General features: G+C 71.4%; 51 protein-coding genes and 3 tRNA genes (1 of these 54 only partly in view). 22 read left to right on the forward strand and 32 right to left on the reverse strand.

Going from position 1 to position 56376, the window contains the following annotated elements:
• Nucleotides 1-643: 643 nt before the first annotated feature.
• From ACFYY2_RS28090 to ACFYY2_RS28105, 4 genes are all read right to left on the reverse strand, one after another.
• On the reverse strand, nucleotides 644-1882 hold the full coding sequence (locus ACFYY2_RS28090; protein ID WP_388748075.1) for a tyrosine-type recombinase/integrase: 1239 nt from the start codon (nucleotides 1880-1882) through the stop codon (nucleotides 644-646).
• Between the two features lie 100 nt (nucleotides 1883-1982).
• Nucleotides 1983-2059 (reverse strand) — tRNA-Ile (locus ACFYY2_RS28095).
• A 211-nt stretch (nucleotides 2060-2270) separates the two neighbouring features.
• Nucleotides 2271-2343 (reverse strand) — tRNA-Asn (locus ACFYY2_RS28100).
• A 5-nt stretch (nucleotides 2344-2348) separates the two neighbouring features.
• Nucleotides 2349-2421 (reverse strand) — tRNA-Asn (locus tag ACFYY2_RS28105).
• Nucleotides 2422-2601: 180 nt separating this feature from the next.
• On the opposite strand from ACFYY2_RS28105, the gene ACFYY2_RS28110 reads away from it, so the two are divergent.
• From ACFYY2_RS28110 to ACFYY2_RS28125, 4 genes are all read left to right on the forward strand, one after another.
• Nucleotides 2602-2904: a YtxH domain-containing protein gene (locus tag ACFYY2_RS28110; RefSeq protein ID WP_327122363.1), complete on the forward strand. Its 303-nt coding sequence runs from the start codon at nucleotides 2602-2604 to the stop codon at nucleotides 2902-2904.
• A gap of 105 nt (nucleotides 2905-3009) precedes the next feature.
• Nucleotides 3010-4455, forward strand: coding sequence for an FGGY family carbohydrate kinase (locus ACFYY2_RS28115; RefSeq protein ID WP_388748078.1), 1446 nt, complete (start codon nucleotides 3010-3012; stop codon nucleotides 4453-4455).
• 111 nt (nucleotides 4456-4566) lie between these two features.
• Entirely contained in the window at nucleotides 4567-6300 is a 1734-nt protein-coding gene (locus ACFYY2_RS28120) for an ABC transporter ATP-binding protein (RefSeq protein WP_388748080.1), read from the forward strand.
• Complete coding sequence (locus ACFYY2_RS28125) at nucleotides 6300-8225, forward strand: ABC transporter ATP-binding protein (protein ID WP_388748082.1); 1926 nt, start codon at nucleotides 6300-6302, stop codon at nucleotides 8223-8225. Before ACFYY2_RS28120 ends, ACFYY2_RS28125 begins: the two co-directional genes overlap by 1 nt.
• A gap of 55 nt (nucleotides 8226-8280) precedes the next feature.
• Here ACFYY2_RS28125 and ACFYY2_RS28130 read toward each other — a convergent pair whose 3' ends face one another.
• From ACFYY2_RS28130 to ACFYY2_RS28150, 5 genes are all read right to left on the reverse strand, one after another.
• Entirely contained in the window at nucleotides 8281-9357 is a 1077-nt protein-coding gene (locus tag ACFYY2_RS28130; protein ID WP_388748084.1) for an RNA polymerase sigma factor, read from the reverse strand.
• 179 nt (nucleotides 9358-9536) lie between these two features.
• Nucleotides 9537-11444: a DNA primase gene (gene dnaG, locus ACFYY2_RS28135; protein ID WP_388748086.1), complete on the reverse strand. Its 1908-nt coding sequence runs from the start codon at nucleotides 11442-11444 to the stop codon at nucleotides 9537-9539.
• A gap of 96 nt (nucleotides 11445-11540) precedes the next feature.
• Nucleotides 11541-12800 carry an NAD(P)/FAD-dependent oxidoreductase gene (locus tag ACFYY2_RS28140; protein ID WP_388748088.1) on the reverse strand — a complete coding sequence of 420 codons (1260 nt, stop codon included), beginning with the start codon at nucleotides 12798-12800 and terminating at the stop codon, nucleotides 11541-11543.
• A gap of 118 nt (nucleotides 12801-12918) precedes the next feature.
• Nucleotides 12919-14247, reverse strand: a complete 1329-nt coding sequence (locus tag ACFYY2_RS28145) for a deoxyguanosinetriphosphate triphosphohydrolase (protein WP_388748090.1) — start codon at nucleotides 14245-14247, stop codon at nucleotides 12919-12921.
• Nucleotides 14248-14282: 35 nt separating this feature from the next.
• A complete protein-coding gene (locus ACFYY2_RS28150; RefSeq protein WP_388748092.1) occupies nucleotides 14283-15185 on the reverse strand; it encodes a sirohydrochlorin chelatase in 903 nt (300 codons plus the stop codon).
• Between the two features lie 196 nt (nucleotides 15186-15381).
• On the opposite strand from ACFYY2_RS28150, the gene ACFYY2_RS28155 reads away from it, so the two are divergent.
• Together ACFYY2_RS28155 and ACFYY2_RS28160 are read left to right on the forward strand one after the other, a co-directional pair.
• Nucleotides 15382-16125, forward strand: a complete 744-nt coding sequence (locus ACFYY2_RS28155) for a vancomycin high temperature exclusion protein (RefSeq protein WP_388748093.1) — start codon at nucleotides 15382-15384, stop codon at nucleotides 16123-16125.
• Nucleotides 16126-16192: 67 nt separating this feature from the next.
• Entirely contained in the window at nucleotides 16193-18268 is a 2076-nt protein-coding gene (locus ACFYY2_RS28160) for a molybdopterin oxidoreductase family protein (protein WP_388748095.1), read from the forward strand.
• On the opposite strand, the gene ACFYY2_RS28165 is transcribed toward ACFYY2_RS28160, so the two are convergent.
• Genes ACFYY2_RS28165 through ACFYY2_RS28175 form a run of 3 tightly spaced genes read right to left on the reverse strand, consistent with a single transcriptional unit; the run spans nucleotide 18231 to nucleotide 19651 of the window.
• Nucleotides 18231-18689 carry a gamma-glutamylcyclotransferase family protein gene (locus tag ACFYY2_RS28165; RefSeq protein WP_388748097.1) on the reverse strand — a complete coding sequence of 153 codons (459 nt, stop codon included), beginning with the start codon at nucleotides 18687-18689 and terminating at the stop codon, nucleotides 18231-18233. The genes ACFYY2_RS28160 and ACFYY2_RS28165 overlap by 38 nt on opposite strands.
• The gene (gene cutA / locus ACFYY2_RS28170) at nucleotides 18686-19024 is read right to left on the reverse strand and encodes a divalent-cation tolerance protein CutA (protein WP_388748099.1); all 339 of its coding nucleotides are present in this window, start codon (nucleotides 19022-19024) and stop codon (nucleotides 18686-18688) included. The genes ACFYY2_RS28165 and cutA overlap by 4 nt, the downstream gene beginning before the upstream one ends.
• Nucleotides 19025-19078: 54 nt before the next feature.
• The gene (locus ACFYY2_RS28175; protein ID WP_388748101.1) at nucleotides 19079-19651 is read right to left on the reverse strand and encodes an NADPH-dependent FMN reductase; all 573 of its coding nucleotides are present in this window, start codon (nucleotides 19649-19651) and stop codon (nucleotides 19079-19081) included.
• A gap of 69 nt (nucleotides 19652-19720) precedes the next feature.
• Between ACFYY2_RS28175 and ACFYY2_RS28180 the strand changes: the two genes are divergently transcribed.
• The 4 genes from ACFYY2_RS28180 (at nucleotide 19721) to ACFYY2_RS28195 (ending at nucleotide 22730) form a co-directional block, all read left to right on the forward strand.
• Nucleotides 19721-20515 carry an aminotransferase class IV gene (locus ACFYY2_RS28180; protein ID WP_388748103.1) on the forward strand — a complete coding sequence of 265 codons (795 nt, stop codon included), beginning with the start codon at nucleotides 19721-19723 and terminating at the stop codon, nucleotides 20513-20515.
• A 71-nt stretch (nucleotides 20516-20586) separates the two neighbouring features.
• Nucleotides 20587-21048 carry a DUF5990 family protein gene (locus ACFYY2_RS28185; RefSeq protein ID WP_388748105.1) on the forward strand — a complete coding sequence of 154 codons (462 nt, stop codon included), beginning with the start codon at nucleotides 20587-20589 and terminating at the stop codon, nucleotides 21046-21048.
• 363 nt (nucleotides 21049-21411) lie between these two features.
• A complete protein-coding gene (locus ACFYY2_RS28190; RefSeq protein WP_388748107.1) occupies nucleotides 21412-22077 on the forward strand; it encodes a hypothetical protein in 666 nt (221 codons plus the stop codon).
• A 20-nt stretch (nucleotides 22078-22097) separates the two neighbouring features.
• The gene (locus ACFYY2_RS28195; RefSeq protein ID WP_388748109.1) at nucleotides 22098-22730 is read left to right on the forward strand and encodes a class F sortase; all 633 of its coding nucleotides are present in this window, start codon (nucleotides 22098-22100) and stop codon (nucleotides 22728-22730) included.
• On the opposite strand, the gene ACFYY2_RS28200 is transcribed toward ACFYY2_RS28195, so the two are convergent.
• The gene (locus tag ACFYY2_RS28200) at nucleotides 22731-23522 is read right to left on the reverse strand and encodes a sulfite exporter TauE/SafE family protein (RefSeq protein ID WP_388748111.1); all 792 of its coding nucleotides are present in this window, start codon (nucleotides 23520-23522) and stop codon (nucleotides 22731-22733) included. It lies immediately after the preceding gene.
• Nucleotides 23523-23671: 149 nt separating this feature from the next.
• Between ACFYY2_RS28200 and ACFYY2_RS28205 the strand changes: the two genes are divergently transcribed.
• The 4 genes from ACFYY2_RS28205 to ACFYY2_RS28220 all read left to right on the forward strand — a co-directional run bounded on the left by ACFYY2_RS28205 (nucleotide 23672) and on the right by ACFYY2_RS28220 (nucleotide 29161).
• Nucleotides 23672-24910, forward strand: a complete 1239-nt coding sequence (locus ACFYY2_RS28205) for an NAD(P)/FAD-dependent oxidoreductase (RefSeq protein WP_388748113.1) — start codon at nucleotides 23672-23674, stop codon at nucleotides 24908-24910.
• Nucleotides 24910-27495, forward strand: coding sequence for a nitrite reductase large subunit NirB (gene nirB, locus ACFYY2_RS28210; RefSeq protein WP_388748115.1), 2586 nt, complete (start codon nucleotides 24910-24912; stop codon nucleotides 27493-27495). Before ACFYY2_RS28205 ends, nirB begins: the two co-directional genes overlap by 1 nt.
• Nucleotides 27495-27854, forward strand: a complete 360-nt coding sequence (nirD, locus tag ACFYY2_RS28215; protein WP_388748117.1) for a nitrite reductase small subunit NirD — start codon at nucleotides 27495-27497, stop codon at nucleotides 27852-27854. Before nirB ends, nirD begins: the two co-directional genes overlap by 1 nt.
• 140 nt (nucleotides 27855-27994) lie before the next feature.
• Nucleotides 27995-29161, forward strand: coding sequence for an alkaline phosphatase PhoX (locus ACFYY2_RS28220; protein ID WP_388748118.1), 1167 nt, complete (start codon nucleotides 27995-27997; stop codon nucleotides 29159-29161).
• A 58-nt stretch (nucleotides 29162-29219) separates the two neighbouring features.
• Here the strand turns inward: ACFYY2_RS28220 and ACFYY2_RS28225 are convergent, their stop codons facing one another.
• Entirely contained in the window at nucleotides 29220-29636 is a 417-nt protein-coding gene (locus tag ACFYY2_RS28225) for a VOC family protein (protein ID WP_388748120.1), read from the reverse strand.
• 163 nt (nucleotides 29637-29799) lie between these two features.
• Between ACFYY2_RS28225 and ACFYY2_RS28230 the strand changes: the two genes are divergently transcribed.
• Complete coding sequence (locus tag ACFYY2_RS28230) at nucleotides 29800-30384, forward strand: DUF4287 domain-containing protein (protein ID WP_388748122.1); 585 nt, start codon at nucleotides 29800-29802, stop codon at nucleotides 30382-30384.
• A 6-nt stretch (nucleotides 30385-30390) separates the two neighbouring features.
• On the opposite strand, the gene ACFYY2_RS28235 is transcribed toward ACFYY2_RS28230, so the two are convergent.
• The 6 genes from ACFYY2_RS28235 to ACFYY2_RS28260 all read right to left on the reverse strand — a co-directional run bounded on the left by ACFYY2_RS28235 (nucleotide 30391) and on the right by ACFYY2_RS28260 (nucleotide 38538).
• On the reverse strand, nucleotides 30391-31404 hold the full coding sequence (locus ACFYY2_RS28235; protein ID WP_388748124.1) for an ArsR/SmtB family transcription factor: 1014 nt from the start codon (nucleotides 31402-31404) through the stop codon (nucleotides 30391-30393).
• Between the two features lie 479 nt (nucleotides 31405-31883).
• Entirely contained in the window at nucleotides 31884-34595 is a 2712-nt protein-coding gene (gene ppdK / locus ACFYY2_RS28240) for a pyruvate, phosphate dikinase (RefSeq protein WP_388748126.1), read from the reverse strand.
• Between the two features lie 573 nt (nucleotides 34596-35168).
• Nucleotides 35169-36317, reverse strand: a complete 1149-nt coding sequence (dusB, locus tag ACFYY2_RS28245) for a tRNA dihydrouridine synthase DusB (protein WP_388748128.1) — start codon at nucleotides 36315-36317, stop codon at nucleotides 35169-35171.
• A gap of 116 nt (nucleotides 36318-36433) precedes the next feature.
• Nucleotides 36434-36637 (reverse strand): DUF6243 family protein, encoded by a 204-nt coding sequence (locus ACFYY2_RS28250; protein WP_327118853.1) that lies wholly within the window; start codon nucleotides 36635-36637, stop codon nucleotides 36434-36436.
• A 221-nt stretch (nucleotides 36638-36858) separates the two neighbouring features.
• Entirely contained in the window at nucleotides 36859-37062 is a 204-nt protein-coding gene (locus ACFYY2_RS28255) for a hypothetical protein (protein WP_203186148.1), read from the reverse strand.
• Nucleotides 37063-37155: 93 nt separating this feature from the next.
• Entirely contained in the window at nucleotides 37156-38538 is a 1383-nt protein-coding gene (locus tag ACFYY2_RS28260; RefSeq protein ID WP_388748131.1) for a glycine--tRNA ligase, read from the reverse strand.
• 217 nt (nucleotides 38539-38755) lie between these two features.
• Here ACFYY2_RS28260 and ACFYY2_RS28265 point away from each other — a divergent pair, with 217 nt between their 5' ends.
• The 4 genes from ACFYY2_RS28265 to ACFYY2_RS28280 all read left to right on the forward strand — a co-directional run bounded on the left by ACFYY2_RS28265 (nucleotide 38756) and on the right by ACFYY2_RS28280 (nucleotide 41956).
• Nucleotides 38756-39730: a metal ABC transporter substrate-binding protein gene (locus ACFYY2_RS28265; protein WP_388748133.1), complete on the forward strand. Its 975-nt coding sequence runs from the start codon at nucleotides 38756-38758 to the stop codon at nucleotides 39728-39730.
• Between the two features lie 41 nt (nucleotides 39731-39771).
• Nucleotides 39772-40548: a metal ABC transporter ATP-binding protein gene (locus tag ACFYY2_RS28270; protein ID WP_388748135.1), complete on the forward strand. Its 777-nt coding sequence runs from the start codon at nucleotides 39772-39774 to the stop codon at nucleotides 40546-40548.
• Nucleotides 40548-41447: a metal ABC transporter permease gene (locus tag ACFYY2_RS28275; RefSeq protein WP_388748344.1), complete on the forward strand. Its 900-nt coding sequence runs from the start codon at nucleotides 40548-40550 to the stop codon at nucleotides 41445-41447. The genes ACFYY2_RS28270 and ACFYY2_RS28275 overlap by 1 nt, the downstream gene beginning before the upstream one ends.
• A gap of 65 nt (nucleotides 41448-41512) precedes the next feature.
• Nucleotides 41513-41956: a Fur family transcriptional regulator gene (locus tag ACFYY2_RS28280; RefSeq protein ID WP_388748137.1), complete on the forward strand. Its 444-nt coding sequence runs from the start codon at nucleotides 41513-41515 to the stop codon at nucleotides 41954-41956.
• A 42-nt stretch (nucleotides 41957-41998) separates the two neighbouring features.
• On the opposite strand, the gene ACFYY2_RS28285 is transcribed toward ACFYY2_RS28280, so the two are convergent.
• The 4 genes from ACFYY2_RS28285 to leuA form a co-directional block, all read right to left on the reverse strand.
• On the reverse strand, nucleotides 41999-42811 hold the full coding sequence (locus ACFYY2_RS28285; protein WP_388748139.1) for an isoprenyl transferase: 813 nt from the start codon (nucleotides 42809-42811) through the stop codon (nucleotides 41999-42001).
• A gap of 22 nt (nucleotides 42812-42833) precedes the next feature.
• On the reverse strand, nucleotides 42834-43580 hold the full coding sequence (gene recO, locus ACFYY2_RS28290; protein WP_388748141.1) for a DNA repair protein RecO: 747 nt from the start codon (nucleotides 43578-43580) through the stop codon (nucleotides 42834-42836).
• A gap of 90 nt (nucleotides 43581-43670) precedes the next feature.
• Nucleotides 43671-44372 carry a TerB family tellurite resistance protein gene (locus ACFYY2_RS28295; RefSeq protein ID WP_388748143.1) on the reverse strand — a complete coding sequence of 234 codons (702 nt, stop codon included), beginning with the start codon at nucleotides 44370-44372 and terminating at the stop codon, nucleotides 43671-43673.
• 202 nt (nucleotides 44373-44574) lie between these two features.
• Nucleotides 44575-46368, reverse strand: coding sequence for a 2-isopropylmalate synthase (gene leuA, locus ACFYY2_RS28300; protein WP_388748145.1), 1794 nt, complete (start codon nucleotides 46366-46368; stop codon nucleotides 44575-44577).
• A gap of 292 nt (nucleotides 46369-46660) precedes the next feature.
• Here leuA and ACFYY2_RS28305 point away from each other — a divergent pair, with 292 nt between their 5' ends.
• Nucleotides 46661-47737, forward strand: a complete 1077-nt coding sequence (locus ACFYY2_RS28305) for a M4 family metallopeptidase (protein ID WP_388748147.1) — start codon at nucleotides 46661-46663, stop codon at nucleotides 47735-47737.
• Between the two features lie 53 nt (nucleotides 47738-47790).
• Nucleotides 47791-48057, forward strand: a complete 267-nt coding sequence (locus tag ACFYY2_RS28310; protein WP_388748149.1) for a protealysin inhibitor emfourin — start codon at nucleotides 47791-47793, stop codon at nucleotides 48055-48057.
• A 45-nt stretch (nucleotides 48058-48102) separates the two neighbouring features.
• On the opposite strand, the gene era is transcribed toward ACFYY2_RS28310, so the two are convergent.
• The 7 genes from era to ACFYY2_RS28345 form a co-directional block, all read right to left on the reverse strand.
• Entirely contained in the window at nucleotides 48103-49077 is a 975-nt protein-coding gene (gene era / locus ACFYY2_RS28315; protein ID WP_388748151.1) for a GTPase Era, read from the reverse strand.
• A 51-nt stretch (nucleotides 49078-49128) separates the two neighbouring features.
• Nucleotides 49129-49482, reverse strand: a complete 354-nt coding sequence (locus ACFYY2_RS28320) for a cytidine deaminase (protein ID WP_388748153.1) — start codon at nucleotides 49480-49482, stop codon at nucleotides 49129-49131.
• A gap of 62 nt (nucleotides 49483-49544) precedes the next feature.
• Nucleotides 49545-49898, reverse strand: coding sequence for an MmcQ/YjbR family DNA-binding protein (locus ACFYY2_RS28325; protein WP_388748155.1), 354 nt, complete (start codon nucleotides 49896-49898; stop codon nucleotides 49545-49547).
• A complete protein-coding gene (locus ACFYY2_RS28330) occupies nucleotides 49895-51178 on the reverse strand; it encodes a hemolysin family protein (RefSeq protein WP_388748157.1) in 1284 nt (427 codons plus the stop codon). Before ACFYY2_RS28330 ends, ACFYY2_RS28325 begins: the two co-directional genes overlap by 4 nt.
• A complete protein-coding gene (ybeY, locus tag ACFYY2_RS28335; protein WP_073747030.1) occupies nucleotides 51175-51672 on the reverse strand; it encodes an rRNA maturation RNase YbeY in 498 nt (165 codons plus the stop codon). The genes ACFYY2_RS28330 and ybeY overlap by 4 nt, the downstream gene beginning before the upstream one ends.
• A 12-nt stretch (nucleotides 51673-51684) precedes the next feature.
• Nucleotides 51685-52707 (reverse strand): PhoH family protein, encoded by a 1023-nt coding sequence (locus tag ACFYY2_RS28340; protein WP_388748160.1) that lies wholly within the window; start codon nucleotides 52705-52707, stop codon nucleotides 51685-51687.
• A gap of 126 nt (nucleotides 52708-52833) precedes the next feature.
• Nucleotides 52834-53937, reverse strand: a complete 1104-nt coding sequence (locus ACFYY2_RS28345) for a carbohydrate kinase family protein (protein ID WP_388748162.1) — start codon at nucleotides 53935-53937, stop codon at nucleotides 52834-52836.
• Nucleotides 53938-54325: 388 nt separating this feature from the next.
• On the opposite strand from ACFYY2_RS28345, the gene ACFYY2_RS28350 reads away from it, so the two are divergent.
• The gene (locus ACFYY2_RS28350; RefSeq protein WP_388748164.1) at nucleotides 54326-55684 is read left to right on the forward strand and encodes an MFS transporter; all 1359 of its coding nucleotides are present in this window, start codon (nucleotides 54326-54328) and stop codon (nucleotides 55682-55684) included.
• Here ACFYY2_RS28350 and ACFYY2_RS28355 read toward each other — a convergent pair.
• Nucleotides 55648-56376: the 3' portion of an adenosine deaminase gene (locus ACFYY2_RS28355; protein WP_388748166.1), read on the reverse strand. It continues 264 nt past the right edge of the window; the window shows 729 of its 993 coding nt (coding positions 265-993); its start codon lies off the right edge, out of view — the gene reads right to left on this strand; it ends in the stop codon at nucleotides 55648-55650. The two genes, ACFYY2_RS28350 and ACFYY2_RS28355, sit on opposite strands and share 37 nt — an antisense overlap.

Consider the following 56376-nt stretch of genomic DNA (forward strand, 5'->3'; position numbering starts at 1 on the left):
CGGGCATGGACTCGAACAGGGCCACAGCATCGGCCCTGAACTCGTCCGAGTAGTCCTTCATCGCCATCGGCGGTCTTCTCGCTTCCTCCGGATCAAGCAGATCCAGTATCAGCGTGTCCACCACTCAGGGGGAGGCCCCGGAGGGCTCTCGCCCGACACCACACCCGCCGGGACAACCTGCCCGACACCATCCGAGCCATCGCCGGACTCCTGACCGACCAACAAGCAACCCACCACACGAAGGCACTCGCACTGCCCGTACCGGCCGCGTGATCAAAACGCCGACCGCAACATCAACACGTCTTCATCCCAACCATGCACGAGCTCGTAACGACCTCGTGCACGATTAGGGTCGTTGCTGCATCGGTGCAGGTCAGCGGCTCGGGCGTCGCGACGGAGCAAGCCGCTGACCTGCGGTGACGCCTATCGTGCACGAGGTCGTAAGGGCTGTCCCGTGAGTGATCTCCGAGTCGTTAGCCGCGCAGATCGTCACGGACGACGTCCCCGTCCCACTCGGAGTGGTTCAGCAGGCGCTGGACGCCGTCCGGCCGGAGCTGCCCGACCTGCTCGGCCATGGTCCAGGCTTTCTTCTTTCCAACGGGGCGAGAGGCCGGCTCGTGCTGGGCCCTGACTAAAAAGGGCGTCAGGCCGCCTCGGAAAGATCACGCTTCACAGCTGCAGCACCCATAGCCCATTCGACGGCTGCCACAACCTCCTCGTCCGATGCCTCCAGCAGATGCCCGTACCGGTCGACGGTTGTCGTGATCGATTCGTGGCCGAGGCGGGCCTGGATCACGGGCAGCGGGACCTTGCCGGCGATGAGCCAGGAAGCGTGCGTATGGCGCAGGTCGTGGACCCGGGGGCGTTTGGTGAGACCGGCTGCATTGGCCGCGTCAAGGGCAGGCTTCCAGCGGTGTGCGTAGAACACGCCGGAGTGCCAGGCCCCGCCTTCTGGCGCGGTGAAGATCAGGTCGGTCGACTGCTTGCCCAGACAGCGCCGCTGGAACAACTGCACCTGCTCCGGGGTCAGCACGAGAGTCCGGCGTGACTTCTTCGTCTTCGGAGCGCCGAGGAACGTCCCGCCCTCTCCACGCCGCTTCCAGGCGCGCTGAACGCGAAGCGTCGGCCGCTTCGACGCGAAGGTGAAGTCCCGGGGTTGCAGAGCGGTTATCTCGCCCCATCGGAGGCCGGTGCTCACCAGGGCATCGACGATGTCGACGGCGTCGGCGCGCACGTGTGTCTTGAGGAGTGCGTACTCCTCGGGTTCAAGGAAGACCTCGTCATCCTCGGTGTCGTTCCCCTTGGGCAAGCGCGTGTGGGCGCACGGGTTCGAGTCGCGCAGGGCGGGATCGGCGCTCACGGCGGACTGGAAGATGCTGTAGAGCAAGCCATGGAGGTTGGCGATGGTCTTTGGGGCGTACGCCCGGCGCTTCGTACCCGCGGGGTGCAGCGGGCCGGGCCTCCCGCTCTGAAGGTCCAGAATCCACTGGCTGACGTGGTCCCGGGTAAGCCTGCTCCCGCGGTCGGAGACTGACAGCTCCCCGAACCACGGGATCATGTGGTTATCGATGAATCTCGTGTAGTTGGTTCTGGTGTGCTCAGATATGTCTGTCAGTAGCCCCACGTAGAAGTGCGCATAGACCGGGAACTTCTCCGAGTCCGGCATCGGCGGCTCCCCCGCCTCGACGAATCCCTTCCCCTTGACCCACCCCGGCGGCCATTGCTGTCCGTGACCGTTGACCAGGTCGCGGAAACGTTTCGCCTGATCCTCGTCATCGAAGGTCTCGCGACACCAGTCCCCTGTTCGGGACCCGCCGGCCCGCCAGACGATGGTGTACGAGGGGTCTCCGGACAGCCGGGAATTGGTCTTGATCGAAGCCATGGAGAAATCGTACGGGGCTTCGGTGTGGCGTTTGTGTGGCGAACGCGACGCCTGCGCTAGCGTGAAACCTGCGTTCTCGCAGGTCACGACGTTTCTGCTGTGGTGGGGCGGGTGGGACTCGAACCCACGGCCGACGGATTATGAGTCCGCTGCTCTAACCGGCTGAGCTACCGCCCCGTATCGGCGTGGCGCGTACACGTGTGCGCGCCGTCTGCCGCAGCATAGCCGGTCATACGATCTCCTGCTGCGGATGGTCGGCTTCGCGTGACCATGAAGACCGCGCTGCGCGCCGCCCGGTTCCGGACGGCGCGAAATGACCACGAAAGAGTCACGGACAAGGGCGCGCGGGCACAAGAAAAAGGACCCCGAAGGGTCCCTTTCCGTTCCGCTCCCCCGACTGGACTCGAACCAGTAACCCTCCGGTTAACAGCCGAATGCTCTGCCAATTGAGCTACAGGGGATCGCGCTCCCCCGACTGGACTCGAACCAGTAACCTGCCGGTTAACAGCCGGCTGCTCTGCCAATTGAGCTACAGGGGATTGCTGCGTGCCTCGAATCGTACCTGCCTGGCGGCTGCCGAGCGGCGCGCGTTCGCTGCGACACATACATTAGCGCAAGCAGGGGGGTGCTCCGCCAATCGGTATGCCCCGGGGTGATCTCGGGCGTGCGCGGGTAGGCGGGCAGCACACGTCGCACGGAGCGAAGGAAGGGTGGCAGCCATGCGGTACCGGCTCACGTTCATCGCCGGAGTGGCCCTCGGTTACGTGCTCGGCACGCGAGCCGGGCGCGAGCGTTACGAGCAGCTGAAGAAGTCGGCGCAGCGGCTCGCCGAGAATCCGGCGGTGCGCAACGCGGCGGAGTCCGCCGCGCACGGTGGCCGGGAGTTCGCCGGCAAGGCGTACCACTCGGTGAGCGAGAAGGTGGGGGACAGGGTGCCCGTCTCCGTCTCCGACCGGGTGCGCTCGCTGAAGGAGCGCAGCGGCCAGAACGGCTCCGACGACTGGGGCACGACCAACACCTGAGGCCAGCACCTGAGGCCGATACCTGAGGCCGCACCGGCGGACCTTTCCCGTACCGGGCACCCGCCCGGTACGGGAAAGGTCCGCCGGTGCGGCAGAATCTTGGGTATGGGCATAGTCGCCGGCTTGGACAGTTCATCCGCCTTCACACACATCGTCGTCTGCGACACGGACACCGGTGCGGTGCTGCGGCAGGGGTACGCCGCGCATCCCATCGAGGCCAAGGCCTCCGAGGTGGATCCGCAGGCGTGGCTGCTCTCACTCGGTGAGGCGGCCTCCGGAGGGCTGCTCGAGGGCGTCCAGGCGATCGGTGTGTCCGCGCAGCAGCACGGCATGGTGCCGCTGGACGGCCAGGGCAACCTCGTGCGTCCGGCTCTGCTCGGCAACGACCGGCGGGCTCAGGCCGCCGCGGCCGACCTGATCGACGGACTCGGGGGCCGGCAGGCGTGGGCGGAGGCCGTCGGAGCCGTGCCGCAGGCCGCGCAGCCGGTGGCGAAGCTGCGCTGGCTGGCGCGGACCGAGCCGGAGAACGCGCAGCGCGTCGCCGCCGTCCTGCAGCCGCACGACTGGCTGGTGTGGCAGCTGCTCGGCCGGCCGGCCCGGCGTACGACCGACCGGGGTGCCGCGTCCGGGACCGGCTACTGGTCCGCCGGCTCCGGGTCCTACCGCCCCGATCTCGTGGAGCTCGCGCTCGGCCGCCAGGCCGCTCTCCCCGAGGTGCTCGGCCCGGCCGAGTCCGCGGGGACCACGCCGGAGGGACTGCTGATCTCGGCGGGCACCGGCGAGACGATGGCGGCGGCCTTCGGGCTGGGCGTGGCCGTGGGGGACGCGGTGGTCTCGCTCGGTGCCTCCGGTTCGGTGATGGCCGTGCACCACGAGGCGCTGGCCGACCCGACGGGGATGATCACCTCGTTCGCCGACGCGACCGGGATGCACCTGCCGGTGGTGTCCACCTCCAACGCGGTGCGCGCGCTGCGCGGGACCGCCGAGATGCTGGGCGTGGACGGGCTGGACGAACTGTCCGCCCTGGCCCTGAAGTCGACGCCGGGCGCCTCCGGACTGGTGCTGCTGCCGTATCTGGAGGGTGAGCGCACCCCGCACCTGCCGCACACGGCGGGCACGCTGAGCGGGCTGCGGCGCGAGTCGATGAAGCCCGAGCACCTGGCGCGGGCCGCCTTCGAGGGCATGCTGTGCTCGCTGGCCGACGCGCTGGACGTGCTGCGCGGCAGGGGCGTGGAGGTGCGGCGGGTGTTCCTGCTGGGTGCGGCGGCCGAGCTGCCCGCCGTGCAGGCACTGGCGCCCGCGCTCTTCGGTACGCAGGTCGTCGTCCCGCAGCCCGCGCAGTACGGGGCGCTGGGAGCCGCCCGGCAGGCGGCGTGGGCCCTCGGGGTCTCGCAGGGCACGCTCGATCCCCGTACTCCCCCGGCCTGGCGCGGCGCCGCGGCGCAGGTGCTGGAGCCGGGCGACGAGCTCGCCGTGGGCCGCGCCGTACGTCAGCAGTACGGAGCCACCCGGGACCAGATCCACCCCGGGGCGTTCGACACGTCCGTCTGACGGGCAACGGTCCGGATTTGACCGGGGCTTGAGGAAAAGTGTTGGCCGCCACGGCGCGGCGTACCGGAGTATGGATCGGCCTCTGCCCTTCGCCGACTCCGAGAGACTCGTGTGCTCATAAAAATCCTGCGGACCTACCTGGGTCCGTACAGACAGCCGATCCTGCTGCTGGTCCTGCTCCAGCTCCTGCAGACCTCGGCAAGCCTCTATCTGCCCAGTCTCAACGCGGACATCATCGACAACGGTGTCGTGCGGGGGGACACCGGCTACATCCTGCGCTACGGCGGGGTGATGATCGCCGTGAGCGTCCTCCAGGTCGTCTGCAACGTCGGCGCGGTCTACTACGGCGCCAGGACGGCCTCCGCGCTCGGACGGGAGGTGCGGGCGTCGGTCTTCGGCCGGGTGCAGTCGTTCTCCGCGCGCGAGGTCGGCAGGTTCGGCGCCCCTTCGCTGATCACGCGTACGACCAATGACGTGCAGCAGATCCAGATGCTCGTCCTGCTGGCCTTCACCCTGATGGTGTCGGCGCCCATCATGTGCGTCGGCGGCGTCATCCTGGCGCTCGGCCAGGACGTGCCGCTGTCGGGCGTCCTGCTGGCCGTGCTGCCCGTCCTCGGCATCTCGGTGAGCCTGATCGTGCGGCGGATGCGTCCGCTGTTCCGCACGATGCAGGTGCGGCTGGACACGGTGAACCGGGTGCTGCGCGAGCAGATCACCGGCAACCGGGTCATCCGCGCCTTCATACGGGACGACTACGAAGAGGGCCGCTTCCGGGGCGCGAACGGCGAACTGACGGACGTGGCGCTGTCGACGGGCCGTCTGATGGCCCTGATGTTCCCGACCGTCATGACGGTGGTGAACCTGTCGTCGATCGCGGTCGTCTGGTTCGGTGCGCACCGGATCGACAGCGGCGGGATGCAGATCGGGGCGCTGACGGCCTTCCTGGCGTATCTGATGCAGATCGTCATGGCCGTGATGATGGCCACCTTCATGTTCATCATGGTGCCGCGCGCCGAGGTCTGCGCGGAGCGCGTCCAGGAGGTCCTGGACACCGAGTCGAGCGTGGTGCCGCCGAGCGCCCCCGTCACGAAGCTGCTCAAGCACGGCCACCTGGAGATACGGGGTGCGGAGTTCCGCTACCCGGGCGCCGAGGAGCCGGTGCTGCGGGCGGTCGATCTCGTGGCGCGGCCCGGGGAGACGACCGCGATCATCGGGTCGACGGGCAGCGGGAAGTCGACGTTGCTGGGCCTCGTGCCGCGATTGTTCGACGCGACGGACGGGGACGTGCTGGTCGACGGAACGGACGTGCGGACCCTGGATCCCGTCCTGCTGGCGAAGACGGTGAGCCTGGTGCCGCAGAAGCCCTACCTGTTCTCGGGGACGGTCGCGACGAATCTGCGGTACGGCAATCCGGACGCGACCGACGAGGAGCTGTGGCACGCCCTGGAGGTGGCGCAGGCGAAGGGCTTCGTCGAGGACCTCGAACACGGTCTGAACGCCCCGATCGCGCAGGGCGGCACCAACGTGTCCGGCGGGCAGCGCCAGCGCCTCGCGATCGCGCGGACGCTGGTGCAGCGGCCCGAGATCTATCTCTTCGACGACTCGTTCTCGGCACTGGACTACGCGACGGACGCCGCTCTGCGGGCCGCGCTGTCCGAGGAGACGGCGGCGGCGACCGTGGTGATCGTCGCCCAGCGGGTGTCCACGATCCGTGACGCCGACCGCATCCTGGTGCTGGACGAGGGCCGGGTCGTCGGGAACGGCAGCCATCGCGAGCTCATGGACGGAAACGAAACCTACCGGGAGATCGTGCTCTCCCAGCTGACGGAAGCGGAGGCCGCCTGATGGCCGGGCCTGGCGGACGGATGATGTCCATGGGACCCACCGAGAGGTCGATGGACTTCAAGGGGTCCGGGAAGCGGTTGCTGAGACGGTTCAGCAAGGAGAAGTCGTCGCTGTCCCTGATGCTGGGGGCGGGGACGCTGAGCGTGGCGCTCTCCGTGGCGGGGCCGAAAATCCTCGGTTCGGCCACGGACCTGATCTTCGCGGGGGTCGTCGGCCGGGGGCTCCAGGAGGGCACGACGAAGGAGCAGGCCGTCGAGGGCCTGCGGGAGAAGGGCAGCGGCGGTCTCGCGGACGTGCTGTCCGGCGTGGACTTCACCCCCGGCGAGGGCATCGACTTCGGGGCGGTGGGCCACGTCCTGCTTCTGGCGCTGGCGGTGTACGTCGCCGCGGGGCTCCTGATGCTGGTGTCGACACGGGTCTCGATCCGGGTGATCAACCGGGTCGTCTACCAGCTGCGCGAGGACCTGCAGACGAAGCTGGCGCGGCTGCCGCTTTCGTACTTCGACCGGCAGCAGCGCGGTGAGGTGCTCAGCCGCGCGACGAACGACATCGACAACATCTCGCAGACGATGCAGCAGACGATGGGCCAGCTCATCAACTCCCTGCTCACCATCGTCGGCGTGCTGGTCATGATGTTCTGGATCTCTCCGCTGCTGGCCCTGGTGGCGCTGGTGACGATCCCGCTGTCGGTGGTCGTCGCGACGCGGATCGGGAAGCGCTCGCAGCCGCACTTCGTGGCGCAGTGGAAGGTGACGGGCGCGCTCAACGCCCACATCGAGGAGATGTACACCGGCCACACGCTGGTCAAGACGTTCGGGCGGCAGGAGGAGTCCGCACGGGACTTCGCCGAGCAGAACGACGCGCTCTACGAGGCCGGCTTCAAGGCCCAGTTCAACAGCGGGATCATGCAGCCGCTGATGATGTTCGTGTCGAACCTGAACTACGTCCTCGTCGCGGTCGTCGGCGGGCTGCGGGTGGCGTCGGGTTCCCTGTCGATCGGTGACGTGCAGGCGTTCATCCAGTACTCCCGGCAGTTCTCGATGCCGCTGACCCAGGTCGCCTCGATGGCGAACCTGGTGCAGTCCGGCATCGCGTCGGCCGAGCGGGTCTTCGGCCTGCTGGACGCCGAGGAACAGGCACCCGACCCGGACACGGCGGAGCGGCCCGCGGAGCTGCGCGGCAGCGTCTCGCTGGAGCACGTGTCCTTCCGGTACGACCCGGAGAAGCCGCTCATCGAGGACCTCTCGCTGAGCGTGGAGCCGGGCCACACGGTCGCGATCGTCGGACCGACCGGCGCCGGCAAGACGACGCTGGTCAATCTCCTGATGCGGTTCTACGAGGTGACGGGCGGCCGCATCACCCTCGACGGGGTCGACGCCGCGCGGATGACGCGCGACGAACTCCGTTCGGCCATAGGCATGGTGCTCCAGGACACCTGGCTGTTCGGGGGCACCATCGCGGAGAACATCGCGTACGGCGCCTCGCGCGAGGTCACCCGGGAGGAGATCGAGGAGGCGGCGCGCGCGGCCCACGCCGACCGCTTCGTGCGTACCCTGCCGGACGGCTACGACACCGTGATCGACGACGAGGGGTCGGGGGTCAGCGCGGGTGAGAAGCAGTTGATCACCATCGCGCGGGCGTTCCTCTCCGACCCGGTGATCCTGGTGCTCGACGAGGCCACCAGCTCGGTGGACACCCGGACCGAGGTGCTGATCCAGAAGGCGATGGCACGGCTGGCCCACGGCCGCACCAGCTTCGTGATCGCGCACCGCCTCTCCACCATCCGGGACGCCGACGTGATCCTGGTGATGGAGAACGGCTCGATCGTCGAACAGGGCACGCACGACGAACTGCTGGCTGCCGGCGGTGCCTACTCCCGGCTGTACGCGGCGCAGTTCGCGCAGGCGCTGGCGGAGGTCGACTGACCGACCCGGCCGGCGCACGGGAGTTGCGGCACCGCCACCCGTGCGCCGGCCGGGCTCAGTCCAGGTAGCCGCGCAGCTGGTCGGCGAAGGCGTGGTCCCGCAGCTTGTCGAGCGTCTTGGACTCGATCTGGCGGATGCGTTCGCGTGTCACGCCGAAGATCCTCCCGATCTCCTCGAGCGTGCGGGGCCTGCCGTCGTCCAGTCCGTAGCGCAGCTGGACGACTTTCCGCTCGCGTTCCCCGAGGGTGGACAGGACCGTCTCCAGGTGTTGGCGCAGGAGGAGGAAGGCGGCCGACTCGACGGGGGACGCGGCGTCGCCGTCCTCGATGAGGTCCCCGAAGGCGACGTCGTCCTCCTCGCCCACGGGGGCGTGCAGGGATACGGGTTCCTGGGCGAGCCGCAGGACCTCGCCGACGCGTTCGGGAGTCAGGTCCAGCTGGGCCGCGACCTCCTCGGGGGTCGGCTCGTAGCCGCGCTCCTGGAGCATGCGGCGCTGGACGCGGACGACCCGGTTGATCAGCTCGACGACGTGCACCGGGACCCTTATGGTCCTGGCCTGGTCCGCAAGGGCGCGTGACATGGCCTGGCGGATCCACCAGGTCGCGTAGGTGGAGAACTTGTAGCCCCGGGCGTAGTCGAACTTCTCGACCGCCCTGATCAGTCCGAGGTTGCCCTCCTGCACGAGATCGAGCATGGTCAGGCCGCGGCCGACGTAGCGCTTGGCCACGGACACGACGAGGCGGAGGTTGGCCTCGATCAGCCGGCGCTTGGCCATCCGCCCCATGACGACGAGCCGGTCCAGGTCGACGGCGAGCCGGGTGTCGGGGTCGGGGGTGCCGGCGAGGCGTTCCTCGGCGAAGAGCCCGGCCTCGACGCGGCGGGCGAGCTCGACCTCCTCGGCCGCACTCAGCAGGGGTATCCGCCCGATCTCGCGTAAGTACTGGCGGAAGAGGTCGGAGGACGGGCCGCCCGCCTCCGGGCGGCTCCGCGGCTCGGGGGGCAGGGGGGGCTCCACCGGCTCCTCCAGCACCGATTCGGGCGTGCCCGCCGTCTCCGGGTGTCGTGAGGCCCGGTTCTGCGCGGGGATCGCCGGGACGTGCTCGGTCGTGGTCGGCGCGGTCCGGGTCTGCACGGGGGCGGCCTCCAGATGATCGCTGCCGGATCGCGGGGATGGAGGGTCCGCCCTGGGTGGACCGGCCGCGCTCCGATGACTCAGGCACCGCCACCCAGTGTGGGGTACGACACATCGCTGTCACGAGGGGCGTGCGGTGACTTTTTGCGTCCGCCGGGTGACAGGGTGCTGATCGTGGTTCAGAGCGCGTCGGCGCCGTGGCTCCGCAGCGACTGCGCGTACTGCTGGAGGACCCAGACCTCGTTCTGCGCGGCGGCCAGGTGGTCCGGGGCCACGTTGCTCCCCAGCCGGGCCAGGCTGCCCTGGACGTCGTCGATCCTGCGGTCGACGGCCCGGAGGCGTACCTGGACGAGCTGCATGCCGGCGTAGGTCTCGTCGATGGTCTTGCCGTGGAAGACCTCGACCGCGAGCTCGGTGACGAGCTTGCGCACGGTGTCGTCGGGGGTCGCGTCGAGCACCTGGACGAGGTACTCGCGGGTCTCGGCGACCCCCATCTCGGCGCCCCCCGCCTCCGCGATGCACTGGCGCACCGCCGCGTAGGGCGGGGCGGTGAACTCGTCGACGCCGTAGGCGTCGAAGGCCGGCGACACGAGCGCGGGCTTCTGCAGGGCGAGCTTGAGCAGCTCCCGCTCCGTGCGGTGGGCGGGGCTGCGGAGGTTCAGCGCGGGTCCGGACGGTGCGGTGGGCGCCTGGATCCGGTGCTGCGGGGCGCCGCCCCGGGGCTGGTTGCCCGGCGCGGGTCCGCGCTCGCCCCGGCCGCGGGCCCACTGGGCGAGCTGGTTGACCCGGTGGACGACGAACTCCTGGTCGAGGATGCCGACGAAGCCGGCGAGCTGGACGGCCACCTCGCGCTGGACGCTGCTCGTCTTGATCTTCGCGACGACGGCGGCCGCCTCGTCGAGCGCGGCGGCCCGGCCGGCGGGCGTCTCCAGGTCGTAGCGGGCGACGATCTGGCGCAGGGCGAACTCGAAGAGCGGGGTGCGGGGTTCGACCAGGTCGCGGACGGCGCCGTCGCCCTTGGCCAGCCGCAGGTCGCACGGGTCCATGTTGTCCGGGGCGATCGCGATGTAGGTCTCGGCGGCGAACTTCTGGTCGTCCTCGAAGGCGCGCAGGGCGGCCTTCTGCCCGGCCGCGTCACCGTCGAAGGTGAAGATCACGCGGGCGCTGCCGTTGTCCATCAGGAGCCGTCGGAGGATCTTGATGTGGTCGTTGCCGAAGGCGGTGCCGCAGGTGGCGATGGCGGTGGTGACCCCGGCCAGGTGGCAGGCCATGACGTCGGTGTAGCCCTCGACGACGACGGCCCGGCTCGCCTTCGCGATGTCCTTCTTGGCCAGGTCGATGCCGTACAGCACCTGGGACTTCTTGTAGATCGACGTCTCGGGGGTGTTGAGGTACTTCGGGCCGTTGTCGTCGTCCCGGAGCTTGCGGGCGCCGAAGCCGACGATGTCCCCGGAGGTGTCGCTGATCGGCCACATCAGCCGGCCTCGGAAGCGGTCGATGGGACCCCGGCGGCCGTCCTGGGAGATGCCGGAGCTGATGAGCTCCTTGTCGCTGAAGCCCTTGCCGCGCAGATAGCGGGTGAGGTGGTCCCAGCCGGCCGGGCTGTAGCCGACCCCGAAGTGGGCCGCGGCGTCCTGGTCGAAGCCGCGCTCGGCGAGGAACTTGCGGCCGATCTCGGCCTCGGGGCCGTTCAGCTGTTCGCGGTAGAAGTCGGCCGCGATCTTGTGCGCCTCGACCAGCCGGATGCGCTCGCCGCGCTGGTGGGAGGGGTTGTAGCCGCCCTCCTCGTACCGCAGGGTGATGCCCGCCTTGGCGGCGAGGCGCTCGACCGTCTCGGAGAAGGTGAGGTGGTCGATCTTCATCACGAAGGCGATCGTGTCGCCGCCCTCCTGGCAGCCGAAGCAGTGGAACAGGCCCTTGCCGGGGCTGACCTGGAAGGAGGGGGACTTCTCGTCGTGGAAGGGGCACAGGCCCTTGAGGTTTCCGCCGCCCGCGTTGCGGAGCTGGAGGTACTCGGAGACGACGGCGTCGATCGGGACCGCGTCCCGGACCGCCTTCACGTCGTCGTCATTGATCCTGCCTGCCACGCGTGAAGTCTACGGGTGGGCCCGGCCGTCCGGGACCGGCCGTGCGGCGGGCCGGTCCCGTCGTGGGGCGTGCCCGCCCCGGGGCGGGCACGCGGGTCAGAGCAGGGAGTCCAGGGGCACCGACGGGTCGCCCAGGGCCTCCGGGTCGACCGGTACGGCGGCCCGGATCAGCTTCTGGATGCTCTCGGTGACGTCCCACACATTCACGTTCATCCCGGCGAGGACGCGGCCGTCCTTCAGCCAGAAGGCGATGAACTCGCGCTTGCCGGCGTCCCCGCGCAGGACGACCTGGTCGTAGGAACCGGGCGGCGCCCAGCCCGAGTACTCCAGCCCGAGGTCGTACTGGTCGGAGAAGAAGTACGGCACCCGGTCGTACGTCACGTCCTGGCCGAGCATGGCCCTGGCCGCCGCCGGTCCGCTGTTCAGGGCGTGCGCCCAGTGCTCGACGCGCAGCCGGCCGCCGAACAGCGGGTGGTCCACGGAGGCGATGTCCCCGGCGGCGTGGATGTGCGGGTCGCTGGTGCGCAGGGAGGCGTCGACGAGGACGCCGCCGCCCTGGTCCCGTGCCGCCATGTCGAGCCCGGCGGCCTCGGCGAGCGAGAGGCGGGGGGCCGCGCCGATCGCGGCGAGCACGTCGTGGGCCGGGTGCTCCTCGCCGTCGTCGGTGCGGACGGCGAGGACCATGCCGTCCTCCCCGGCGATCTCGGTGAGGCGGGCGCCGAAGTGGAAGCGGACGCCGTGCTCGGCGTGGAGGTCGGTGAAGATCTGGCCGACCTCGGGGCCGATGACGTGGTGCAGCGGGGTCGGGGAGGGGGCGACGACGGTGACCTCGGCGCCGTAGGTCCGGGCGGCGGCGGCGATCTCCAGCCCGATCCAGCCGGCCCCGGCGATCACCAGGTGGCCGTTGTCGCGGCCGAGCGAGGACAGGACGTTGCGCAGCCGGTCGGAGTGGGCGAGCCGGCGCAGGTGGTGGACGCCGACCAGTTCGGTGCCCGGGATGTCGAGCCGGCGCGGCTCCGCGCCCGTGGCGAGCAGCAGTTTGTCGTAGTGGACGACCGTGTTGTCGCCGAGCTGCACCGACCGGCCCTCGCGGTCGATGGAGGTGACCACCTGGCCGAGGTGGAGCTCGATGTCGGCGCCCGCGTACCAGGCGGTCTCGTGGACGAAGACGGAGTCCCGCTCCTCCTTCCCCAGCAGGTACCCCTTGGACAGGGCGGGCCGTTCGTACGGATGGTCGCCCTCGTCGCCGATCAGGATCACCCGGCCGCTGAAGCCCTCCGCCCGGAGTGTCTCAGCTGCCTTCGCTCCGGCGAGTCCTCCGCCGACGATGACGAACGTCCGATGTGCGTCGACCACTTGATGCCTCCTCGGTACTGTGCTGCGCGGCGCCACCACCCGCGAGCGTCCCGCACGCAGCGTGATGGCGAAAGAGGGTGTGCCCCGATCGGGCCGAAGCCACCGGCATGTGGCCCGGTCATGGTCCAGTCTGCCGGGCGTCCGTGAGCGTTCGGTGAAGGGAGCGCGCGGAGGCGTCGGTGAGTGCGGCGATCTGGTCGACGAGGACCCGTTTGCGGGCCCGGTCGTCGGAGGCGGTGGCGAACAGGGTGTGGAACTGCGGCTCCAGTCCTTCGGGCGCGCGGGCGGTGAGCGCCGCCGCGAGCTCGGCGATGACGATCCGCTGGCCGGCGCGGATGACCTCCTGCTCGGCGCGCTGCATGACGTAACGGTCCGCGACGGCCTTGAGGACGGCGCACTCGTTGCGCACGGAGCGCGGGACGACGAGTTCGGCGCCGTAGCGGCCGAGCCGTCCGGGGCCGTAGCGCTCGTGGGTCGCGACCTCGGCGGCGAGGCAGAACCTGCCGATGAGCTGGCTCGTGGCGTCCTTGAGCCGGGCCTGGGCGACCGCGGTGCCGTCGTAGCCGTGCGGCCACCATTCCTGGGCGGTGAGCCGGTCGAGGGCTTCGGCGAGTTCCTGCGGGTCGGTGTCCGCCGGGACGTACCGCCCGATGGCCACGTCCCAGATCTCCCGGCGCTCCGGATCGGAGAAGAGGCAGCCCGGGTCGACGTGTCCGGCGTGCAGGCCGTCCTCGAAGTCGTGCACGGAGTACGCGACGTCGTCGGACCAGTCCATGACCTGCGCCTCGAAGCACGTGCGGTCCTGCGGCGCACCCTTGCGGACCCAGTCAAAGACCGGCAGGTCGTCCTCGTACACACCGAACTTGGGTGAGCCGGGGTCCGTGGGGTGCGCGCCCCTGGCCCAGGGGTACTTGGTGGCGGCGTCCAGCGCCGCCCGGGTCAGGTTGAGCCCGACGCTGACGAGTTCGCCGCTGCGGGGGTCGCGCACGAAGCGTTTGGGTTCGAGGCGGGTGAGCAGGCGCAGCGACTGGGCGTTGCCCTCGAAGCCGCCGCAGTCGGACGCGAAGTCGTTGAGGGCCTGTTCGCCGTTGTGGCCGAAGGGCGGGTGGCCCATGTCGTGGGAGAGGCAGGCCGCCTCGACGAGGTCGGGATCGCAGCCGAGCGCGGCACCGAGCTCCCGGCCGACCTGGGCGCACTCCAGGGAGTGGGTGAGCCGGGTGCGCGGGCTGGCGTCCCAGGCGCGGCCCCGGGTGCCGGGGGTGACGACCTGGGTCTTGCCCGCGAGCCTGCGCAGGGCGGCGGAGTGCAGCACGCGGGCACGGTCCCGCTGGAACGCGGTGCGCCCGGGCCGTTTGTCCGGCTCGGCGTCCCAGCGCTCGGTGTCGGCGGCGCCGTAGGGAGTCGCGCCGCGCTCCTGTGTGTCCGGGGTGGGGTGCGTACCGTCCATGCACCGACAGTAGACGTCCTGGCTGACAGGAGGGGTCAGGCGGAGGCGAGGAGGGGCGCGTGGGACGGGGCGCCGTGCGCGGGCGCCGGGGCGGCCAGGGCCCGGTCGTAGCGGTGGAGCAGGAGGCGCGCCATGGCGGGGTGCGCGCCGAGCGGTGCGGCGGCGATGCCCGGGGCGGCGTCGGCCGCGGCGGTCGCGAAGCGGCCGGGGGCCGTGAAGTAGGAGGCGAGGGCGACCCGGTGGCGGCCGCGTGCGGCGAGGGCGCGCACGGCGGCCGGGACGGTGGGGGTGGCGGCGGAGGCGTAGGCGGGCACGACGGGCACACCGCCGAGGCGGGCGCTGAGCATGGCCGCCGTGCGGCGGGCGTCGACACCGGAGTCGGGGTCGCGCGAACCGGCGGCGGCGAGCACGACTCCGGCGCTGCGGCTCGTGCCGTCGCCGTCCCGCCAGCCCGCCTCGACGAGTCGCTCGTACAGGGTCTCCACGAGCAGGGGGTGCGGTCCGAGGGGTGCGGCGACGCGGGTCCGCACGCCGCTCGCGGCGGCTGCCCGGGGCAGGTCGTGCCGGACGTGGTGGCCGCGGCCGAGCAGCAGCGGCACGAGCACCGCCTCGCCGTGCCCGATCCCGGCCAGGGTGTCCGGCAGGAGGGGTGCGCTGAGCTCGATGTGGCCGAGTCGCACGTCGACGCCGGGCCGCAGCTCCCGGACCCTGTCCAGGAGCTCCAGGGCGGTGCGCAGGGCCTGCGGGTCCCGGCTGCCGTGCGCGACGGCGACCAGGGTGGGGCCGGGGGTGCGGGTGCGGTGCATGGGCCTGCGGGTTCCGTTCAGGGAGACGAGGCTGAGCTGGGTTCCGAGCTGGGAGGTGATGCGGGCCAGGAGTTGCGCCGTGCTGTCGAGGGGCAGGGCTTCACGGGGTTGTTCCGGTGCCGGCTCCGTCATGGACCGATCCTGCCGGGCGGACGTTGCCGGGCCGTTTCGCACCGGTGACGGGTGTTTGCCTCGGCCTCACGGTTCCCCTGTCCATGGTGTCAGTACCTGTTCACACGCGCGCGGGGCGAACCTTTCGCGCCCGCCGGGCGTCCCCTTCCGTGCAGGGTCCGGTGCAGGGTCCGGTACGAGCGCAGGGGAGCGTCGCATGCGGCTGGGGACGAAGGGGCGGTTCGCGGCTCCGCTGCGGTGGCTCGCGTCCGCGCTGCCACGGCCGCCGGGGACCCGGCGGGGGCAGCGGCGGCTGGTGCAGGCGCTGATGGTGGCCTGCGCGGTGGCACTCGCGCCCATGGCGTGGCTGCACGTCTCGGCCGACGACCGGGTGCGGACCGCGGCGGACGCCCCGGCGGCGCAGGTGGCCGTGGTGTTCGGGGCGGGGCTGTGGCAGGGCAGGCCGTCGCCGTACCTCGCGCACCGGCTGGACGCCGCGGCCGAGCTGTACAGGTCCGGAAAGGTGCGGGTCGTGCTCGTCACCGGGGACAACAGCCGCGTGGAGTACGACGAACCGGACGCCATGCGCGCGTACCTCACCGCCCGCGGGGTTCCGGACGCGCGCGTCGTCAGTGACTACGCGGGGTTCGACACCTGGGACTCCTGTGTCCGGGCCAAGCGGATCTTCGGCGTCGACCGGGCCGTACTGGTCAGTCAGGGCTTCCACATCCGGCGCGCGATCACCCTGTGCCGTGCGGCGGGGATCGACGCGTACGGGGTGGGGGCCGCCGACGTACACGATGTGACCTGGTACTACGGCGGGACGCGGGAGGTACTCGCGGCGGGGAAGGCGCTCCTGGACGCGGTGTTCGAGCCGGATCCGCACTTCCTGGGCCCGCGGGAGTCCGGAGTGACGAAGGCGCTCGCCGACGACCTCACCGCGGGCGGCGGGGCGGGCTGAGGTGCGTGTACCGGGGGCGTAACCGGACGCACCGGCCCTCGTAATACCCGGATCGCACGCTGGGTGCATGGCCAGCACCGAGACGTCCACACACTGCCCGTACTGCGCACTCCAGTGCGGGATGAAACTCCGGCCCGTCACCGGCGGCGGGGTGGTCGAGGTCGTCGAGCGCACGGATTTCCCCGTCAATCGGGGCGCCCTGTGCGGCAAGGGGCGCACGGCGCCCGCCGTGCTGGCCGCCGGTGTCCGCCTGACCGGGCCCCTCGTCCGCGACGCCGGCGGCGAGCTGGTGCCGGCCGGCTGGGACGAGGCGCTGGAGAGGATCGCGGACGGGCTGCGCGGGACCCGGGCGGAGTACGGCCCGGACGCGGTGGGGGTGTTCGGCGGGGGCGGGCTCACCAACGAGAAGGCCTACTCCCTGGGGAAGTTCGCCCGGGTGGTGCTGGGCACGTCGCAGATCGACTACAACGGACGTTTCTGCATGTCGTCGGCCGCCGCCGCGCACCAGCGGGCCTTCGGCCTCGACCGGGGGCTGCCGTTCCCGCTGGAGGACGTCCCCCGGACCGGATGCGTGATCCTGGTCGGATCGAACCTCGCCGAGACGATGCCGCCCGCCCTCCGCTATCTGACCGAGCTGCGGGAGAACGGCGGCCGCCTGATCGTCATCGATCCCCGCCGCACCAGGACCGCCGAGCAGGCCGACCTGCACCTGGCCCCGCGGCCGGGCACCGATCTGGCCCTCGCGCTCGGCATGCTGCATCTGGTCGTGGCGGACGGGCGGGTCGACGAGGAGTTCGTCCGCACCAGGACGCGTGGCTGGGACGAGGCGCGGGCGGGCGCGATGGCGCACTGGCCGGAGCTGGTGGAGCGTCTGACCGGGGTGCCCGTGCCGCGGTTGCGCGAGGCCGTGGAGATGTTCTGCGGGGCGGAGAGCGGGATGGTGCTCACCGCGCGGGGGCCCGAGCAGCAGGCGAAGGGCACGGACACCGTCGGGGCGTGGATCAACTTCTGCCTGGCGACGGGCCGGGCGGGGCGTCCGCTGTCCGGGTACGGCTGCCTGACCGGCCAGGGCAACGGCCAGGGCGGCCGCGAGCACGGCCAGAAGGCCGACCAGCTGCCCGGCTACCGCAAGCTCACCGATCCTGCCGCACGCCGCCATGTGGCCGGGGTGTGGGGGGTGGACCCCGACACGCTGCCGGGGCCGGGACTCAGCGCGTACGAACTGCTGGACGCGCTGGGGCGGGACGTACGGTCGCTGCTGGTCATGGGGTCGAACCCGGTCGTGTCCGCGCCGCGTGCGGGTCACGTCGAGGACCGGCTGAGGGCGCTGGACTTCCTCGCGGTCGCCGACGTGGTCCTGTCGGAGACGGCGGCGCTGGCCGATGTGGTGCTGCCGGTGACGCAGTGGGCCGAGGAGAGCGGGACGACGACCAGCCTGGAGGGCCGCGTGCTGCTGCGGCAGCGGGCGGTCGCTCCGCCCGAGGGGGTGCGCAGCGATCTGGAGGTGCTGAACGGGCTCGCCGGGCTGCTGGGGCACGGGAAGGGGTTCCCGACGGACCCCGGGGAGGTGTTCGACGAGCTGCGGCGCGCCTCGGCGGGCGGACCGGCCGACTACGCGGGCATCACGTACGCCCGGATCGCGGCGGAGGACGGGGTGTTCTGGCCCTGCCCGGACGAGGCGCACGCCGGGACCCCCCGGCTGTTCCTGGAGCGGTTCGCGACGGACGACGGGCTGGCCAGGTTCGTCCCGGTCGTCCACCGGCCGCCGGCGGAGGAGACCGACGCGGAGTACCCGGTCGTGCTGACCACCGGGCGGGTCGTGTCGCAGTACCAGTCGGGGGCCCAGACCCGCCGGGTGGCGGAGCTGAACGCGGCGGCGCCGGGACCGTTCGTGGAGCTGCATCCGCGGCTGGCCGAGCGGATCGGGGTGGCCGAGGGCGAGAGGGTGGCGGTCACCTCTCGGCGGGGGCGGGCGGTCGCCCCGGCGAGGATCACCTCGTCGATCCGGCAGGACACCGTCTTCATGCCGTTCCACTGGCCGGGCGAGGGGCGGGCCAACTCCCTGACGAACCCGGCGCTCGACCCGGTGTCGCGGATGCCGGAGTTCAAGGTGTGCGCGGTGCGGGTGGAGGCCGCCGGGTGAGCCAGTCACCGCCGGGCACCACCGTGCCACCGGTCCGCAGGGAGCGGGTGACGGTGGTGGCGGCGAGGTAGACCCAGGCGCGGACGGGCTCGGGAGGGGACAGGTCGCCCGCTGAGGGAAGGACCGTCCGGACCACCCGCTCGTAGAGATTGCGCGGGTGATCCGGGCCCGAGTACTCCTCCAGGCGGTCGAGGAGCCGGAGGAGTTCCGTGTACGAGTCCGGCGCGGCGGTGACCAGGACACCGGAGACCGTGCCGTGGCCGTCGATCGCGTACGGGTAGCCGGGGCCCTCGTAGAGGAGGGCGCCCGGCAGCACGGCGGGCCGCTCGTCGTGCGTACGGCCCCGGAGGTACCGGTCGTGGTTGTGCTCGCCCGGCAGCAGGGTGCCGTACACGAAGAACGGCAGCCGCACCTGCGTCACAGGTCCGCCGCGGGGGCCGTCTCCGCGCTCACCCAGGCGAGGTAGCGGCTGCTGCCCCGCACGACGGGCGTCGCGATGATCTCGGGTGTCGCATAGTCGTGCGCCGCGACGAGGTGGGCCTCCAGTTCGTCGTAGCGCCGGGCCGTCGTCTTGAACAGCACCTGCCACTCCTCGGCCGTCTCCACGGCGTCCTGCCACCGGTAGACGGAGGTGACGGGAGCCGAGATCTGCGCGCACGCGGCGAGCCGCGCCTCCACGGCTCCCCTGGCCAGGGCACGTGCCTTCTCCTCGCTGTCCGTGGTGGTCAGCACGGTCAGCACTGCGGGCTCGGTCATCGCGGGCCTCCTCGTCCTCGGCGTTCGTGACCATCGATTGTCACCCAGGGGGTGTCAGCCGCCGTAGGGGTGGCGGGTCCTGGCGTCGCGCAGCGCACGGCCCCACCAGACCAGCTGATCGAGCATCCGCTTGGCCGCGCCGTCGGCGGGCCCGGGGTCCTTCGGCTGTCCGAGGTCGTCGAAGAGGGCGCCCGCGCCGTGGAAGGAGACGGTGTCGCGCACGGTGGTGGCGTGGAGTTCGGCGAAGACCTGGCGCAGGTGCTCCACGGCCCGGAGTCCGCCGGAGACACCGCCGTACGACACGAACGCGACCGGCTTGGCCTGCCATTCGGCGAAGTGCCGGTCGATGAGGCTCTTCAGCGGGGCGGGGTAGGAGTGGTTGTACTCCGGGGTGACCACGACGAAGGCGTCGGCCTCCGCGAGCCGCGGGACCGGGCGGGCGCCCGGGGTTTCGGTCTCGGCGACGTCGACCGGTGCGGCCTCGACGCCGGGGTGGCCGGCCGCACGGCCGAGGAACCAGTCCGCGACGACCGGCCCGAAGCGGCCCTCGCGGTTGCTGCCGAGGATGACGGCCACCTGCAACGGGGCGTCGGAGGGGCCGGGGACGACGGGTGTGGTGATGTCCATGCACGGAAGCCTCACACCTCGACCAAGGTTGAGGTCAAGCGTGCCGGGACAGCCCTTACGGTGGGGGCCATGACGACTCCCGCGGCCACGACGTACGCCGAGTTCGACGGCCGTCCCGCCACCCCGGACGACCTCCTGGTCCCGGCCTTCGCCGGCTACGGCCACTTCACCGCGATGCAGGTCAGGGACCGCACGGTGCGCGGCCTGGACCTGCATCTGCGCCGACTGGACTCGGCGAGCCGCGAACTCTTCGGGCTGCCCCTCGCCGGTCACCGCGTGCGGGAGCTGGTCGGGCACGCCCTCGACTCCACCGGGATACGGGACGCGTCGGTGCGGGTGCACGGCTTCATGCCGCCGGGCAGCGCGGAGACGGTCACGATGGTGACCGTCCGCGGGCCGGCGGAGATGACCCGGGAACCGCAGAGCCTGATGTCGGTCCCCTACGCGCGGTCCGTACCCCACATCAAGCGCCCCGGGGAGTTCGGCCAGACCTACTACCGGGAGACGGCCGGGCGTTCGGGCTTCGACGAGGCGCTGCTGACCCTGCCCGGCGGTGTGGTGACCGAGGGTTCGATCACCAACATCGGATTCTGGGACGGCACGTCGGTGGTCTGGCCGGACGCCCCGTCACTGACCGGCATCACCATGGCGCTGCTGGTGGACGGTCTCGCCCGGGCGGACCGCCCGTCGGTGCGGCGGCCTGTGACGCTGGACGGCCTGGGCGCCTACCGCGCCGCCTTCCTCAGCAACTCCCAGGGGATCGCACCGGTCCGGCGGATCGACGACACCCCGTTCGCGGTCGACGAGGACCTGATGAAGCGGATCCGCCAGGTCTACGAGGAAGCCCCCCGCGACGCCGTGTGACCTCTCCCCCGGGGCCCGCGGCCGGGAGCCGGCCGCCCGGCGGCCGACCGCAGGTAGGGGACCATGGGCCCATGCAGATCCACATCGAGGCCTCGGAACTTCCGGGCCGCACCTGCGGCCCCGGCACCGGCTTCGCCGGTTTCGACAACATCCATGTCGGCGTGCAGCGCAAGGACCGGCCGGGCGAGCTGCTGGGCCTGCACCCGGGCGACGCGCCCCGCGCGGCCTGGACCCTGGACTGCACGGCCGCGCCCACCGCCGAGGGCGTCGAGATCTCGGGGCCGTACATCCAGAACAGGCTCGGCGGCCACTTCGTCTACCTGTCCTGGGGCACCGTCGACGGGTCCGGCGACTTCACCATGTTCCGGCGCGCCAAGCTGATGATCGGCGACATCGATCCGGAGGTCGTCGAGGCCGCCGCGCGGACCGGACACCTCACCGCGCGGCTGCGCCTGACCGACGACAGGGGCGGACCGAGGTGCGCCCGCGTGCGGCCGCCGGACATCACCTGGTCCGCGACCCGGGGGGCATGAGGGTCCGGCGGCACGCGGAGACACGGCACCGCCCCCACCGGTCCCGGGGGGGATGGGCCGGTGAGGGCGGTTGCCGGGGGCCGGCGGGGGGGCTGCCGTCCCGTGGGGGGTGTGGTGCGTGTGCCCGCCCCCGGCGACTCCATTCATGTGACGTGCGCCACACCCGGAAGGCGGGGGTGTCACCCGATCGGCACCGGACGCGCTCCGCCGCCGCCACCGGCGCCGCGACCTGCACGGAACCGCACCGAAGGGCGCGCCACCCGGGGCCGTACGGGTGAGAGCTGACCGTGCGTCAACGTGCGGCCCGGCCGCACGGCCCGTTACCTCGGAGGGAGGACACATCCGTCTGCCCGGAGGATTCCCATGCGCAGCCCCGCCCGCCTCGTGACCGGTACAGCCGCCGCGGCCCTCACCGCCGCCGCGCTCGGCCTCGCCGCCGCCCCGTCCGCCCACGCGGACGTGACCGGCCTCGGCAGACCGGAGCTCACCGCGGTGGCGTTGCCGGCCCCCGGCACGGCGGAGTGCGGCTCCGAGTACCCCGAGGGCACGGGGAGCCCGGACGGCTCGGCCGCCTGCGACACCGACGCGACCGCGGCCGACGAGCCGGCGCCGGACGCCGTCGGCGAGCCGGACATCCCCGAGGACCTGGCGGACACCGATCCCCTCGACGCGGCCGACGACCCGGCGACGCTGTCCGGTTCGCTCCTGCCGGGGACCGACGAGGACCCGCTGGAGGACCCCCTGCTGGACGACCTCGGCACCGGCCTGGCCGAGAAGCCCGGGACACGGCCCGAGCCGCTGACCCCACCCCACACCGATCCCGGCCACGCCAAGCCGCCCACGGGCAGGCCCACGACACCGCCCGGGAACCGGCCCAGTGAGCCGTCCGGACACGTCAGGACGGGAGTCGGCGGGAGCGCCGCCCCCGACACGGCACAGCTCGCGGCGGGAGCCGGCCTCGTCGCGGCGGCGGCCGGCAGCGGCCTCGTGCTCCTGCGCCGCCGGCGCTCGGACGGCGCGCACGGCTGAGACGCCCGGAGGAGGACGCCGTGAACAGCACCGCGCTGCGGGCCAGGGCCTGGCTGGCCGGCATCGTCGCCCTGTGCGGTCTGTGGCTCGTCGAAGAGGGCGCGGCCGCCCGGCTCGTCGCACCCCAGCCGTCCACCGGGGAGGCGTTCGCCGCCGGCCCCGGGGTGCGGCCCGGCGCACCGGTCGCCCCGCCCCTGCGCCCGTCGGCGCCGGTCAGGATCCGCGTCCCGGACATCGGTGTGGACGCGCCGATGACGGGGCTCCGGCTGGGCGCGGACGGCAGCCTGGACGCGCCCCCGGCGGAGCGCCGCAACCTCGCGGGCTGGTACGAGGACGGCACGCCGCCCGGCGCGAAGGGGACAGCGATCGTCGCGGGGCACGTCGACAACGCCGACGGGCCGTCCGTCTTCTACGGCCTGGGGTCCCTCAAGAAGGGCGCCCGGATCGAGATCGACCGCGGCGACCACCGCACGGCGGTCTTCTCGGTCGACGCGGTCGAGGTGTACGACAACGACCGCTTCCCGGACGAGCGGGTCTACGGCGCGACCGCGCACGCCTCGCTGCGCCTGATCACCTGCGGCGGCGGCTTCACCCGCGAGACCGGCTACCTGGGCAACGTCGTCGCGTACGCGCACCTCACCGAGGTGCGGTGATCAGGCGGTCCACTGGTCGAATCCGAGCTTGGCGACGAGCGAGAACACCACGACCAGCAGCACCCCGCGCACGAAGCCGCTGCCCTTCCGGAGAGCCATGCGCGCCCCGAACATGCCGCCGGCCAGGTTGAACACGGCCATCAGCGCGGCCAGCTGCCACAGGACGGTGCCCTGGTAGGCGAACATCGCCAGGGCTCCGGCGTTGGTGCAGACGTTCACGATCTTCGCCGTGGCGGAGGCGGTGACCAGGTCGAGGTGGAGGACCGCCGTCAGCGCGAGCACCAGGAACGTGCCGGTGCCCGGCCCGAACAGCCCGTCGTAGAAGCCGATGCCGCCCCCGACCAGCACGATGGCGGTCACGGTGCGCGCCCGGGTGACCTCCCGGCCCACTCCGTCGCCGGCCGCCGCCGTGCCGAAGGACGGCCGCAGCATCACGAAGGCGGCGACGCCGAGCAGGACCACCATGATCACCGGCCGCAGCACGTCGCTGCTGATCCCCGCGGCGAAGAAGGCACCGGTCATCGACCCCGCGAGGGCCGTGAGCCCGATCCTCACGGCGGTCCCGACCTGGACGGGCGCCTTGCGGACGTAGGTCACGGCGGCGCCCGAGGTGCCGACAATGGCGACCGCCTTGTTGGTACCCAGGATGTGCGCGGCCGGGACGTGCGGGAGTCCGAGCAGCAGAGCGGGCAGGAGCAGCAGCCCACCGCCGCCGACCACCGCGTCGATCCAGCCGGCAGCGGCGGCCGCGAGGCACAGGAGGACGAGGGTGGTCAGCGTGATGTCGGGCATGGACGCGACCTTAGGCAAGCGATAGGTGCCCCGTCCAACCAGTCTCACCAGCGCCTCACAGGAGCCGCCCCGGCGCGCTGAGCGCAAGGTTCCTCCAGGGAAACAGGAGGGATGCGGCCGGGTAACACCCGCCCCGCAGTCTCTTCGTCATGAGGACACGGAGCGGGAACACGGCGCAGGTGGTGGTGATCGGCGCCGGTATGGCGGGCGCGCGGCTCGCCTCCCGGGTGCCCGGTGTCACCGTCATCGGCGAGGAGGCCCACGCACCGTACAACCGGGTGCTGCTGGCCGAGGTCCTCGCGGGCCGTTACGAGCCGGACGTGATCGCGCTGCCGCCCGCCGAGGTGCGGCGCGGGGTGCGGGTCGAGCGGATCGACCGGGCGGCCCGCGAGGTCCTGTGCGACGACGGCGGCGTCATCGGCTACGAGCGCCTGGTGCTGGCCACCGGCTCGAACCCGGTGCTGCCGCCGCTGCGGGGCATCGGCCGCTCCCTCCCGGACGGGGTGCATCCCTTCCGCACCCTCGACGACTGCCTCGCCCTGCGCGCCGCCGTCCGTCCCGGATCACGTGCCGTCGTCATCGGCGGCGGACTCCTCGGGGTGTCGGCCGCCCGCGCGCTGGCGGAGTGCGGCGCCCAGGTGGTGCTGGCCCAGCAGGGCGAGCACCTCATGGAACGGCAGCTGGACGCCGAGGCGGCGGGGCTGCTGCGGCGCCATCTGGAGGCGCTCGGCGTCGAGGTGCACACGGAGTGCCGGGTGCGCGGGCTGCGCTGCACGGACGGCGCCGTCCCGGCGGTGCGTGCGGTGGAGATGGCCGACGGTTACGAACTGGAGGCCGAGATCACGGTCCTGGCCTGCGGGGTCCGCCCCAGGACGGGTCTGGCACTGGCCGCCGGCCTCGACGTCCGCAAGGGCGTGGTCGTGGACGACGAGCTGCGGACCTCGGACCCGTACATCCACGCCGTCGGCGACTGCGCCGAGCACGACGGGACGGTGTACGGCCTGGCGGGTGCGGCGATCGAACAGGCCGACGTCCTGGCCGAGGTGCTGGCGGGCCGCGCCGCCCGCTACCGGGGCACCCGCGCGCTGACCCGGCTCACCCTGCGCTCCCCCGCGGCCGCCCCGGTGGCCGCCGGGGGCCCCGGCGGCCTCGACCTGGCCGCCTTCGGGGACTCCCGCCCGATGCCCGGCGACGACGTGGTGCGGCTGGCCGACGCCACCCGGGGCGCGTACCGCACGGTCGTCGTCCGGGGCGACCGGCTCGCGGGCGGGGTGCTGTTCGGCGATCTCGCCGCCGTCGGCACGCTCGCCCGGACCTGGCAGGACGACGAGCCCCTGCCCGCCGACATGTCCCTGCTCCACCTGCTCACCAACGACGGAGGCCTCTGATGCCGGTGCCCACTCCCCCGACCGCCCCCACCGCGGGCGTGCCGACGATCGTGGTCGTCGGGCACGGCATGGTCGGGCAGCGGTTCCTGGAAGCGCTCGCCGACCGCGGTCTGACCGCCGCCGCGGGCACGGCCCGTGTCGTCGTACTCTGCGAGGAGCCCCGCCCCGCCTACGACCGGGTGCAGCTGACCTCGTACTTCGCCGGGAGGACCCCGGAGGACCTCTCGCTCGTCGAGCCGGGTTTCATGGCACGGCACGGCTTCGAGCTGCGCGTCGGTGATCCGGCGGTGAGCGTCGACCGTGAGGCGCGCACCGTCACGGCGCGCTCCGGGGAGGCCTTCGCCTACGACACGCTGGTGCTGGCGACCGGCTCGTATCCGTTCGTCCCGCCCGTGCCGGGCAAGGACGCCGAGGGCTGTTTCGTCTACCGCACCATCGAGGACCTGCTCGCCATCGAGGAGTACGCGAAGGGCGCGACGACCGGGGCCGTGGTCGGCGGCGGGCTGCTCGGCCTGGAGGCCGCGGGCGCCCTCCAGGGCCTCGGACTGCGGACGCACGTCGTGGAGTTCGCGCCCCGGCTGATGCCGGTGCAGGTCGACGGGGGCGGTGGTGCGGCCCTCCTGCGCACCATCGAGAACATGGGGCTCACCGTCCACACCGGTGTCGGCACCCAGGAGGTCACCGCGGGCAAGGACGGCCGGGTGGACGGCATGTCCCTGTCGGACGGCTCCTCCCTGGCGACGGACCTCGTCGTCTTCTCCGCCGGGGTGCGCCCCCGGGACCAGCTGGCCCGCGACTGCGGTCTGGAGGTCGGCCCGCGCGGCGGCATCGTCGTCGACGAGCAGTGCCGCACCTCGGACAGCGCGGTGTTCGCGATCGGCGAGTGCGCGCTGGCCTCGGACGGCCGGGTGTACGGCCTGGTGGCGCCGGGCTACGAGATGGCGGCGGCGGCCGCCGAGGTGATCGCGGGCAACACGGCCTCCTTCACCGGCGCCGACCTCTCCACGAAGCTGAAGCTGCTCGGCGTGGACGTGGCCTCCTTCGGGGACGCGCACGGCGCGGCCGAGGGGTGCCTCGACGTGGTGTACGCGGACTCCCGCTCGGGTGTCTACAAGAAGCTGGTGATCGGTCAGGACGGCACCCTGCTCGGGGGTGTCCTGGTGGGCGACGCCGACCAGTACGGCACGCTGCGGCCGATGACGGGCACGGTCCTTCCGGTCGCCCCCGAGCAGCTGGTGCTGCCGGCCGGCGCGGGCGGTCCGGTCACGCTCGGCCCGTCGTCGCTGCCCGACGAGGCGGTGATCTGCTCCTGCCACAACGTCACCAAGGGCGCGATCTGCGAGCACACCACGCTGCCCGAGGTGAAGAAGTGCACCAAGGCCGGGACGGGCTGCGGAAGCTGCGTCAAGGTCATCGGCCAGCTGCTGCCGCAGCCGGAGGACCAGGGGCTGTGCGGCTGCTTCGCGTACACCCGCAGCGAGCTGTACGAGATCGTCCGCACCCTCGGCGTCACGTCGTACGCCGCGCTGCTCGACTCGCACGGCCGCCCGGAGGCGCGTGGCGGCGACGGCTGCGAGGTCTGCAAACCGACGGTCGGCTCGGTCATCGCGTCGCTGGCGCCGACGGTCGGTGCGAGCGGTTACGTGCTGGACGGCGAGCAGGCGGCCCTCCAGGACACCAACGACCACTTCCTCGCCAACCTCCAGCGCAACGGCTCGTACTCGGTCGTGCCGCGCATCCCGGGCGGTGAGATCACCCCGGAGAAGCTGATCGTGATCGGCGAGGTGGCCCGGGACTTCGGCCTCTACACCAAGATCACCGGAGGTCAGCGCATCGACCTGTTCGGCGCCCGCGTCGACCAGCTGCCGCTGATCTGGACCCGGCTGGTGGACGCCGGCTTCGAGTCCGGGCACGCCTACGGGAAGTCGCTGCGGACGGTCAAGTCCTGTGTGGGGCAGACCTGGTGCCGCTACGGCGTGCAGGACTCGGTGCGGATGGCGATCGACCTGGAGCTGCGCTACCGGGGCCTGCGCTCCCCGCACAAGCTGAAGTCGGCGGTCTCGGGCTGCGCCCGCGAGTGCGCGGAGGCCCGTGGCAAGGACTTCGGGATCATCGCCACCGCCCAGGGGTGGAACCTGTACGTCGGCGGCAACGGCGGCGCCACACCGCGTCACGCCGACCTGCTCGCCCAGGACCTCTCCGACGCCGAACTGGTCCGTCTCATCGACCGGTTCCTGATGTTCTACATCCGCACGGCGGACCGCCTGGAGCGCACCTCGACCTGGCTGGACCGGATCGAGGGCGGCCTGGACCACGTCCGGGACGTCGTCGTCCACGACTCGCTGGGGCTGTGCGACGAGCTGGAGCGCCTGATGGCCGACCACGTCGCCGGCTACCGGGACGAGTGGGCGGAGACCATCAAGGACCCCGAGCGGCTGCGGCGCTTCGTCACCTTCGTCAACGCCCCCGACGCCCCCGACCCCTCGGTCCGGTTCGTGCCGGAGCGCGACCAGGTCAAGCCCGACCTGGACATCCTCGCGGGCCCGGTGCTCGCCATCCGCACTCTCGAAGGGACACCCTCCTGATGACGACCACGACGGCGGAGACGGCGCGGGACACCCGGACGGTCCGGCTCGCGGACGGGGACGGCTGGCTGACGGTCTGCGACAGTGCGCTGCTGACCCCGGGGCGCGGCGTGGCGGCGCTCCTGCCCGACGGCCGGCAGGTCGCGCTGTTCATGGACCGGGCCGGGCGGGCCTACGCGATCGACAACCGCGACCCGTTCACCGGCGCGTACGTCCTGTCCCGTGGCCTGCTCGGTTCCGCGGGCGGACGGCCGTTCGTCGCCTCGCCCCTGCTGAAGCAGCGCTTCGACCTGGAGACGGGCGCGTGCCTGGACGACGACGACGTGTCGGTGCCGGTGTACCCGGTCCGCGCGGACTGACCGCGCACCGTCTCCGCGTACTGACTCCGCCCCGTTCACGGCGCGTTGGAGCTGTGTCCACCCCGCGCCTCTACTGTCCTGACGTTCGACCCGCCGGGCCGACCGGGCCGGCGGGCCAGCACGTCACCCGTGGAGTGATCGTGGAACGTCGGACCTTCTTGCGCACAGCGGTGATCGGTTCATCGGCGGCGGCCTTCGGCGGCACCCTCTGGAGGGGTGCGGCCTCCGCCGCCCCCGCCCAGCCGGCCACCGGACCGTACGGTGCGCTTCAGGCCGCCAACGCCAACGGCATCCTGCTGCCGAGCGGCTTCACCAGCCGCATCGTCGCCCGCTCGGGGCAGACCGTCCCCGGCACCTCGTACACCTGGCACAGCGCGCCCGACGGAGGCGCCACCTTCGCCGCCGGCAGCGGATGGATCTATGTGTCCAACGCCGAGGTGTCCTCGGGCAGCGGCGGCGGGGCGAGCGCGGTGCGCTTCGACGCCTCGGGGAACGTCACCTCGGCGTACCGCATCCTGTCCGGCACGAACAACAACTGCGCGGGCGGCCGCACCCCGTGGAACACCTGGCTGTCCTGCGAGGAGGTCACCCGCGGATTCGTCTACGAGACGGACCCCTGGGGCGTGAACGCGGCCGTGCAGCGCCCGGCACTCGGCCGCTTCAAGCACGAGGCGGCGGCGGCCGACCCCGACCACGGCTACGTCTACCTCACCGAGGACGAGACGGACGGCCGCTTCTACCGCTTCCGCCCCACCACCTGGGGCAACCTCTCCTCGGGCACGCTGCAGGTCCTGGTGGCCGGCACGGGCACCTCCGGCCCGGTGACCTGGACGACGGTCCCCGACCCGGACGGATCGCCCACCCAGACCCGCTACCAGGTCTCCGGCGCCAAGGTGTTCAACGGGGGCGAGGGCTGCTTCTACGCGGCCGGCACCTGCTGGTTCACCACCAAGGGCGACAACCGGGTGTGGGCGTACGACGCGAACACCTCGTCCCTCTCGCTCGCCTACGACGACTCGCTCGTCACGAGCGGCACCGCGCCGCTGACCGGCGTGGACAACGTCACCCGGTCCGCCTCGGGCGACCTGTACGTCGCCGAGGACGGCGGCAACATGGAGATCTGCCTGATCACACCCGCCGACACCGTCGCGCCGTTCCTGCGGATCAGCGGCCAGTCGGGCTCGGAGATCACCGGGCCCGCCTTCTCCCCCGACGGGAAGCGGCTCTACTTCTCCTCGCAGCGGGGTACGAGCGGCAGTTCCTCCGGCGGCATCACCTACGAGGTCACGGGGCCGTTCCGCTCCTGACCGGTCCCCGGCGCGGCTGTCGTGGTGCGCGCACCGCGGCAGCCGCCCCGTAGGGACGTCAGGCCTGTCCCTGGACCGCGGCCGGGTCCATCCACACGACCTCCCAGATGTGGTGGTCGGGGTCCTGGAAGGAGCGGCCGTACATGAAGCCCTCGTCCATGGGCTCGTTGGCCGGTGAGCCACCCGACGCGAGCGCCGCGTCCGCCATCGCGTCGACCTCGGCGCGGCTCCCCGCGCTCAGGGCGACGAGCACCTCGGTCGTCGCCGACGCGTCGGCGATCTCCTTCTTGGTGAAGTCCTTGAAGCGCGGCTCGCTGATGAGCATGGCGAAGATCGTGTCGCTGATGACGAGACAGGCGGTCGTGTCGTCGCTGAACTGCGGGTTGAAGCCGAAGCCGAGCTTCGAGAAGAAGTTCTTGGTCGTCTCCAGGTCCTTGACCGGCAGGTTCACGAAGATCATCCGAGGCTGGGGCATGGTTCCCACTCTTCCGTCCGGCACTCTGCGGTGCTCCCACGCGCTCCGTGCGAGCGCTCACAAGAGGTAGACGGCCGCGGCGCACGGAACTCATCGCCCGGGGCGGGGCCGGTTTCCCGCGCGGCGCCGCCGGTGCCGGACGCCGGACGCATAGCTTCGGGGCATGAGCGGATCGACGGGCCGGAGGATCACCGAGAAGCTGTCGGACGACGCCCTGCGGGGAGCGACCGGCCGGGGCTGGGCGGACTGGTTCGACGTGCTCGACGCCTGGGACGCGACACGGCGCACCCATGCGGAGATCGCCGCGTATCTGGGCACGGAGCACCGGATGGGCGGCTGGTACGCCCAGTCGGTCGCCGTCGGGTACGAACAGGAGCGCGGCCTGCGGGAGGTGGGGCAGTCCTCCACGGGCGACTGGAACACCTCGGGCAGCCGTACCCTCGCCGCCCCGCCGGAGCGCGTCCTGGACGCCTTCACCGAGCCGGTGCTGCGCGGGCGCTGGCTGCCGGACGTGGACCTGTCCGTGCGCGGCCTGCGTCCCGGAAGATCCCTGACCGCGGGCTTCCGCGACGAGTCCGGGGAGGCGGCCGGGAGCGTCTCGGTGCGGGTGGAGGCCCTGCCGGACGGGCGTACGCGGCTGGGCGTGGGACACGGGAAGCTGGCGGACGCGGCGGCGGTGGCCCGCTACAAGGCGTTCTGGAAGGAGCGCCTGGCCGTCCTGAAGGCGGTCCTGGAGGAGCGGGGCTGAGGCGGCTCAGGACAGGGCGAGCGGCGCCCCGCCCCGGAGCAGCGCGGCCCCCAGCGGGGTCAGTGTGTGCAGGACCGAGCTGCCGTGGCGCAGGGTGCGGACGAGACCGGCTTCGCGCAGCACGCAGGCGTGCTGGCTGGCGGAGGCCAGGGAGACCCCGGTCCTGCGCGCCAGCTCGCTGGTCGTGCAGCCGTTGCCGATGGACCGCAGGACGGCGGAGCGGGTGTGCCCCACGAGCCGGCCGAGCCAGGGGCCCGGCTCCGCGAAGGCCGGGGCGCCGGGGTGGGTGACCGGGTAGACGAGGACGGGCGGCAGGAGCGGGTCCCGGTAGACGACGGGGGTGCCCCGGCAGAAGTACGAGGGCTGCAGGAGGAGGCCCCGCCCGTCCAGGTGGAGCTCCCGGTCGACGGGGTAGTCCGCTTCCAGGACCGGCGCGCGCCAGCGGATCATCGGGGGCAGGGTGGCGAGGAGTTCGTCCGCCCCGCCGTCGAGCAGGGCCCGCCCCCGCACCGCGCGGTCGGCCTCGACGCTCGCCCGGATGTGCGGCCAGTAGGGCTCGACCGCGGCGCGGTGGTAGGCGCGCAGGGTGGAGATGAGCCGGCCCAGCGGCTCCGTCCGCCCCTCGGCGAGCGCGTCCGGCAGGGGGGCCGCGGTGGAGCCGCCCGACGGCCGTCTCTGCAGAGGGGCGTTTTCGGCCAGAAGCGCGGTTTCCGCGCGGATCCGGTCGGCCGGGGTGTCGCGCAGCGCTTCCATTCCGGCGTCGAATCCGAATGGTTCGGCACCCTCGGCGGAAGGCGTCAGGAAGTCGGGGAAATAGCCGCGGGGCGGAACGACGGCCGACAGCAGACGTGCTTCACCATTCAACCGGGTCCGGGATTCCTTGCGCCATTTCCCGAACACCGAGGAACCCCGCCGGTCCCTCAGCCTGTGGAAACTGAGAACGGTTTCCCACATCGCGTCCGGCCTCGCGGCCATCCGCACCCGCGAAAGGTCCACTCCGGACACATGGATACGCAGCACCGAACCCCCACCTGTTGCACCCGCAATTGCCCCCGTCGAAGGGTATGCACAGCGTCACAGGAGGTCACCACGGGGTTTCGGCCACAGTTGAAACGCCTCGCCCGCATCGACCGCACCCGAAAGGCTGTACGACGTCGGGTACGCATCCGGCGTCATCGAAAGAGCGGGTGAGGGCCGTGGGGGGCTTTGCCCGTTCGGCGGCGGTGGACGACGGTGCGGCTCCGTGCCCGGCAGGGGTAAGCGGGTGCGGCCCAGGGGTGGGGATCCCTGGGCCGCACCCCTGCGGACGGTCCGCACTTTGCGCACCGAACGGTGAAAAGAAACAACTTTGAACGGTTCGCGATTCAATTGACGAAGCGGCGGCACCCCCGCACAGGGTGCCGCCGCTTCCGGGTAATCCGGCCCCGCCGTCGGATCGTCGAGGGTACAGGTGATCCGACGGCGGCCCCGGAGTCGTTTCGCGCGTTCCCCGCGGGGACTCAGCGGCTGTCGCTGCCCCTGGATTCGGCGGCGGCGCGGCCCGCTTCAAGCCGGGCGACCGGAATGCGGAAGGGCGAGCAGGAGACGTAGTCGAGACCCACCTCGTGGAAGAAGTGCACCGACTCCGGGTCTCCGCCGTGCTCCCCGCAGATACCGAGCTTCAGGTCCGGGCGGGTGGCCCGGCCGGCCTCCACGGCGCTCCGCACGAGGGCGCCGACGCCGTCCTTGTCGATCGTCTCGAACGGCGACACCCCGAAGATGCCCTTCTCCAGGTACGCGGTGAAGAACGAGGCCTCCACGTCGTCGCGGGAGAAGCCCCACACCGTCTGCGTGAGGTCGTTCGTGCCGAAGGAGAAGAACTGCGCGGCCTCGGCGATCTGACCGGCGGTCAGCGCGGCGCGCGGCAGCTCGATCATCGTGCCGATGCTCAGGTTCAGCTCCGTGCCGGTGGCCGCCTCGACCTCGGCGATGACCCGGTCGGCCTCCTCGCGGACGATCTCCAGCTCCTGGACGGTGCCGACGAGCGGGATCATGATCTCGGCACGCGGGTCGCCCTTGGCGTTCCTGCGCTGCGCGGCCGCCTCGGCGATCGCACGGACCTGCATCGCGAACAGCCCCGGGATGACCAGGCCGAGACGGACGCCGCGGAGTCCCAGCATCGGGTTCTGCTCGTGGAGCTTGTGCACGGCCTGCAGGAGGCGCAGGTCGTTCTCGTTGGCGTCCTTGCGGGACTCGGCGAGCGCGACGCGCACCGAGAGCTCCGTGATGTCGGGCAGGAACTCGTGCAGCGGCGGGTCCAGCAGCCGGACCGTGACGGGCAGCCCGTCCATGGACTCGAACAGCTCGATGAAGTCGGCCTTCTGGAGCGGCAGGAGCGCTTCCAGGGCGGTGTCACGCTCGTCGTCGGTGTCCGCGAGGATCAGCTTCTCGACCATCTCGCGGCGCTCACCGAGGAACATGTGCTCGGTGCGGCACAGCCCGATGCCCTGGGCGCCGAAGCGGCGGGCCCGCGAGGCGTCCTCGGCGTTGTCCGCGTTCGCCCGTACCCGCAGTCGGCGTACCCGGTCGGCGTAGGCCATGATGCGGTGCACGGCGGCGACGAGCTCGTCGGCGTCGTCGGCGCCCGCGTGCATGCGGCCCTCGAAGTACTCGACCACCGGGGACGGCACGACGGGGACCTCACCGAGGTACACCTTGCCGGTGGAGCCGTCGACGGAGACGAGGTCGCCCTCCTCGACGACCGTGTCCCCGACCGTGAGCCGGCGCCGCTTGGTGTCGACCTCGATCTCCTCCGCGCCGCAGACACAGGTCTTGCCCATGCCCCGGGCGACGACGGCCGCGTGCGAGGTCTTGCCGCCGCGCGAGGTCAGGATGCCCTCGGCGGCGATCATGCCGTCGAGGTCGTCGGGGTTGGTCTCCCGGCGGATGAGGATGACCTTCTCGCCGGACCGCGACCACTTGACGGCCGTGTACGAGTCGAAGACGGCCTTGCCCACGGCCGCGCCGGGCGATGCGGCGATGCCCCGGCCGAGCAGCACGCTGGCCGCGCCGTGGTCGAAGCGCGGGAACATCAGCTGGGCGAGCTGGGCGCCGTTGACCCGCTGGAGCGCCTCGGCCTCGTCGATGAGGCCCTGGTCGACGAGCTGGGTGGCGATCCGGAAGGCGGCACCGGCGGTGCGCTTGCCGACCCGGGTCTGCAGCATCCAGAGCTGGCCGCGCTCGATGGTGAACTCGATGTCGCAGAGGTCCTTGTAGTGGGTCTCCAGCGTCTCCATGATCTTCATCAGCTGGTCGTACGACGCCTTGTCGATCGACTCCAGCTCCGCGAGCGGCACCGTGTTGCGGATGCCCGCGACGACGTCCTCGCCCTGCGCGTTCTGCAGGTAGTCGCCGTAGACGCCCTGGTGGCCGCTGGCCGGGTCACGGGTGAAGGCGACGCCCGTGCCGGAGTCGGGCCCGAGGTTCCCGAAGACCATCGAACAGACGTTGACGGCGGTGCCGAGGTCGCCGGGGATGCGCTCCTGGCGGCGGTAGAGCTTGGCCCGGTCGGTGTTCCACGAGTCGAAGACCGCCTTTATGGCCAGGTCCATCTGCTCCCGCGGGTCCTGCGGGAAGTCGCGCCCCGCGTCCCGCTCGACGATCCTCTTGAACTCCTTGACCAGCTTCTTGAGGTCCGCCGCGTCGAGGTCCACGTCGACGGTGACGCCCTTGGCCTCCTTCGCGGCCTCCAGCGCCTCCTCGAAGAGCTCCCCGTCCACACCGAGCACGGTCTTGCCGAACATCTGGATGAGACGGCGGTAGGAGTCCCAGGCGAAGCGTTCGTCCCCGGCCTGCGCGGCGAGGCCGACCACGGAGGCGTCGGAGAGGCCGATGTTGAGGACCGTGTCCATCATCCCGGGCATCGAGAACTTGGCGCCGGAGCGGACCGAGACCAGCAGCGGGTCGTCGGCCTGGCCGAGCGTCTTGCCCATCCTCTTCTCGAGCGCCGCGAGGTGCGCACCCACCTCGTCGCGCAGGGCGGCGGGCTCGTCGCCGCTGTCGAGGTAGACCTTGCACGCCTCGGTCGTGATCGTGAAGCCCGGAGGGACGGGAAGCCCGAGGTTGGTCATCTCCGCGAGGTTGGCGCCCTTGCCACCCAGAAGATCTTTCAGATCCTTGTTGCCCTCGGTGAAGTCGTAGACGAACTTCTGGGGATCTTTGTTTTCCGACACGGGTCTCGACTCCTCGAGGACGCGGTGGCTGCCCTGACGGCGAGGAACATACCCAGATCGAAGGTGTCTGGGTACGGCCACTTGCGCGTCGCGAGGTCTCAACCACCCGTCCGCCAGCAGATCGAAAGTGGCACGGTGTCATGGCCCGATGGAGGCATTCGTTCAATTCTTGAACGCAATACCACCGAGCGTGCACACGATCGCGCACGTCACACACGGAGAGTGCCGGATGGCTCGATCGATCAAAGCCAAGACACCTGGCACCCAGTGCCGCCATTTGAGAAATACAGCGTCGATCGACGCGCTCATCTGAGCCAAACACGTCTCAGGGGTGGCGAGAATCACGCCCCGGAGCCCGCTCAGATGTCACCATCCGGACGCCCGCCAGGCGGACGCATGTCACTCTCCGGCTAGACGGACGGTACGAAGAGTCATCCTGCGGACGCCCATCGCGGGCGCCGTGCACGCCTGCCGTCGATTTCTCACGGAAGTCGCCCGGATCACGCACAACGGGCCCGCTCAATTGAGCGAGCCCGTCGGGGGCACTGGGTGCCGCCACTCGGAAGGCGGCGCTCAGCCGCCGGAGGTGTCCAGCTCCGCGTCGGCGCCCACGCCCGCGCAGTCATAGGGGTCGTTGAGCCAGCCGTCCGGCAGGGCCACCCGGTTGTTGCCCGAGGTGCGCCCGCGGGGGCCGTCCGCGCCCTCCGGCCACGGCTGGTCGAGGTCCAGGCGCTGGAGCTGCCCGGACAGTTCCTCCAGCGTCGATGTGACCGCGAGGCACTTGCGCATCTCCGAGCCGACGGCGAAGCCCTTGAGATACCAGGCCACGTGCTTGCGGAAGTCGATCACCCCGCGGCTCTCGTCGCCCATCCACTCCCCCAGCAGTGTGGCGTGACGCACCATGACGCCGGCCACCTCGCGCAGGCTCGGCCGCTGCCTCGCACCCGTGCCGTCGAAGGCACCGGCCAGGTCACCGAAGAGCCAGGGCCGCCCGAGGCAGCCTCGGCCCACGACCACTCCGTCGCAGCCCGTCTCACGCATCATCCGCTGCGCGTCCTCGGCGCTCCAGACATCGCCGTTGCCGAGGACGGGGATCTCCGGAACATGCTCCTTGAGCCGAGCGACGGCGTCCCAGTCGGCCGTGCCGCCGTAGTGCTGGGCGGTGGTCCTGCCGTGCAGGGCGACGGCGCTGATGCCCTCCTCGACGGCGATGCGGCCGGCGTCGAGGTAGGTCATGTGGTCGTCGTCGATGCCCTTGCGCATCTTGATCGTGACCGGGAGGTCGCCCGCCTGCGCGACGGCCTCGCGGAGGATCGCACGCAGCAGCGGCCGCTTGTACGGCAGGGCGGAGCCGCCGCCCTTGCGGGTGACCTTGGGGACCGGACAGCCGAAGTTGAGGTCGATGTGGTCCGCGAGGTCCTCGTCGACGATCATCCGGACCGCCTTGCCGACGATGGCCGGGTCCACTCCGTACAGCTGGATGGAGCGCAGCGTCTCGCTCGCGTCGAAGTGGATGAGCTGCATCGTCTTCTCGTTGCGCTCGACCAGGGCGCGTGTGGTGATCATCTCGCTGACGAACAGTCCCCTGCCCCCGGAGAACTCGCGGCAGAGCGTGCGGAAGGGAGCGTTGGTGATGCCCGCCATGGGGGCGAGCACGACCGGCGCCTGCACGGTGTGCGGGCCGATCCGGAGCGCGGGGGGAGCGGGAGCGAGCGTGGTCATGGCCCCATTGTCCCGTACTCGGCGCGGGGCCCGGATACCGCCCTTTACGGGGGCACGCGAGGCGGGCCCGGTCACCGAGGTGGTCCGGGCCCGCGCTCGTACGGGTGGCGAGGAGGTCAGCTCCCGGCCGGTGCGTCCCCGTCCGGGGCGGCACCCGCCGACGCGGCGCGCTCACGCATCTTGCGCACCAGCTCCTGCTTCTTGTCCTCGGCGTCCTTGCGGTCCTTGTCGCGCGCGGGACCGGCGCCCTGCTGTTCGGCGCGGGACAGCTTCTTGCGCTGTCCGCCCACACCGAGGAGGTTGTTGCGGCTCTTGGCCACGGGGTTCTCCCATTCGTGGTGAGAAGTGAGTCCGGGGTGACCGGAGATCACCTGGGGATCGGTTCGACGGTGACGGACGGCGAGGGCCCGTCACACGCTCACTCGTAGATCTGGAAGAACGAAGACATGGCGAAAAGGTACCCCGGTCCGGCGGCCGCCCTCACCAGGTTTTCCCGCGCCTCCGGCGCTCCCCCTCACCCGGCCGCGGCCGGGACGCCGGTTCAGGCGCTCGGGTCGACCGTCGCCTGGTGGGCCTCGGTGAGGTGCTCCTCGGCCTTCAGCCAGGGCAGGAACTGCGCCCCCTTGCGCCACCCGCAGGTGTCGCAGGTGAGCTGGCGCTGCATCCCCGACTTCCTTACGTGGACGACGTGTTCACGCCCGTGCTGGTCCCATCTGCTGACCTTGCTCGTGGTCATGGACGGCATCCTGGCCTCCCCTGTGGACGAGTGCGCCCAGTGTGCACGAAGCCCCCGGTTCCGCAGGCGGGAACCGGGGGCTTCGTCAGGGGGTCACCGCACTCAGCAGCCCAGCAGACGGGAGCCGAGGTAGCCCTGGATCTGGTCCAGGGAGACGCGCTCCTGCTTCATGGTGTCGCGCTCGCGCACGGTCACCGCGTTGTCGTCGAGGGTGTCGAAGTCGACAGTGACGCAGAACGGCGTGCCGATCTCGTCCTGACGGCGGTAGCGGCGGCCGATGGCGCCGGCGTCGTCGAACTCGATGTTCCAGTTCTGCCGCAGGTCGGCGGCGAGGCCCTTGGCCTTCGGCGAGAGCTGCGCGTTGCGGGACAGCGGCAGGACGGCGACCTTGACCGGCGCCAGGCGCGGGTCGAGGCGCATCACGGCGCGCTTCTCCATGACGCCCTTGGCGTTGGGCGCCTCGTCCTCGTTGTAGGCGTCGAGGAGGAAGGCCAGCATCGAGCGGCCGACACCGGCCGCCGGCTCGATGACGTACGGCGTGTACCGCTCGCCCTTCTCCTGGTCGAAGTAGACGAGGTCCGTACCGGAGGCCTCGGAGTGCGCCTTGAGGTCGTAGTCGGTGCGGTTGGCGACACCCTCCAGCTCGCCCCACTCGCTGCCGCCGAAGCGGAAGCGGTACTCGATGTCAGCGGTGCGCTTGGAGTAGTGGGAGAGCTTCTCCTTCGGGTGCTCGAACCACCGCATGTTCTCCTCGCGCAGGCCCAGGCCGGTGTACCAGTTCCAGCGCTGCTCCATCCAGTACTCCTGCCACTGCTCGTCCTCGCCCGGCTTGACGAAGAACTCCATCTCCATCTGCTCGAACTCGCGCGTGCGGAAGATGAAGTTGCCCGGAGTGATCTCGTTCCGGAAGGACTTGCCCATCTGCGCGATGCCGAACGGCGGCTTCTTGCGCGAGGTCTGCTGCACCTGGCCGAAGTTGGTGAAGATGCCCTGGGCGGTCTCGGGGCGCAGGTAGGCGACCGAGCCGGTGTCCTGGGTCGGGCCGAGGTGGGTGGAGAGGAGACCCGAGAAGGCCTTGGGCTCGGTGAAGGTGCCCTTGTTGCCGCAGTTGGGGCAGTTGAGGTCGGCCAGGCCGTTGACGGGCGGCTTGCCGTGCTTCTCCTCGTACGCCTCCTCCAGGTGGTCGGCGCGGTAGCGCTTGTGGCAGGAGGTGCACTCGGTGAGCGGGTCCGAGAAGGTGGCGACGTGGCCGGAGGCGACCCAGACCTCGGGGGCAAGGATGACCGACGAGTCGAGACCGACCACGTCCTCGCGCGCGGTGACCATGTAGCGCCACCACTGGCGCTTGAGGTTCTCCTTCAGCTCGACGCCGAGCGGCCCGTAGTCCCAGGCGGCCTTCTGGCCGCCGTAGATCTCACTGGAGGGGTAGACGAAGCCACGGCGCTTGCTCAGGCTGACGATGGTGTCGATCTTGTCGGCGGCCACGGTGCTCTCTTCATTACGACGGCGGAACTGGACAGGGGCGGCGCGGAGCGCCTCGCTGAGGGGATGCGCGCGAGGCGGGCGGGCGAATGCCCCAGATTACCGGCGGGCGCACCCCCCGGATCAAATCGGTGGGGCGCATAGCGGTACCAGGGCTGCGATCCGGGCATCTCATCAGCCTTGTTGACAATCGTTTCCAGTTTTGTTGAAAATGACTGTCATGAACGTACGCCGCCTCATACCCACAGCCGCCGTCGCCGGAGCAGTCGCCCTCGGCCTCACCGCGCTCTCCGCCTGCTCCTCGTCCGACGCGGCCGAAGGAGGGGGCGACGGCAAGCTGGACGTGGTGGCGTCCTTCTACCCGATGCAGTTCCTCGCCGAGGAGATCGGCGGGACGCACGTCTCCGTCACCACGCTCACGAAGCCCGGTGCCGAGCCGCACGATCTGGAGCTCTCCCCCCGGCAGATCGGCGGCCTGGGCGACGCCGACTACATCCTCTTCCTCAAGGGCGTCCAGCCCGCCGTGGACGACGCGGTCGCGCAGGCCGGTGTGAAGAACACCGTGGACGCGGCGAAGCTGACCACCCTGGAGAGCCACGGCTCCGAGGTGGACGGCCACGGCCACGAGGCCGGCGAGGAACACGGGGGTGAGGAGCACGGCCACGAGGACACCGGCCTCGACCCGCACATCTGGCTGGACCCCGTGAAGTACGCCGAGGTCGCCGCGGGCGTCGGCAAGTCCCTGGAGAAGGCCGACCCCGGCAACGCCGCGGACTACCGGAAGAACACGGACACCCTGGTCACCGAGCTGAAGTCGCTGGACACGGCCTACAGGACCGGGCTGAAGGACGCCGCCACCAGGACGTTCATCACCACGCACTCCGCCTTCGGGTACCTCGCGGAACGCTACGGCCTGACCCAGGAGGGCATCGCCGGCATCGACCCCGAGGCCGAGCCCAGCCCCGCACGCATCGACGAGATCCACACCGCCGCCGAGAAGAGCCGGGCCACCACCGTGTTCTTCGAGACGCTCGCCAGCGACAGGACCGCCAGGACACTGGCGAAGGACCTCGGCCTGAAGACCGCGGTCCTGGACCCGCTGGAGGGAATCACCGACAAGTCCGCCGGCGCTGACTACATCGAGGTCATGAAGTCGAATCTGACCGCGCTTCAGAAGGCGCTCGGCGCGAAGTGACCCACGACGTACCCGTATCCGCAGCAGTTCCGGAGGCAACCGTGCCCGAGCCAAGTACGCCCGAACCCGTGATCAGGATGTCCGGAGCGACGGCGACGCTCGGCGCGCGCCCGGTGCTGCGCGGCGTCGACCTCGCCGTGCACCGCGGCGAGGTCGTGGCGCTGCTCGGCGCCAACGGCTCCGGCAAGTCCACCGCCGTACGGTCCGTCATCGGCCAGGTCCCGCTGACCGGTGGCAGCGTGGAGCTCTTCGGCACGCCGCTGCGGCGCTTCCGCCAGTGGTCCCGCATCGGTTACGTGCCGCAGCGCACTACGGCGGCAGGCGGCGTCCCGGCGACGATCCGCGAGGTCGTGGCCTCCGGGCGGCTGTCCCGCACGAAGCTCGGACTGCCCGGCCGGGCGGACCGGGCGGCGGTGGACCGCGCGATCGGGCTCGTCGGCCTCGCGGACCGTGCCGGGGACTCGGTGAACGCCCTCTCCGGCGGCCAGCACCAGCGCGTCCTGATCGCCCGTGCGCTCGCCTCCGAGCCCGAGGTGCTGATCATGGACGAGCCGATGGCCGGCGTCGACCTCGTCAGCCAGGAGATCCTCGCCACGACGCTGCGCGAGCAGGTCGCGGGCGGAGCCACGGTGCTGCTCGTCCTGCACGAGCTCGGGGCCCTGGAGCCTCTGATCGACCGGGCGATCGTCCTGCGCGACGGCTGCGTCATGCACGACGGCCCGCCCCCCGAGGCCATGGGCCAGCACGCCCTTCCCGGCCACGACCACGTACACCCCCACGCGGCCTCCGAGCCCGTCCGGACGGGACTGCTGACCTGATCATGCTGGAATTCCTGAACCCTCCCTTCATGCAGCGGGCCCTGCTCGCCGCCGTCCTGGTCGGCATCACCGCGCCCGCCATCGGCATCTACCTCGTCCAGCGCCGTCAGGCCCTGATGGGCGACGGCATCGGGCACGTCGCACTGACCGGTGTGGGCCTCGGCTTCCTGCTCTCCGTCAGCCCCGTCTGGACGGCGACGCTCGTGGCCGTGGCCGGCTCGGTCGTGATGGAGCTGATCCGCTGGTACGGCCGCACCCGCGGCGACATCGCGCTGGCCATGCTGTTCTACGGCGGCATGGCGGGCGGCGTGATGCTGATCAACCTCTCGGACACCGGCTCCAACGCCAATCTGACGTCGTTCCTCTTCGGCTCCCTGTCGACGGTCTCCGAGGAGGACGTCACCGCGATCGTGGCGCTCGCCGCCTTCGTGGTGCTCGTGACGGTGGGGCTGCGGCGCCAGCTGTTCGCCGTCAGCCAGGACGAGGAGTTCGCCCGGGTGAGCGGTCTGCCGGTGCGCGCGCTCAACCTGCTGGTCGCGGTGACCGCCGCGATCACCGTCACCGTGGCGATGCGGGTCGTCGGCCTGCTGCTGGTCAGCGCCCTCATGGTGGTGCCGGTCGCCGCCGCCCAGCAGATCACGAAGTCCTTCAAGGTGACGTTCGTGCTGTCCGTCGTCATCGGGACGGCCGTCACCCTGGCAGGCACCGTGACCTCGTACTACGAGGACGTGCCGCCGGGCGCGACGATCGTCCTGATGGCCATCGCCGCCTTCGTCCTGCTCACCGCGCTCGCCACGCCGCTGGCACGCAGGCGTGCGCGGGGAAGCGAGGCCGAGGCGGCCCGGTGCACCCTTGAAGTACCGGCGGCCCGCCCGGCCAAGGACGACGTGCAGGTGTGACCGTGGCGACGGGGCGGGCTGGCACAATGGCCCGACACACGCACGGGCGACACGAGGAGGCAGCTGTGGCGACGGCGCCGATCAGTGGCACGAACGCGGCTCCGGTGCGCGGCCGGTCCACCCGGCAGCGGGCGGCGGTCGCGGCGGCGCTCGACGAGGTCGACGAGTTCCGCAGCGCCCAGGACCTGCACGACGTGCTCAAGCACCGGGGCGACTCGGTGGGGCTGACCACGGTCTACCGCACCCTGCAGTCCCTCGCCGACGCCGGTGAGGTCGACGTCCTGCGCACCACGGACGGCGAGGCCGTCTACCGGCGCTGCTCGACGGGCGACCACCACCACCACCTGGTGTGCCGCGTCTGCGGGAAGGCCGTCGAGGTCGAGGGCCCGGCGGTGGAGCAGTGGGCCGAGACCATCGCCTCGCAGCACGGCTACGTGAACGTGGCCCACACGGTGGAGATCTTCGGGACCTGCGCGGACTGCGCGAACCGCACCCCCGACGAGGACTGAGTCCGGCGCGGGCCCCGTCACCGGGGCCCGCGCCGTGCCGTCTCAGCCCGCGGTGATCTCCTCGGCGCCTCCGAAGCGCCGGTCGCGCTTGGCGAACTCGAAGCAGGCGCGCCACAGGTCGCGGCGGTCGAAGTCCGGCCACAGGACGTCCTGGAAGACCATCTCGGCGTACGCGCTCTGCCAGATCAGGTAGTTGGACGTGCGCTGCTCACCGCTGGGGCGCACGAAGAGGTCCACGTCCGGCATGTCCGGGTAGTAGAGGTACTTCTGGAACGTCTTCTCGTTGACCTTCGAGGGATCGAGCTTCCCGGCCGCGACGTCCTGGGCGATGCGCTGCGCCGCGTCGGCGATCTCGGCCCGGCCGCCGTAGTTGACGCAGAAGTACAGCGTCATCCTGTCGTTGTCCTTCGTCTGCTCCTGGGCGACCTGGAGCTCCTCGACGACGGACTTCCACAGCTTGGGCATGCGGCCGACCCAGCGGATGCGGATGCCGAGCTCGTCCATCTCGTCGCGGCGGCGGCGGATGACGTCGCGGTTGAAGTTCATGAGGAACTTCACCTCGTCCGGCGAGCGCTTCCAGTTCTCCGTGGAGAAGGCGTACAGCGAGAGGTTCTTGACGCCCATCTCGATGCAGCCCTTGAGGACGTCCAGGACGACGCCTTCGCCGACCTTGTGGCCCTCGGTGCGCGGGAGTCCCCGCTCCTTGGCCCAGCGGCCGTTCCCGTCCATCACGACGGCCACGTGCTTGGGCACGAGCTCGCCGGGGATCTTCGGCGGGGTGGCGCCGGAGGGGTGCGGCTCGGGGTCCTTGTACTCACGCCGGTTACGGCCGCCGAGCATCCCGCGTACTGCCATGGGCTTCTCTCGTCTCCCTGTGTCACTTTTCCACGTACCGCAGCGAGCGCAGACCGCGCTCCAGATGCCAGTGCAGGTAGGCGGACACGAGTCCGCTCCCCTCCCTGACATGACGCGCCTCGCACGCGTCCGCCGTCTCCCAGTCACCGGTGAGCAACGCGCTCAGCAGTTCGACGGCCTCCGCCGAGGGTACGACGCTGCCGGGTACGCGGCAGTCGGCGCATATGACGCCGCCTGCCGCGACGGAGAAGAACCGGTTCGGTCCGGGCATTCCGCACCTGGCGCAGGCGTCGAAGCTGGGGGCGTAGCCGTTGACGGCGAGGGAGCGCAGCAGGAACGCGTCCAGGATCAGGTTCGGCGCGTGCTCGCCGCGCGCGAGGGTGCGCAGGCCGCCGACGAGCAGCAGGTACTGCTGCACGGCGGGCTCACCCTCGTGGTCGGTGAACCGCTCGGCGGTCTCCAGCATGGCGGTACCGGCGGTGTAGCGGGCGTAGTCGGAGACGATCCCGCCACCGTACGGAGCGATGGTCTCGCTCTGGGTGCACAGCGGGAGGCCGCGGCCGATCAGCTCGCTGCCACGGGCGAAGAACTGCACGTCCACGTGGGAGAAGGGTTCGAGCCGCGCCCCGAACTTGGACTTGGTGCGGCGCACCCCGCGAGCCACGGCGCGCACCCGGCCGTGGCCGCGGGTCAGGATCGTGATGATCCGGTCGGCCTCGCCCAGCTTCTGCGTGCGCAGCACGACGCCGTCGTCCCGGAACAAGCTCATGCGCCCATTGTCGCCCACGGGAGCACCCACCGGGCAGAGGGTTCCCGGAGCCAGGAGTGCGGCACGTGCCGCGAGGGCCCCCAGGAGGCCCTAGGAGGGCGTACGGGCGGCCGCCGCGAGCAGGGCAGCCGTGTCGGCCGGACAGAGCCGCAGAGCGCTGCCCACGGTGGTGAGCACCTCGCGCTCCGCCTGGTTGTACGCCCCGTCCGCGAGCGCGATCCTGGCGCCCTGGAGCAGGACGGCTTCCCGGCCCGTCGTCGCCAGGTGCGGCGCGAGGGGCTTCAGTGCCTCGTGCAGCTCGATGGCGAGGGCCGCCCCGCACGCCTCCGCCGCCGGACCGGCGCCGCCGGACCCGGTCTCGGCGGCGAGCACCTCGACGATGGTGAAGAGCTGCTCCTGGGTGCAGTCGTCGAGTCCGGCCTCGCGGACCGTGGCCGCCGCGGCCTCCAGGACCGTGCGGGAGGTGGTGCCGCCGGCGGCCAGCACGGCGAGCGTGACGGTGTGCACGGCCTCCCGGAGCATCGCGGAGAAGCGCGTGGTGGTGGGGTGGTCCAGGACGTCGGTCCCGAAGTGCGTCCCGCAGGCGGCGCACTCGACGACGGGGCCCGCGGTGCCCCGGGCGAGCAGCGGCAGACCGAGGACGGTCAGGCGGTGGCGTCCGGTGAGGCGGCGGTAGTTGCGGTCGCCCCCGCAGCCGGGGCAGAAGAACTCGCCGTCGCCGACGGTTTCCCAGACGGTGCGGCTGCCGCAGATACGCAGTCCTGTGGCGCGTTGTCCTTTGGCTGTCCGCACGTCGCACACCTCCGTAACCCCACGGCAACATTGCCGCGCTGGACGTGATGTTAGCCACATGCGTGATGTGACGTCAGCATTCCGGACGTCCCAACCCCCGGAGATGGCCGAACCCCGCCCACCCTCGACGGGTGAACGGGGCTCCGGGGCCGCATGGTTCGAGACCCTTGCGGGTGTCTGTCCGGTATGCCGTGCGACGACGTCAGCGGGCCGACCGGTTGACCGCCGAGACGACCGCCTTCAGCGACGCGCGCGTGGTGTTGGCGTCGATTCCGATACCCCACAGCACCTTGCCGTCGATCGCGCACTCGATGTAGGAGGCCGCCTGCGCGCTCGCGCCCTCGCTCATCGTGTGCTCGGTGTAGTCCAGCAGGCGCGCGTCGATCCCGATGGCCTGCAGCGCTCCGAAGAACGCGGAGATCGGGCCGTTGCCCGTGCCGGTCAGCACCGTGTCCGCGCCGTCGACCGTGGCCTCGACCGTGATGGTGTCCTGCCCGTCGGAACCGGTCGTCGTCTGGCCGGACCGGATCTGCACGCGCCCCCAGGCGTTCTCGGGGTTCGGCAGGTACTCGTCCGCGAACGCCGACCAGATCTCCGCCGGTGTGACCTCGCCGCCCTCGGCGTCGGTCTTGGCCTGAATGATCCGGGAGAACTCGATCTGCATCCGCCGCGGCAGGTCCAGCTTGTGGTCGTTCTTCAGGACGTAGGCGATGCCGCCCTTGCCGGACTGCGAGTTGACGCGGATGACGGCCTCGTAGGAGCGGCCGACGTCCTTCGGGTCGATCGGCAGGTAGGGCACGGCCCACTCGATGTCGTCGACGGTCACGCCCCGGGCGGCCGCGTCGGCCTCCATGGCGTCGAAGCCCTTCTTGATGGCGTCCTGGTGGGAGCCGGAGAAGGACGTGTAGACCAGGTCGCCCGCGTAGGGGTGGCGCGGGTGGACCTCCATCTGGTTGCAGTACTCGCTGGTGCGGCGGATCTCGTCGATCTGCGAGAAGTCGATCTGGGGGTCGATGCCCTGCGAGAACAGGTTCATGCCCAGGGTGACCAGGTCGACGTTGCCGGTGCGCTCGCCCTGGCCGAACAGGCAGCCCTCGATGCGGTCGGCACCCGCCATGATCGCCAGTTCGGCGGCGGCGACGGCCGTGCCGCGGTCGTTGTGCGGGTGGACCGACAGGCAGACGTACGGGCGGCGCGTCAGGTTGCGCGACATCCACTCGAAGCGGTCGGCGTGGGTGGACGGCGTCGAACGCTCCACCGTGGCGGGCAGGTTGAGGATGATCTCGCGCCCCTCCTCCGGCTGCCACACGTCGCAGACGGCCTCGCAGACCTCCAGGGCGAAGTCCAGCTCGGTGTCGGTGAAGATCTCCGGGCTGTACTGGTAGCCGAAGACCGTCTCGTCGCCCAGGATCTTGTCCGCGTACTCCATGACCAGGCGGGTGCCGTCCACGGCGATCTGCTTGACCTCCTCCTTCGAACCGCGGAAGACCACGCGGCGGAAGGTGGGGGCGGTGGCGTTGTACAGGTGGACGGTCGCCCGGCGGGCTCCGCGCAGCGATTCGACGGTGCGCTCGATCAGTTCCTCGCGCGCCTGCGTCAGGACGGAGATCGTCACGTCCTCCGGGATCGCGCCCTCTTCGATGATGGAGCGCACGAAGGCGAAGTCGGTCTCGCCGGAGGCCGGGAAGCCGACCTCGATCTCCTTGTAGCCCATGCGTACGAGCAGGTCGAACATCTCACGCTTGCGGGCCGGCGACATGGGGTCGATCAGGGCCTGGTTGCCGTCGCGCAGGTCGGTCGACAGCCAGCGGGGCGCCCGCGTGATGCGGTTGTCGGGCCAGGTGCGGTCGGAGATGTCCACGGCGTCGTACCCGCGGTACTTGTGGACCGGCATCCCGGACGGCTTCTGCGGCTGCTTCGCGTTGGTGACCGGGGTGGGGCGGCCGACGGGAGTGGCTGCGGCGTCGGCGTGCACACGGGTGTTCGCGGGGGTCATGGCGTACGGCTCCTCTGAGGTCCAGCAGGGGCGGCCGACTGTGTCGCTGCAACAGCGAACTCCGCGGGGAGGGAGCCGGCCTACGACTACAGGCCCTCGCCGCGGCAGCTAAGAAGGAGCAGCCATGAACGCATGATGCGGCAACACTAACCGAGGGACGCCTGATGCGTCGGTCCGTATCAGTATGCGGGATCGGCGGCTTGTAAAGGCTGAACGGTGATACATCACTCCATTTCGTCAATCACAGTCGCAACCAGTGACAGAGTGGTGACTCAGTGCCACAGTCATTCGTATGCAGCCTCGACCGAACATCGGGCTCCGGCCCGTCTTCTGCACCATCGTTCCGCCCCACCTCCTCGACAAGCTGGCCCAGGCCGACGATCCGGTCCTGGCCGGTCCCGCCCGCCGCACCCTGGAGGCCGACGGGGCCCGCCGCCACCACCGCCGGGTGACGGCGCTGGCCTGGACCCCGGGGGCCGCCGGCACCTCGGACCCGGTCCCCACCAAGCCGCACCGCACCCTCCACGACTGCCGTCACGGGACGGACCTGCCGGGCGTCAAGGTCCGCGACGAGGGCGAGGAGCCCACCCGGGACGCCAGCGTCAACCGCGCCTACGCGGGACTCGGCGCGACCTTCGACCTGCTGCTCTCGGAGTACGGCCGCAGCTCGATCGACGGCCGGGGGCTGCCGCTCATCGGCTCCGTCCACTACGACGAGAAGTACAACAACGCGTTCTTCGACGGCGAGCAGATGGTCTTCGGGGACGGCGACGGCGAGATCTTCCTCGACTTCACCCTCGCCATCGACGTGATCGCCCACGAGCTGGCGCACGGACTGACCCAGTACACGGCCAACCTGGCGTACGAGGGCCAGTCGGGCGCGCTCAACGAGTCGGTGTCGGACGTCTTCGGCTCCCTGGTCAAGCAGTACTCGCTGGGCCAGAGCGCCGACCAGGGCGACTGGCTGATCGGCGCCGGGCTGCTCGCCCCCCGGGTCAGCGGCGTCGCGCTGCGCTCCATGAAGGCTCCGGGTACCGCGTACGACGACGACGTGCTCGGCAAGGACCCGCAGCCCGCCTCGATGGACGACTACGTCGAGACGGACGAGGACAACGGCGGGGTGCACATCAACTCCGGCATCCCCAACCGGGCCTTCTACCTGCTGGCCACGGCGCTCGGGGGCAACGCCTGGGAGCGGGCCGGCCGCATCTGGTTCGACGTGCTGACGGGCGGCGAACTGACCCAGGACGCGTCCTTCACGGAATTCGCCAAGCTGACCGTCGCGGCAGCCCAGCACAGGTTCGGGGAGGGCGACGAGGCGGACGCGGTGCTCAAGGCCTGGTCGGAGGTGGGCGTGCCGACCAGGTGACCGGGTAGATTCCAGGCGGGCCGTCCGAGCGGGCCAGACAGGAGCCGTCACGCATGCGCATTCGGGTCAGCCGCACCGGCGGGTTCGCCAGCATCCCCCGTGACGGCGAGGTCGAGACCTCGGGACGGGCGGACGCCGCGGAATGGGAAGCGCTGGCCGAGGCGGCACTCGGCGCCGGCCGGGGCGGGCCTCCCGCGGGCGTCCCGGACGGGTTCCGCTACAGGATCACGGTCGGCGACCGGACGGTCGACTGTGCGGACCCGCGGCTCACCCAGGAGCAGCGGGCGCTGATCTCCCGGGTCCTCAAAGAAGGGGCGTAGCCCCGGGTCCGCCGCAGCACGCCGCGCGGCCGGACCCGGTGGCCGTCAGAATCCCAGCTTGCGCAGCTGCTTCGGATCGCGCTGCCAGTCCTTCGCGACCTTCACGTGCAGGTCCAGGAAGACCGGGGTGCCGAGCAGGGCCTCGATGTGCTTGCGCGACTTCGTGCCGACGTCCTTGAGCCGCTTGCCCTTCGGGCCGATGATGATGCCCTTCTGGCTGGGGCGCTCGATGTAGACGTTCGCGTGGATGTCCAGCAGCGGCTTGTCCGCCGGACGGTCCTCGCGGGGCAGCATCTCCTCGACGACGACCGCGATGGAGTGCGGCAGTTCGTCCCGGACGCCTTCCAGCGCGGCCTCGCGGATGAGCTCCGCGACCATGACCATCTCGGGCTCGTCGGTGAGGTCGCCCTCCGGGTAGAGCGGCGGGCTCTCGGGGAGCAGCGGGGCGATGAGATCGGCGAGCAGGTCCACCTGCTGGTCCTTGACCGCGGAGACCGGAATGATCTCGGCCCACTCGAAACCGAGCTCGTCGGCCAGCGCGGAGACGGCGAGCAGCTGCTCGGCGAGCGCCTTGGACTCGACGAGGTCGGTCTTGGTGATGATCGCGATCTTCGGGGTCTTCTTGATCGCGGCGAGTTCCTTGACGATGAACTTGTCGCCGGGGCCGAGCTTCTGGTCGGCGGGCAGGCAGAAGCCGATGACGTCGACCTCGGCCCAGGTGGTCCGCACGACGTCGTTCAGCCGCTCCCCGAGCAGGGTCCGCGGCTTGTGGAGGCCGGGCGTGTCCACCAGGATCAGCTGGGCGTCGTCGCGGTGCACGATGCCCCGCACCGTGTGCCGGGTGGTCTGGGGGCGGTTGGAGGTGATCGCCACCTTCTGACCGACCAGAGCGTTCGTGAGGGTGGACTTGCCCGCGTTGGGGCGCCCCACGAAGCAGGCGAAGCCGGCCCGGTGGGGGGCGGTGTTCTCAGCCTGCTGGGCAGCGGCTTCTGTGTTCGGTCGAGCGCTCATGGCGCCCATTCTCCCCGATCCCGGCGGCGACGATGCACAGCAGGGCGCGACGGCCCCGAATCAGCCCGCCGCGACGGCGGAGCGGAGCGTGCCGTCCGGGGCGGCGAGCAGCACGGGGGTCCGGGGCCCGCCCAGGTCGCGCACGGCGGCGCGGTCCGCGTCGGACACGGCCTCCGCCCCGGAGACCACGGCCGCCGCCTCCAGCGACGTGGCACCGCTGGCCACCGCCATCGCGACGGCGGTCTGCAGCGCGCTGAGCTTCAGCGAGTCCAGGGCCACGGTGCCCGCGGCGTAGGTACGCCCGGTCTCGTCCCGGACCGCCGCGCCCTCCGGCACTCCGTTCCGGGCGCGGACGCTGCGTGCCAGCGTGACGATCTTGCGGTCCTCGGGGCCGAGGTCGGTGGTGTCGGTCATGTGCCGAGCATACGGAGCGGGCAGGTGCCCCCGCCGCGACGGGGGTGTGTTCCGTCACGGCGCTACGGCCGGTCCAGGCGCAGCCGTTCCGCCTTCGGCAGGCCGGCCACCACGAGGTCGTAGCTGTCCTCCACGAGCTCGCGGACCATGCGGGCCGGGAGCTCGGAGACCGACACCGTGTTCCAGTGCCGCTTGTTCAGGTGCCATCCGGGGACGATCGCCGTGTACTCCTTGCGGAGCCGCAGGGCCTCGTCCGGATCACACTTCAGGCTCACCAGCAGCGGTGAGGCGTCCAGGACACTGAGCGCGAACATCTTTCCCAGGACCTTGAAGACGGAGGCCTCCGGGCCGAAGGGGAACTCCTCCGTGCTCGCGTTGAACTCCAGGCAGAAACCGCGCAGTTCCTGGGGGGTCATGCCGCCTCGCTTCCCTCCGGCTCCACCAGCACCGTGACGATCTTGTTCCGGCGGCCCGCCGGGGACTCCGCGGTGAGGCGGAGCTTCCGTCCGTCGGGGAGGTCGACGATCGAGGAGGCCCCGGAGATCGGGACCCGTCCGAGCGCCTTCGCCAGCAGACCGCCGACCGTCTCCACGTCCTCGTCGTCGTAGGCGTCGAGGCCGAAGAGTTCGCCCAGGTCGCCGATGTCGAGCCGGGCGGTCACGCGGAAGCAGCCGTTCTCCAGCTCCTGGACCGGCGGGAGTTCACGGTCGTACTCATCGGTGATCTCGCCGACGATCTCCTCCAGGATGTCCTCGATGGTGACGATGCCGGCCGTGCCGCCGTACTCGTCGATGACGACGGCGACGTGGCTGCGGTCCTGCTGCATCTCACGCAGGAGGTCTCCGGCGTTCTTCGTGTCGGGGACGAACGCGGCGGGGCGCATCGCCGTGGAGACCAGGTCCGCCTCCGCCTCCCGGTTGATGTGCGTCTTGCGGACCAGGTCCTTCAGGTAGACGACGCCGACGATGTCGTCCTCGTTCTCCCCGGTGACCGGGATGCGGGAGAAGCCGGAGCGCAGCGCCAGGGTGAGCGCCTGCCGGACCGTCTTGTACCGCTCGATGCAGACGAGGTCGGTGCGGGGCACCATCACCTCGCGCACGAGGGTGTCCCCGAGTTCGAAGACCGAGTGCACCATGCGGCGTTCGTCGTCCTCGATGAGCGACTCCTGCTCGGCGAGGTCGACCATGGCGCGCAGTTCGGCCTCACTGGCGAAGGGGCCCTTGCGGAAGCCCTTGCCCGGGGTCAGCGCGTTGCCCAGGAGGATCAGCAGCTGGGGGATCGGCCCCATGATCCTGGCCAGGGGCAACAGTGCGTAGGCCGCGGCCGTCGCGGTGTTCAGCGGGTGCTGACGGCCGATGGTGCGCGGCGAGACCCCGATGGCGACGTAGTTGACGAGGACCATGATCCCCACCGCGAGGGCGAGTGCCTGCCAGGTCTCGGTGAGTTCCTGGAGGCAGGCGTAGGTCACCAGCACGCCGGCCGACGTCTCGCAGGCGACGCGCACGAGCAGCGCCACGTTGAGATAGCGGGTCGGGTCGGCGGCGACCTGCGCGAGTTTGGCGCTGCCGCGCCGCCCGGCGCGCACGGCCTCGGCCGCCCGGAAGCTGGACGTCCGCGCGATGCCGGCCTCGGCGCACGCGGCGAGCCACCCGACGACGACCAGCAGGACCGCGCCCGCGACGAGGGGGAGGCTCACGAGACGGTGGGGGCGGGGGACGGGCCGGTCAGACCGCGCTCGCCGCGCCAGCCGTCGACGATCGCCGCCTGCAGGCCGAACATCTCGGCCTTCTCGTCGGGCTCCTCGTGGTCGTACCCGAGGAGGTGCAGCACCCCGTGGACGGTGAGCAGTTGCAGCTCCTCGTCCATCGAGTGCCGCGTCTCGGCGTCCTCGCCCTGCTTCTTGGCGACCTCGGGGCACAGCACGATGTCACCGAGGAGCCCCTGCGGGGGCTCCTCGTCGTCCTTGGCCGGCGGGCGGAGTTCGTCCATCGGGAAGGACATGACATCCGTCGGGCCCGGGAGGTCCATCCACTGGATGTGGAGCTGCTCCATGGCGGCGGTGTCCACCACGATCACCGAGAGTTCGGACAGCGGATGGATCCGCATCCGGGCGAGGGCGTAGCGGGCGATGTCGAGGATCGCCTGCTCGTCGACCTCGGTTCCGGACTCGTTGTTGACGTCGATCGACATGGTGCGCTGCGACTACTTCCCGTTGCGGCCCGTGCGGCCCTCTGCGTTGTCGTACTTCTCGTACGCGTCGACGATACGGCCGACGAGCTTGTGCCGGACGACATCCTGCGAGGTGAGCCGGGAGAAGTGCACGTCCTCCACACCGTCCAGGATCTCCTGCACCTGACGCAGGCCGCTCTTGGTGCCGCTCGGCAGGTCGACCTGGGTGACGTCACCGGTGATGACGATCTTCGAGTCGAACCCGAGCCGGGTGAGGAACATCTTCATCTGCTCGGCGCTGGTGTTCTGCGCCTCGTCCAGGATGATAAAAGCATCATTGAGCGTCCGGCCGCGCATGTAGGCCAGCGGCGCCACCTCGATCGTGCCCGCGGCCATGAGCCGGGGGATCGAGTCGGGGTCGAGCATGTCGTGCAGGGCGTCGTAGAGCGGACGCAGATACGGGTCGATCTTGTCGAAGAGCGTGCCGGGCAGGAATCCCAGCCGCTCCCCCGCCTCGACCGCGGGCCTGGTCAGGATGATCCGGCTGACCTGCTTGGACTGCAGGGCCTGGACCGCCTTCGCCATGGCGAGGTAGGTCTTGCCCGTACCGGCGGGGCCGATCCCGAAGACGATGGTGTGCTTGTCGATCGCGTCGACATAGCGCTTCTGGTTGAGCGTCTTGGGGCGGATGGTGCGTCCGCGGTTGGAGAGGATGTTCTGGGTGAGCACCTCCGCGGGGGTCTCGGTGCCGTCCCCTTCGCCGTTTCCGCTCGCCCTGAGCATGGCGATCGAGCGTTCCACAGCGTCCTCCGTCATCGGCTGCCCGGTGCGCAGCACCAGCACCATCTCGTCGAAAAGGCGCTGGATCAGCGCGACGTCCGCCGCGCCCCCAGACGCACTGATCTCGTTGCCCCGGACATGGATGTCGGCGGCCGGGAACGCCGTTTCGATCACGCGCAGCAGGGAATCGCCCGACCCCAGGAGCATCACCATGGGGTGTGCGGCCGGAATGCTGATCCGGGCCGTCGCCTGCGGCTGTGTAGGTGACTGAGTCATGGGCCGGCCCTCGGGCCTGCGCATACCTCCCGTTGCAGGGCCGTCGCTGCTCGACGGCCTCTGGACTACCAGCGTACGACCTGGCTCCCCCGGCGCCGAGAGATTTACCGAGTGATCATCTGCCCGTCACTGACGGAACCCGATGGTCGGAACGGCCCGGCGCAGCGGCCACGCCCTGCTCGTCGCGGGCAGCAGATCCTCCAGGAAGGCGTAACGCTCCAGTGCGGCCGGGTCCTGTTCGGCGAAGGTGCGCACCTGCTGCCACCAGGCGGCGACCTCCGCCCATCCGGGGGCCGAGAGGGAACCGCCGAACTCCTGCACCGAGAGGGCCGCGGTCAGTCCGGCGAAGGCGAGGCGGTCGGCGAGCGGCCAGCCGGCCAGGGTCCCGGTGACGAAGCCGGCGACGAAGACGTCACCGGCCCCCGTGGGGTCGAGCGCCTCGACGTCGATGGCGGGCACCGAGGCGGCCGTCCCGGTCGCCCCGTCCACCGCGTAGGCGCCGTCGGCCCCCAGGGTGACCACGGCGAGGGGGACCCGTTCGGCCAGGGCGTGGGCGGCGGCGCGGGGGCAGTCGGTGCGCGTGTAGCGCATCGCCTCCTCGGCGTTGGGGAGGAAGGCCAGGCAGTGGCCGAGATCGGGCAGCGCGTCCAGGTCCCAGCGGCCGGACTCGTCCCAGCCGACGTCGGCGAAGAGCGTCGCGCCGTTGCGGGCCGCGTCGGCCACCCAGGGCTCGCTGCGGCCCGGAGTGAGCGAGGCGATCGCGGCGCGTGCGCGCGGCGGGCAGGAGGGCAGTGTGCGGCCGGGCACCGCCGACGGGCCGGGGTCCGGGGCCTCGTGGCCGTGCGAGACCATCGTGCGTTCGCCCTCGTACGCCATGGAGACGGTGACGGGCGAGTGCCAGCCGGGGACCGTGCGGGACATGGACAGGTCGATGTGCTCACCCTGTTCGAGGGCGTCCCAGCAGTACTCGCCGTAGTGGTCGTCGCCGAACGCGGCGGCCAGGGACGTGCGCAGGCCCAGCCGGGCGAGCGCGGTGGCCATGTTGGCGACGCCGCCGGGGCTGGATCCCATCCCCCGCGCCCAGGACTCGGTCCCGCGCACCGGAGCGCTGTCCAGGCCGGTGAAGATGATGTCCAGGAAGACCGTGCCCGTCAGGAAGACGTCGCATGCGGGGTCCTGGGGGGCGCGCAGCCCGAGCAGCGGGTCGATGCCTGGATTACGTGTACTCACCTTGCGCTCCCGGCCGTGGCGGATCTGATCAGTGCGAGATCCGGTCAGTCTGCCGGATCGGCTCCGCCGTCCGGAGCGCACGCGCCGGTCCGCGCATACTCGCCCCCACCTGCATAAACATGCGCTGTTACCCGGCTTCTCCGTGCATAAACGCAAGAGTGACCCAGATCACATCGAGCCGACTTTCCGTCGCCGGTGCGTGCTTGATACAAATTGGCCCGCGAGCACCGTTCGGGACAGTTGACGACGAGTGCCCCTTCTCCCGCTTTCCCCCGCTTTCTCTCGTTTTACCCTCCCCCCCTTTTTCTGTGCCCCGCCCTCCCCTGCTCCACCCCGCTCCGCCCTCCCCTGCCTTTCTGCCTTCTTCGGCATGTCTTCAGGAACGCCCATGTCCTCGCGCCCTCGCGCCGCGTGGCCCCTGGTGGCCGTGTTCACCGCCGGTTACCTCGCCGCCTATCTGCTCCCCACCATCGTCGGCCGCCTCAGCACCTGCCTGGGGCTGAGTCCGGCCCAGGCAGGCCTGGTCGGCAGCGCCCTTCTGCTCAGCTCCGCCTCTGCTGGCTTCACGCTGGCCGGACGCGTCGAGCGGTACGGATCGCGCGGACCGGCACGGGCCGGCCTGGTGCTCGCCGGGCTCGGCTACGGCTGCGCGGCGCTGACCACCTCGGTGCCGCTGGTCGTCCTCGGTGCGGTGATCGGCGGATTCGGCTCCGGCACGGCGACCGCCGTGGCGGCGTCGGGCATCGCGGCGCAGAGCGACCCGCACCGGACGTCGTCGCTCGGACTGCTCAGCGTCTCGGCGACGGCGGGCGCCCTCTACCTGACGATCCCTCACCTCGGTGGCGGCCACAGGCTGCCGTTCGCGTCGATCGCGCTGGTAGCCCTGCTCGTGTGGCCCGCCACGTCCCGGCTCGGCGGCCCCGTGCCCGCGGGTGCGGCCTCACCCGCCCAGGGGCGGCTGCCGCACCGCCGCTCCGGTCTGGTGCTGGCGGGCGGGATGCTCGTCTGGTCCATGGCGCAGAACGCCCTCTGGGGCGTCAGCAGCCGTATCGGCGTCGGTCAGGCCGGGCTCTCCGAGGTGACCGTCGGCGCCGTGTTCGCCGCGGCGCTCGGCGCGGGCCTGCTCGGCGTCATGGGCGCGGGCGTGCTGGGCGCCCGGCTCGGGCGGGCCGTACCGATCGGCCTGGGCACGATGGTCATCGCGGGCAGCATCGTGCTCAGTTCGTCGGCCGACGGCCTCGGGTCGTTCGCGACCGGTGAGGTCGTGTGGAACACCTTCTACCCGGTGGTCCTGTCCTACCTGATCGGTCTGGCCGCCTCACTGGACGTGCGCGGCCGCTGGGCCGTCCTCGCGGGCTCGGCGTCGTCCGTGGGCGTGGCCTGCGGCCCCGTCCTGGGGAGCGTGCTCTCCGAGCAGGCGGGCTACGCCGTGATGGGCCTGATCCTCGGCGCGACCACCCTCCTGGTCGCCGCCCCGGTCACCGCCGTCGCCCTGCACACCGGCGGACGCCCGCTGGTGCCCGGTTCGGTGCGGCGCCGGGGTGGCGCGCCCGCCGCGCTCCTCGCCGCCACGACCGGCAGCCTGTCCGGCGCCGTGCCCAAACTGGGTGCGCCGGAGCAGGCGGTCACGGAGATCAGCGCTCCCGGTCTCCGGCGGAGGCGGCTGGTCCGCAGCGCGATCCGGACCGCCGGCCCCGCCGGTTCGGCCGGTCAGTCGAACGCGTACGCCTCGACCTCGGAGAGGTAGCGCGCCCTGCGCTCCTCGTCGTGGTCGAGGAAGGCCGCTTCGAAGGAGTTGCGGGCCAGGGCGCGCAGTTGTTCGCGGTCGAGGCCGAGCGCCTCGTGGACGGCGTGGAAGGTGTCCCCGGCGTAACCGCCGAAGTAGGCAGGGTCGTCGGAGTTCACCGTGCAGAGCAGTCCGGCGGCCATCATGGCCGGCAGCGGGTGCTCCTCCAGTACGTCGACGGCGCGCAGCCGCACGTTGGACAGCGGGCAGAGCGTGAGGGGCACCCGGTCGGCGACCAGCCGCTTCACCAGGTCCGGGTCCTCCATCGCGCGCAGTCCGTGGTCGATGCGCTCGACGCCCAGGACGTCCAGGGCCTCGCGGATGTAGGCGGGCGGGCCCTCCTCGCCGGCGTGTGCGACCTTGCGCAGCCCGAGGGCCCCGGCCGCCTCGTACACCTCGCGGAACTTGGACGGCGGGTGGCCGGCCTCGGCCGAGTCGAGGCCGACGGCGCTGATGCGGTGGAGGTACGGCTTCGCGGCCTCCAGGGTCTCCAGCGCCGACGCGGCGGACTTGTCGCGCAGGAAGCACATGATCAGCTGCGTGGAGACGCCGTGCTTCTCCTCGCTCCCGTCCAGCGCCCGCCCGAGCCCCTCGACGACGGTCCCGATCGGCACGCCCCGGTCGGTGTGGGCCTGCGGGTCGAAGAAGATCTC

The sequence above is a fragment of the Streptomyces sp. NPDC001822 genome, assembly GCF_042892135.1.
GTDB lineage: Bacteria > Actinomycetota > Actinomycetes > Streptomycetales > Streptomycetaceae > Streptomyces.

Bases quoted from the DNA above. Each gene is read 5' to 3' on its own strand.
- ACFYY2_RS28125 (WP_388748082.1), top strand. From the start codon at position 6,300: ATGGCCGGGCCTGGCGGACGGATGATGTCCATGGGACCCACCGAGAGG.
- ACFYY2_RS28090 (WP_388748075.1), bottom strand. From the start codon at position 1,882: ATGGCTTCGATCAAGACCAATTCCCGGCTGTCCGGAGACCCCTCGTAC.
- ACFYY2_RS28205 (WP_388748113.1), top strand. From the start codon at position 23,672: ATGAGGACACGGAGCGGGAACACGGCGCAGGTGGTGGTGATCGGCGCC.
- ACFYY2_RS28110 (WP_327122363.1), top strand. From the start codon at position 2,602: ATGCGGTACCGGCTCACGTTCATCGCCGGAGTGGCCCTCGGTTACGTG.
- ACFYY2_RS28265 (WP_388748133.1), top strand. From the start codon at position 38,756: ATGAACGTACGCCGCCTCATACCCACAGCCGCCGTCGCCGGAGCAGTC.
- ACFYY2_RS28150 (WP_388748092.1), bottom strand. From the start codon at position 15,185: ATGACGGAGCCGGCACCGGAACAACCCCGTGAAGCCCTGCCCCTCGAC.
- ACFYY2_RS28175 (WP_388748101.1), bottom strand. From the start codon at position 19,651: ATGGACATCACCACACCCGTCGTCCCCGGCCCCTCCGACGCCCCGTTG.
- ACFYY2_RS28340 (WP_388748160.1), bottom strand. From the start codon at position 52,707: ATGACTCAGTCACCTACACAGCCGCAGGCGACGGCCCGGATCAGCATT.
- recO (WP_388748141.1), bottom strand. From the start codon at position 43,580: ATGAGCTTGTTCCGGGACGACGGCGTCGTGCTGCGCACGCAGAAGCTG.
- era (WP_388748151.1), bottom strand. From the start codon at position 49,077: ATGGGCGCCATGAGCGCTCGACCGAACACAGAAGCCGCTGCCCAGCAG.
- ACFYY2_RS28190 (WP_388748107.1), top strand. From the start codon at position 21,412: ATGCGCAGCCCCGCCCGCCTCGTGACCGGTACAGCCGCCGCGGCCCTC.
- ACFYY2_RS28200 (WP_388748111.1), bottom strand. From the start codon at position 23,522: ATGCCCGACATCACGCTGACCACCCTCGTCCTCCTGTGCCTCGCGGCC.
- ACFYY2_RS28305 (WP_388748147.1), top strand. From the start codon at position 46,661: ATGCAGCCTCGACCGAACATCGGGCTCCGGCCCGTCTTCTGCACCATC.
- ACFYY2_RS28115 (WP_388748078.1), top strand. From the start codon at position 3,010: ATGGGCATAGTCGCCGGCTTGGACAGTTCATCCGCCTTCACACACATC.
- nirD (WP_388748117.1), top strand. From the start codon at position 27,495: ATGACGACCACGACGGCGGAGACGGCGCGGGACACCCGGACGGTCCGG.
- ACFYY2_RS28180 (WP_388748103.1), top strand. From the start codon at position 19,721: ATGACGACTCCCGCGGCCACGACGTACGCCGAGTTCGACGGCCGTCCC.
- ybeY (WP_073747030.1), bottom strand. From the start codon at position 51,672: ATGTCGATCGACGTCAACAACGAGTCCGGAACCGAGGTCGACGAGCAG.
- ACFYY2_RS28325 (WP_388748155.1), bottom strand. From the start codon at position 49,898: ATGACCCCCCAGGAACTGCGCGGTTTCTGCCTGGAGTTCAACGCGAGC.
- ACFYY2_RS28320 (WP_388748153.1), bottom strand. From the start codon at position 49,482: ATGACCGACACCACCGACCTCGGCCCCGAGGACCGCAAGATCGTCACG.
- ACFYY2_RS28310 (WP_388748149.1), top strand. From the start codon at position 47,791: ATGCGCATTCGGGTCAGCCGCACCGGCGGGTTCGCCAGCATCCCCCGT.
- ACFYY2_RS28230 (WP_388748122.1), top strand. From the start codon at position 29,800: ATGAGCGGATCGACGGGCCGGAGGATCACCGAGAAGCTGTCGGACGAC.
- ACFYY2_RS28160 (WP_388748095.1), top strand. From the start codon at position 16,193: ATGGCCAGCACCGAGACGTCCACACACTGCCCGTACTGCGCACTCCAG.
- cutA (WP_388748099.1), bottom strand. From the start codon at position 19,024: ATGACCGAGCCCGCAGTGCTGACCGTGCTGACCACCACGGACAGCGAG.
- ACFYY2_RS28285 (WP_388748139.1), bottom strand. From the start codon at position 42,811: ATGGCAGTACGCGGGATGCTCGGCGGCCGTAACCGGCGTGAGTACAAG.
- dusB (WP_388748128.1), bottom strand. From the start codon at position 36,317: ATGACCACGCTCGCTCCCGCTCCCCCCGCGCTCCGGATCGGCCCGCAC.
- ACFYY2_RS28350 (WP_388748164.1), top strand. From the start codon at position 54,326: ATGTCCTCGCGCCCTCGCGCCGCGTGGCCCCTGGTGGCCGTGTTCACC.
- ACFYY2_RS28255 (WP_203186148.1), bottom strand. From the start codon at position 37,062: ATGCCGTCCATGACCACGAGCAAGGTCAGCAGATGGGACCAGCACGGG.
- leuA (WP_388748145.1), bottom strand. From the start codon at position 46,368: ATGACCCCCGCGAACACCCGTGTGCACGCCGACGCCGCAGCCACTCCC.
- ACFYY2_RS28185 (WP_388748105.1), top strand. From the start codon at position 20,587: ATGCAGATCCACATCGAGGCCTCGGAACTTCCGGGCCGCACCTGCGGC.
- ACFYY2_RS28225 (WP_388748120.1), bottom strand. From the start codon at position 29,636: ATGCCCCAGCCTCGGATGATCTTCGTGAACCTGCCGGTCAAGGACCTG.
- nirB (WP_388748115.1), top strand. From the start codon at position 24,910: ATGCCGGTGCCCACTCCCCCGACCGCCCCCACCGCGGGCGTGCCGACG.
- ACFYY2_RS28155 (WP_388748093.1), top strand. From the start codon at position 15,382: ATGCGGCTGGGGACGAAGGGGCGGTTCGCGGCTCCGCTGCGGTGGCTC.
- ACFYY2_RS28145 (WP_388748090.1), bottom strand. From the start codon at position 14,247: ATGGACGGTACGCACCCCACCCCGGACACACAGGAGCGCGGCGCGACT.